Here is a 45,758-nt window from a genome sequence, read left to right as displayed (position 1 = left end):
TTTAGCAAAATCTTTGATATCAGCACGATGTTATCCTCAAAACCCGCCCCTACACGCTGGTTAAATAAACCTACCCCAAAACCAGCGCTAAAAACTCAAACGTCTCTCAATAGCATTTTGAAAGCGATCGCTAATTTCTCCCATCTCTACATTAATCAAAGAAACGCCCTCATTAACTAAAATTTGCAAACTACTTTCAGCATTACCCACCAGACCAATTTTCTGCCAAAAATCAGCCAAATTTTCCTCAAGATATGATTCCCAAATTATCTGATTTTCGGGCGCAACAGAAACCAAAATTCGGCAACCACCCTCGCCAAACAAAAACTCATCCCATCGGAAATTAGAAACATCAGACAATTCCCAAATAATCTCAGCGCCTAACTTCCCACTCAGACAAGACTCTGCTAGAGCGATCGCTAAACCTCCCTCACCACTATCGTGAGCAGAACGCACCCACCCTTGTCGGATACCATGACGACAAACTGCCTGTACTCGCCTTTCCAAATCAAAATCTACTTCCGTCGGTTTACCAGCAACCACACGATGAATAGTTGCTAAATATTCAGAAGCAGCTAAAGACTTAACTCCTAAATTCCCTATTAAATAGATAAGATCCCCTTCAGTCTGCCAACCTTGACCACAAATACGAGTAATATCGGGAATTAACCCCACCATTCCCACAACTGGAGTCGGATAAATTGCTTGGGGAGTACCGTCAGCATCCAAAGTTTCATTATACAAAGACACATTCCCACCAGTAACAGGCGTTCCCAACTCCTGACAACCTTCAGCAAGACCGCGACAACTCTCAGCTAGTTGCCAATATCCCACAGGTTTTTCCGGACTGCCAAAATTGAGATTATCTGTAACCGCTACAGGTTCAGCACCGACACAACTGAGATTCCGTGCTGCCTCTGCCACTACTGCTTTTGCACCATTGTATGGATCGAGATAAACCAAACGGGAATTACAATCAACTGTTGCAGCAACACCTGAAGTTGATGGTGGGTTATTAAGATCGGAAATTTGGGGGCGTAACCGAATCACAGCAGCATCAGCACCACCCGGCAACATCACAGTATTATTCTGTACTTGATAGTCGTATTGCTGATACACCCAATTTTTAGAAGCAATAGTTGGAGTATCTAATAAAGTCAGTAAAATATCATTCCAGGTTTGGAAATTTCCCTGAATTTCAATACCATGTTCCGTAGATGCTGGTAACGATGACACATTCCATTCCCAAGCTTTTGTAGCATATTCTGGCGGTTCGCTCAATAATTCCCGATGATAAATAGGAGTATTATCTGCCAAAGCAGTAGCAGGTATTTCAGCAGCAACCTTGCCTTCAAATAAAATGCGCACAATAGGTTCCTCAATAACCGTACCTGCCACCACTGCATGAAGTTCCCAACGTTCAAAAATATCAATCAATTCTTGTTCCCGACCTTTTTCGGCAACAAATAACATTCGTTCCTGAGATTCGGATAGCATATATTCATAAGGAACCATCCCAGTTTCTCGGACTGGTACTTTGTCGAGGTCAAATTCAATGCCAACACCTCCGTTTGCTGCCATTTCTGAAGTGGAACAGGTGATACCAGCAGCTCCCATGTCTTGTGCTGCGACTACTGCTCCGGTTTTGAATGCTTCCAAACAAGCTTCAACTAGACATTTTTCTAGGAATGGGTCTCCTACTTGTACGGCGGGGCGATCGTCTATTGACTGTTCACTGAGTTCGGCACTGGCGAAACTTGCTCCACCCATACCGTCTCTACCTGTAGTGGAACCAACATATAAGACTGGGTTGCCAATACCGGATGCACCAGATTTAACAATTTCGGGGGTTTCCATTAATCCCAATGCCATCACGTTGACTAGGGGGTTGCCTGTGTAGGCGCGGTCAAAGTAAATTTCTCCACCGACGGTAGGTACTCCGAAACAGTTTCCGTAGTGAGAAATGCCGGAAATTACTCCAGTAAAAATGCGCTTAGTTTTGGCATCCTCTAGGGAACCGAAACGGAGGGAGTTAAGCACGGCGATCGGACGGGCACCCATTGTAAAGATGTCTCGGAGAATACCGCCGACTCCCGTGGCAGCACCTTGGAATGGTTCGACAGCGGATGGGTGGTTGTGGGATTCAATTTTGAAAGCAAGTTGGAGTCCATTGTCTAGGTCTACCACTCCAGCGTTTTCTCCCGGTCCAACAAGAATGCGTTTACCTGTAGTGGGAAATTGTTTGAGAAGGGGGCGGGAGTTTTTGTAGCAGCAGTGTTCTGACCACATAACGCCAAACATTCCTAGTTCTGCTTTATTGGGGTGGCGACCCAGACGGTTGAGAATTTCTTGATATTCTTCAGGTTTGATGCCTTCAGATGCTATTTCTTCTGGAGAAAAAGGAGTTTGTGACATAATTTATAATGGGAAAGTTGAGTTAATCAGGACTTATGCAGGCAAACCCACCAAACCCTGTTTCTCGTAGGTGTTTATTGTCAAAAACAATGATTTACCCTAGAAACCGGGTTTATGAGCGTAAGTCCAGTTAATTTTATTATCTCATAAATTATGCCAAACTTAAGGCTTTGTTGCATGAAAGTATATAGCTGCTGCACAAGTAAGTGCAGATGTACTTCATACAGCGCTTTTCACTCTTTATAAACCACATCGCCATAATCAAAACCTTGTACGGACGTTTCATGGAACGTCCCTACTGTGGTCTACTAATTATGAAAACCGCTGTCAGGTGCGGAAACTGCTGTAACTATTGGACAATAAATAAATCAAACATCTGTCTGAGAAATAAAAAGGCTGAAACCTTTACAGGTAAAAGTTTTAAGATTTAATCAGCCCACCCTAACTATTGTACAATAGATGAAGATAACATCAATCATCGCGATCGCTCTAAGCACGCTCTGGCAGACCACCCTAACTATTGTACAATAGATGAAGATAACATCAATCATCACTTTCATAGAGCGATATAGCTGCCGCACTTGCTCCGCGTTTGAGTCGGCGAACCAAAGTGGAATGGATGTTAAGAACGCTATTTCAACAAAGCCCAAACTTAATATAAAATAACGGCTTTGCTGCATCAAAGTATATAGCAGCCGCACTTGCTTGTAGATATGTACTTCATAACGCGCGGAAACTGCTGTAACTATTGGACAATAAATAAATCAAACATCTGTCTGAGAAATAAAAAGGCTGAAACCTTTACAGGTAAAAGTTTTAAGATTTAATCAGCCCACCCTAACTATTGTACAATAGATGAAGATAACATCAATCATCGCGATCGCTCTAAGCACGCTCTGGCAGACCACCCTAACTATTGTACAATAGATGAAGATAACATCAATCATCACTTTCATAGAGCGATATAGCTGCCGCACTTGCTCCGCGTTTGAGTCGGCGAACCAAAGTGGAATGGATGTTAAGAACGCTATTTCAACAAAGCCCAAACTTAATATAAAATAACTGGAATGTACGAGCGAAAATTATCAAAATCTTTATCGGTAGTAAAAATACTGTAACCACGATGATGAGCTACTGCACAAATTAAAAAATCAGTATTTGAAGCCTGAATACCATGACTGCGACAAGTATTAAAAAATTCTGCTGCTAGCTCATAATCTTCAGTTGTTAACTGTAAGTCAGAAAAAGCACGCAGATATTCTCGTAATCGAATAAATTGTTCCCGAACACGAATCCCGATCAAACTTCCTGACGAATTTATCCTAGTAAAACGACTCGTCCATCTGTAATTAAATCTCGCAATTTATTAACGATATAAATTACATCATTTGGGGTATTGCGTCGTAATGCAAGAGAACAAAAATAACTGTTAACTACAAGCATTCATTTTTTCTATCTTTGTTGCTTATAATTATAATTTTCTTAATAGTCGATAGTACCAAATAATTCTAATACTTTCTGTTGTTGACGACGTTGAATATATTCACGCAAAGCTGTTTATCTTAATAAGATTTACTGTGGAATTATCGCTCAAAGCTAGAGCTTCCTGAAGGAGTTTTTCGTCAATATTAATATTAGTTACCATATATTGATTTCTGTAGTAATGTTTGACAAGATTCTTGTCACAAAAAAGCGAATAATTTGTTAGCGGTTTTCTGTAGCTTCTTGACGATTTCTAGAAACCCATTCTTGAGCATCTTCTCCCACTAAATGATAAGTCGCTTTTCCTTGAATCTCACGCCATTTACGCCGAAGTTTAGGGGTAGAATTATCATTTATTTTAAGATGACTTGATAAATAATATGGTGTCCGGATAATTAGTGATAGAACTCCGTTCCGCTTACGCGACCAAAAAACTTTTTCCTTTTTATACTTTCTTTCTCCTATCTTCCCTCCTGAGTCCTGAGTCCTGACTCCTGAGTCCTGAGTCCTCCCTCATTTATTTATAACTATTCAACCAGACATGATATAACGGATTAATTGAAGCTTTTCTTGAATGTTTAACCCTTCTGATTTACTCATTAACTCTATTTAATAATTCTTGAGACATAATGAATGATACCTCCTTTTTACAACCACAAGTGTATCAATAATAATTTTTATTCTCGATCGTCACAACCAAAATATTGTAGGGACGTTCCATAGAACGTCCCTACTACCGTGTCTAGACTAAAATTGTGTGTAAAAAACCTAACCCCCGACTCCCTTCCCTGCGAGGGAAGGGGGAGAAGAGTCCCCCCTTCCTACTTTGAGAGGGGTCGGGGGAGTTGTCTTCCGCAGACTCCCTCTTTACCCACATTTTTAAGCTAGACGAGCTACTACTGTGGTCTACCGAAATGAAAACCGCTGTAATATTTGCCCAACCTACTAGCTAGGATTAGTTGTAGATTTGGAAGGCTTCAGTTTGCGTTTGACGGTTGAAACTGCTCCTAGAGTACCGAGAGTGAGGAAGCTTAAAGTGGAGGTGGTTTCAGGGACAACGATTGGAGCAGCAGAAAAACTAACGGGCAATTCACTATCTTCTGGACCAAAATTTTCAAAACCTGGTATAAATGGCGGCGCAGAAAAAATCTCAAAATAACCCGGAGGCTGCAAAAAACCAGCAAAAAACATATTCACAAAGTTTCCTTCCGAGGTAAAATACCCAAAACCAGAACTTGTTAATTGTTAATCAGGATTAAGACTAATTATATTGTCAAGTACAAAAGGTTCGTTTCCTGGTACTGAAGTTCCCGTAGCTTGTAAACCAATAATTGTTTCGTCATTTCTCGTACCAGTAATTCCAGTAATTAGGTAAAAACCTAAATCGTCAGGAGTGTCATTAGTAGTCAAACTACCACTCGCCTCTATACCAGGAGCAGAATAACTCCAATTCCAAATTAAAGCAGAGGCAGCTTCTATTTTCCCAAAAAGCAATGCAGATGTCACAGTGAGGAGTGTGGCAGATAGTAAAGTTAGATTTTTCATAAAAAAATGGCGATTTTAGATTTAAAGTTTACTTTTAAAGTATCACAAACTATCCCATGAATCAACCATTACCTTTAGATTTTTCTCAGCAAGACTTACGACATCGCAATTTTCAAGGTCAAGACCTCACCGCCGCTAATTTTAGCGGTTCTGACTTGAGAGGTTGCGATTTTGACGATGCTATCCTAATAGGAGCAAATTTTCGGGGTGCAAGAATTGGGCAAAGTAGGAGCAAGATTAGGATTTTGATTGTTCGTTGTGCTGGAGCGGCGATCGCTGTTACTCTTGCTAGTGCTTTTGCTAGTTTTATTGCTGGTGAAATGGCGGGGGTTGCTGCTTTGATTGCGACTGGTGCTGTGGCGGTTGCTATTACTAATGCTGAGAGTGAGATTATTGCTGCTGTTTTAGCTGGAGTTGCTGCTGTTATTGGTTCGAGTGGTATTATCTATTTTTTGACAGGAAATCAAGTCAAAGGATTGTTATTATTTTTGGGTTCGGGAGTAATTTTTGGAGTTGCTGTTATTTTGTTTTTTCAAGTTGTTATTGAGTTGGATAAGTTATCAACAACATCTTTTGAAAATGCAGATTTAACTAATGCTATTTTTGATTAGCCAATTATTTAATACGATGAATGAAACGGGGAAATCAACCGCCATTTTTTATGTCTTTGTTGCTTATAATTATAATTTTATTTATAGTTTATAGTAGCAAATAATTCTAATACTTTCAGGTGTTGGCGACGTTAAATATATTCATGCAAAGCAGCTTCTATAAATATATTTACTGTAGAATGGTGGCTCAAAGCTAGAGCTTCCTTAAGGAGTTTTTCGTCAATATTAATATTAGTTACCATGTATTGATTTCTGTCGTAATATGTGACAAGATTATTGTCACAAAAAAACTGTAGGGATTTGGAAACTAAACCCCTACGATAAAATATTACAACCTATTAAGGATTGCTATAGAAAAATTTTTATTTATATTAAGTTTCGATAATTAATTATATAATACTGTAACTTGGTAAGTGAAGAGGAATCATCAATTAAAGCTATGGCAGCAAAAGATATATTTCATCCCATTGTACGTTCAGCATTAGAAAAAGAAGGATGGACTATTACTCACGATCCTCTATATCTTAAAGTAGATGAAGATAAACTGTATGTAGATTTAGGGGCTCAAAATCACTTATTAGGAGTAGAAAGGTACGGACAGAAAATAGCAGTAGAAATTAAAAGTTTTTTAGGTCTGTCGTTGATTAGTGATTTTCACGAAGCGATGGGTCAAGCATGGAATTATAAAGTAGTTTTAGAAGAAATAGAACCAAATAGAGTTCTATATTTGGCAGTTCCAGAAGATGTTTACGAAGATTTTTTTACTCGCCGTTTAGCTAAAATATCAGTAGGGCGGATGCAGCTAAATTTACTTGTATTTAATCCAATTAGAGAGGAGATTATAATATGGACATAGAGAAATATAGAAAAATAATTAAGTCAATTGTCGAAAAACATTCTAAGGGCGATAATGGCGATGGAGAAATAGAAACTCAAATTGCTTTCGACCTAGAACGCGATCGCTATTTAATGTTTCATATCGGATGGTGTGGAGAAAGACGAGTTTTTGGATGTGTTATTCACGTTGAGATTAGGTCGGGGAAAATTTGGATTCAACGAGATGGAACCGAAACAGGAATAGCTAATGAGTTAATTAAATCTGGAGTGCCTAAGTGTGATATCGTGTTAGGATACAGGTCTGCCTATATGCGTAAGTTTACAGGATTAGCGACGGGGGTTTGATCTCCTTAACGACCGGACTGATACAGATTCTAATGGTCGTTCAAAATCCATGTAAATTACTTGATTATTTTCGGGTGCTATATCAAGTTATACCATTTTTATAAGATTAGGGAGTAGGGAGTGAGGAGTAGGGAGTAGGAGGAAAGAATTGATGATTTTTGTGGGATAATTGAGAAGAGACTTGAGGGTAATCACTTAAACAAAATTTTGAAATTATTTTAGATCGCAAATTAGAAATAGGGCTTGTTAGAAATGATATAATAACTAATGTTATTTAATGAAAGTCAATCTAGCAAATGACGGAAAGTCAATCTCAGAAAAAAGTTCTTATACTAGCAGCGAATCCAATAGAAACTACAAAATTACGGTTGGATGAAGAAATTCGTGTAATTAAAGAAGCACGACAAAAGACTAGGAATCGAGACAGTCTTGATATTTTTGTAGAATTGGCAGTAAATTTCTACTCAAACTTTGGAAATTGTGGCTAGTACAATTACAATAATCTTCTAATCATATAATCCCTCTGCTATTTCAGATTAAATTTTATTTTCATCTGTTTGACAGACTGATAAATTTCTGGCAAACGCTTATAAATTGCAGAAGCCTTCAAATAAATCTTATTAGGAACCGCCGGACTACTAGAAACAATCTCTCCCGCAGCAACATCATTATGAACACCCGCTTGAGCAGTAGCGATCGCTCCATTTCCGATTTTTGCCTGGTTAGCAACTCCTACTTGACCTGCTAAAATCACATTATCCCCAAGCTTCACCCCACCAGCTAAACCAACTTGAGCTGCCAAAGCACAATTTTTACCAATTTTACAACCATGACCAACCTGTACTAAATTATCTAACTTAGTATTCTCACCAATTCTCGTTTCCCCTACCGCCGGGCGATCAATAGTAGTATTACCTCCAACTTCCACCCCATCCTCTAAAACAACTTTGCCAGACTGTTCCATCTTAAACCAACCTTCAGGAGTCGGCACAAAACCAAAACCCTCTCCTCCAATAACTGCTCCACTATGAATTACACAACCCTTACCTATCTGACTCCTCTCGTGAATCGAACAATTAGCGTGTAAAATAGTATTCTCTCCAATTTCCGCATCTGGATAAATTACCACATTCGGATAAATACAAACATTATCAGCAATTTTCACCCCCGCCTCAACCACAACATGAGCGCCAAGATAAACATTCTTACCTATTTTTGCCGTCCGGTGAACTACAGAAGTAGGATGAATTTCAGCAGTAGGTTGAAAAGGTCGATAAAAAACAGCGATCGCCTTGGCAAATAATAATCTCGGTTCCTTACCAGACAACCACCCAATACCACGTTCACTTGCCAAATTTTGTAGAGCTTCATCCATCGGCAAAATTAAAGCACTAGCATTTGTCGTTTCTAAATAACTGGCAAATTTTGCTCCTTCAATATAACTGAGAGTACCTACTTTTGCCTCATCTATTCCTGCTACTCCCTGAATATCTGGATCGAGAGTATTTATTTTTTCCAGACTACAAGCGATAGTCTCAGAACCAAGTTTACTTGCAAGTTCGCTAAATTTCACAATTACAATGCCCCACTCCTCAACTTCTGGATATTTACCATTTTCCCAGAAAAAAATCAACCCAAATCTATTTATCAATTTTAGACTTGGGTTAAATATTTTTATTGGGGAAAATACATTCTGTAGGGGTTTGGTCTCCAAACCCATCTTTGATATTTGTGGTTAGCTAAGGTAATTTAATATAAACCATTTTTACTTAACAGAAACTGAATTTACATCAACTGTAGCATCAGCATCAGTTACTTCATTAATATCAGATACTACTGCCACATTTTCCCCACGACGTAATTTCATAAAATCAACTACCATCTGAGAAACTTCTGCTACTAAAAGAGTTACAATAGCAATATCATCAATTTGTCCGACAATTGGGATAAAATCTGGAGAAATATCAAAAGGACTAAGTACATAAGCTAATGTTCCAGCAATAATCCACCAACGATATTTAGGATTACGGATAGTATTACGATACCAAGTATATAGAGATTGAATTGAAAAGCTCATTTAATTATCCTTATATTTAGAAGTTACTTACATTTCTAATAATGTCAGAGTTTCAAGCAGTATGTCAGTGCTAATATTAACCATAAATTTTTCTAGAAAATTCTACAATTAAAATTCAGGAATTTAGTTATGGAGATTTGTACTATAGTCTAATACCATTTCTCAAAAATCTTGCTATATTTGATTGGGTGGGGTAGGGAGGTTTCACTGCGTGACATGAAACGCATTTTTGTTATGCAACGTCCGTACGGAAGTGTGGGGAGAAGTAAACATAATAATAATTAACATCAACTGGCTCATAATTAGGGAATAATTCCTGGTTGCCTGTATTAATTATTTAATAACTGAAGTGTTACCCAAGTATAGCATTTATTTTGGTAATTGGTATAACAGAGTGAATGCACAAGTAAAGATTAAGACAGCTAGAGTGCTTAATGTTCGGTGGGTGGGGTGCGGAAAGTTAAATTTTGGTCCGGTTCATAATTATTGCCGCCTCACCCTCCCCACCCTACTGGACTGTTTCATCTAAAATGGTGCAATAGTAGGGGCGGGTTTTACCTAGAATTTTAATGCTTATTCTAAGATTTACATAAACCCGCCCTAATGCACACCCATTAGTTGTGTCAGTCTACTACGCCTGAATTTAATATTCTTTTTACAAACAGTCTCTAATACGGTTCAAATAAGACCAAGATTCATAAAGTATTAAACAATTAGAGTAGTTCTTAATATTATAGAACTCCTATAAAAAATTTCTTAAGTAAACTCTATTAATCTATAAATTAATCTACTTTCCTTCCTTCTTTATGGTTTATTCTTGCTTCAAAAAATCCTTAGAATAATCTACTTTCCTTCCTTCTTCCTTCTTCCTTCTTCCTTTTTCTATAGCTTTACCAAAAATGCAGCACACTCAACATGGGCAGTTTGAGGAAAAAAGTCTGCAGGTTGTACCTTGCTCAAATAATATTTACCAGTTGAACAGAGAAATTTCAAATCGCGAGCCAAGGTAGCAGGTTTACAACTAATATAAACAATACGTTCAGGTAAAATTTCCAACAAAGTCTCTAAAACCGAGCGATCGCAACCTTTTCTCGGTGGGTCTAATAAAACTACATCTGGTTTAACCTCCAACTGAGGTAGTAAATTCTCAACTTTTCCTGCATAAAAATCTACATTTGTCAAGTTATTAATTTCAGCATTAAACTTAGCTCTATCAATGGCCACTTGTTGTACTTCTAAACCAATGACCATACTTTTTCTATTTCCTATTTCCAGAGAATCATTATGACTAACATCCTGTAAATATTTTGCCAGAGGTAAAGTAAAAGTACCAACTCCACAATAAGCATCAACAATAATTTCCGAGCCACTCAAAGTCAACTCTTCAACTACGACCTCCATTAATCTTTCAGCAGCTCTTGTATTTACCTGAAAAAATGTATCGGCAGTCAATTGAAAATTTAAGCCACCAAACTTTTCCTGCACATAAGACCGACCAGCAATACAAACAGTCTCTTTGCCAAAAATAGTATTTGTCCTCTTAGAATTATAATTCAAACAAACACCAACTAAGCGAGAATAATCTTCTAACCACTTCTTCGCTTGAACTGTAATACCAGGTACTAACTTTTCTGGATTTTCTTCATTACCATTAACCACCAAAGTTAATAAAATTTCCCCTGTTTTTTCTCCTATCCTCAAAGATAAATGACGTAAAATACCTATATGCTTATATTCATCATATATCTTCCATCCTTGCCTAGTAATATCCTGTTTAATTTCTTTGAGTAAAGGATTTAAACGTTGGTCTTGGATGGGACATTGATTAAGATTAATCAATTTATGGCTACCTTTCTGATAATAGCCCGCCTTCACTTGACCTGTAGTCGAAATACCTAGAGGATATGTCACTTTGTTACGATATCCAAAAGGGGATGGAGATGGTAGAGTTGGTTTAACCTCTAATAATTCTAGGCCACCTATTCTTTCTAAAGCTTGAATAACTTGATTTTGTTTGGTTTGAAGCTGATATTCATAATTAATATGTTGCCATTGACACCCACCACATTTGTCCGCAACAATACAGTAAGGTTTAATCCGCTGGTCAGACTTTTCTAAAAGTTGATGTAGTTTCCCATAGGCATATTTAGGTTTGACTATTGTTAGGCGGGCAATAAGGCGATCGCCAGGAACTGTATCAGGCACAAATACCACTTTTTCATCATAACGACCCACTCCATCACCGTTATCTGTTAAGTCTGTGATGTTTATCTCCACTAGCTGACCTTGTTGCCAAACTGATGTTCCCAATTTTTGCTTATTTATTTTCACTAAGTTCTAAATCTTTAATATTACTGACTATTGTTTTTCTGTATAATATAATCGCTCTATTTTAATTTTTTGATCTTAAGTCATATCAAATCCGCTTAATTCGATATGAAAATTTTTTCATCTACGGTTCCCGAAAAATCAGCTAATGTGCAAATATTTCTAAATTCTCTTTTCTCCTGACTCCTGACTCCTAGTTAACTATTGAATTACACCAATGCTACCGGATTTAATATTAGTTTCTGGTAATTCTGGGTTTTGTACATTTGGCTAATTAATTCCAGCTAACAAACTATTTAAAGCTTTAATACCAATTTTATGTGAGGCTCAAAGAATTATAAATTAATTAACTTGACTGTATTTATTTATAGTTAACTCTGATTAAAATTTTATTCTATGTAACTTCATATTAGTTTGGCATAAGTAGGCTTTGCTGATTAAATATCAAAGCATTGACAGATAAAAGTTTAAGAAATTTTCGGTCTTAAATACCTTGGTTTTCAGCTCTTGATGCACGGTTCCCGAAAAATCAAAAAGGAGCGTATTTCTGGCACATAGTTGAGCCAAAAAAATTACTCCCGTAGGGGCGTTGCATGCAACGTCCCTAACTACTCCCCCGCTCCCCTACTCCTTAAAAAAGACTTTTTCAGCAAACCCTAAGTAGAGAGCCACAAAAAAACAAAACTTTTAAGCCAAAAGTAAAATTACTCAAAATTTAGAATAAATTACCAGATAAGCTGTTTTATGTTAGCTTGTCGTAAAAATAATTTTTAACGCCAACCTAGTTATTGCTCCATAAAATTTTTGGTATAAACGAGAACCTAGAAAATTTGATGACCTGGAAAGGCAGTCAATGGTTAAAATGAAATATAATTCAGCAAATTTTCGATAATTATGAGTGTAGTTAGCCAAGTTATTCTCAAAGCAGACGATGAATTACGTTACCCCAGTAGTGGGGAACTTAAATCCATAAATGATTTTTTGAAAACAGGTACGCAGCGTGTCAAGATTGCTAGCGTGCTTTCTGAAAATGAGAAAAAAATTGTGGACAAAGCTAGTCAGGAGTTATGGCGCAGGCGTCCAGATTTTATTGCTCCTGGAGGTAATGCTTTTGGCCAGCGGGAACGTGCCTTATGCCTCCGGGACTATGGTTGGTACTTACGTTTGATTACCTACGGGGTACTAGCTGGGGATAAAGACCCCATTGAAAGTATTGGTTTGATAGGTGTTCGGGAAATGTATAACTCCTTGGGTGTACCTGTTCCTGGAATGGTAGAGTCAATTCGTTGTCTAAAGGAAGCAAGTCTTGCTTTACTTGATGAAGAAGATGCGAAAGAAACTGCTCCTTATTTTGACTATATTATTCAAGAAATGTCTTAATGGATAATGGATAATTGATAATTGATAATTAATTCATCTCGGTTTAAAGCCTCTCGTTTCAAGGAGAAACAAGAAATAAGATTTCCGCATAATTGTTTAATCTTTTCGGCTTTAACCAAAGGTAATTATTAACTAGCTATTAGCTTTTCCTTACGAAATGCTACGCAAAGAACATTTAGCTCGCCTCCTGCGGAGAAACTAGGTTAACAGCTAAAAATCCAAGGGTTTAGGTCTCCCACAAGAGGAGCGAAAAATTAGTGGTGCGCTTTTTTAGGGGTTTAAATACCCCATTATACACCAAGAATAAGCTGATAGCTGAGTGCTGAGTGCTGAGTGCTGAGTGCTGAGTGCTACTTCAATTATCCATTAATGAAGCAAAATACAAATAATATACTGATTTTAGGGGTGAACAGTCGTTCACCCCTACTAAAATTAAATATCTTTCCACTTATACCAATTCCCATGCATTAAGGCTATACTTGAGTGACACTTCAGTTATCAAGTAATTAACACAAATAAAATAAATTATTCCCTAATTATTATCCAGTTAATGTTCATTATTCTTCTGTGTACGGACGCCCTTATGCAACGTCCCTCCTCCACCCAATCAAATATAGCAAGATTTTTGAGAAATGGTATTATACATTTTTCTCTGACGGCATAGTTTAGAATAAAATTCTATTACTTTTTGCCTTCTAAAAATTGTCTTTAAAACCAAATTCATTTTCTTAGCCAAAGATTTTAGGTGTTGGTCAATCAAGGTATGAAAATAAAAATTGAACAATCTCAAATATTTGTTATTCAATAGTTTAGCAATTACCAAAAAATACAAATCATACCCTAATTTACCAACGCCAGATTTTACTACTAAACATTTTCCAACATACCACCAGCGATCGCCAGTAAGATTAATACCCCAAAAGCTAATCTGTACCAAACAAATATCCAAGTATCCTTAGTTTGTAAGTATTTAATTAACCAAGCAATTGCTATATAAGAAAAAATTATTGCAGAGATAATACCAGCAATGGTAGGAAGTAAGCCTATACCTCCAAAACCTTCATCAAAGAGAGTCTTTAGTTCGACTAAACCTGCCAAAGTAATTGCTGGAAGACCTAATAAAAAAGAAAATCTTGCTGCTGTAGCTCTTTCTAATCCCATAAACAACCCCCCTGTAATAGTTGAGCCTGACCGAGATACTCCAGGAACTAATGCTAAGGTTTGGGCCATACCCATCAAGATGCCATCTTTAATATCTAGTTGTTCAAAGTTACGTTTTCGGCTGCCAATTTTTTCTGCTATTCCTAATAACAAAGCCATAACTATTGAAGCAATGGCGATCGCTACTGTACTGCGGAGTGGAGAATTATCAAAATCTGGAATAAATAGTTTAATTAACAATCCAAAAAATACTATTGGTAGGGTGCCCAAGGCAATGCCAACTGCCATTTTGAAATCTGGGGACTGGTAGTCAGATTTCAGAATAGATTTATATGTACCAATTGTGATTTTTGTCAAGTCATCCCAGAAATACCAAACAACAGAAACAATACTGCCTAATTGAATAACCGCAGTAAAGGCTACACCAGGGTCTCCCCAACCTAGCCCTACAGGGACAACCTTCAGGTGAGCGGTACTACTAATAGGTAAAAATTCTGTTAATCCTTGTACCATTCCGAGAATAACTGCCTGAAAAATAGTCAACTGTTCAGAAGTGGGTATCGGCTCAGATGGTAATGATTGGCCAACTTGTTCTAGAGAGATAAAAATTAGAGCGCTGACAATGACTGCAAAGAAAAATTTCATCAAGTAGCGTTTTATGAGAATTATTAGTCAATTATACCATTAATTAATGTAGTTAATTTTAGTAATTTTTAGCTATCAAAACCCTTAAAAAAAGCAATCAGCAGTCAGCGGTCAGCAGTTAGCAGTAAATGTTTAGAAGGGGATTTAACCCCACCGCGCACCTTCAGGTTTATAGAAATCGGGGATTTAAACCCAGAGATATAATACTATTTCTCAAAAAAAAATTACATTTTATTGAAGCAAAAATGTTTAATGTAACATATATACAAGAATTAAAAATAATAATAATTAACGCTAAACAAGCTTAAATTAGCAAAAAAAAGAATTTATTTGTCATAATTACTTGATAGCTGAAGTTTTGCATAAGTATAACATTAATGCCTGGGAATTGGTATAAGAGCTGATAGCTGATAGCTGATAGCTGAATGCTAAAAGCTAAAAGCTAGTTAATTTTCAATTGCTGTTATCTAGGGCTTGCTGATTAAATATCAAAGCATTTATAGATAAAGGTTTTAGCCTTTTTAGATCCGAAATACCTTGGTTTTCAGCTCTTTATGCACGGTTCCCGAAAAATCAAAAAGGAGCGCATTTTGTTCAAGAGAGTACCCCAAAAATTACTCCCCCTACTCCCCTACTCCCCTACTCCCCTACTCCCCTACTCCCCTACTCCCCTACTCCCCCGCTCCCTTACTCCTTAAAAAAGACTTTTTCAACAAACCCTATCTATATCTTAACTCTTCCTAAAAAATCCCCATTGGGGGGATAAAAATCTTGTTAATATTATAAAGATGCCCTGGGAGGGGATAAAACCTATGATATATTAAATAAAATAAAGTTAAATAAAAAATATTAAAAATATCTTGTTTGAAAATACTTTTTTTGCTATGATAGAAAACTTTTTTCCACCTACTATTATGGAAAAAAATTTTTTGGTATTTGTTTCAGAAAAAATTAGAATCAGCCAAAAATGGGCTGTGTTCGGCACTGCTATATTTCTAGTAACAGTACCAGTATTTTTTCAAGCTCCAATGGTACGTCAACTGCCTTGGTTAAGTTTAGCTATGACAGGCTTTTGGTTATGGCTAAGTTTAAAATTGCTCAAAAAGAGAGAAACTAATTTATGGGGCGATCTATTATTAGGGTTTACTTGGAGTTGGTTTACAGGTTCGATATATTGGGGTTGGCTACGACAGGAACCATTTCTCCACTTACCAGTTGAAGCGATATTTGTACCTTGGGCACTATGGTGTTTAAGCAATAATCGAGAAATGTTAGGAAACTGTTTTTATTTAGGGTCTCTACTTGGTACAGCAGTAACAGACGGATATTTCTACATAACTGGCCTGATTCCTTATTGGCGACAGTTAATGATAGTTGAACCAGAAATGGCCTTAGAAGTATTTCAAGATGCTTTAACTCAAGTGCTTACTTCTTGGGGGATAACTTGGATTATTGTCTTAGTTGCAATTCTGTTGTTATTTGGTATTGTACCTTTGCAGTCTAAAAAGTTATACTGGTGGGGGTTTGGGGCAGCAGTATTGAGTACAATTTTAGTAGACAGTCTATTCTTATTGGCTGCTCTTGTGGCCTAAGACCAAATTTCAGAGGGGGTGCAGTAGAAAAATACCTCGGTAATAATACTGTCATACCTATGCTATTTTAGGGTCAATCAGTCTATTACTGATCAATTAGTGCTGACCAAAACAGAATTCACACAAGTTTAAAGCTTGTGTTACCATGAGTGCCACTGTCGTGACTTTGCAACCTCCTCATCTAGTGCTTCGCACAGAAGCAGGCGATCGCTACCTACCTCTAGTTGGAAATAATTGTTGGACTATTGGTAGAAGTAAAGATAATACTTTTGTCCTGACTGATAAATGGATATCCCGCAACCATGCTATGATACAGCAGATGGATACGGGAGATTTTTATCTGATTGATTTAGGTAGTCGTAATGGTTCTTTTGTAAATGGCCGTCGTGTTAGTATTCCTGTTACTTTAAAAGATGCGGACGATCTAATATTTGGTCAAACAGAACTAGAATTTCGTTGCCCTGACCTGGAAATAAATATAGAATCAGCGATAGATATTGATTCTCAAGAGTTTACAGCTACCTTGCACGTTCGTCGGTTAATTTCGGTGATGGTGATGGATATCCGAGATTTTACAGTGCTGACTAGAAAACTTGATGAGAGGGTATTGTCTGAAGTAATTGGTAGTTGGTTTAGGCAAGCTGGAGATATTATTAGGAATAATGGGAGTTGGGTAGATAAGTATATTGGTGATGCTATTATGGCTGTCTGGTTCCATGGAGCTGAGGGACTCAACAGCACAGAAATGCTCCGTATTTTTCAGGCTCTTAGAGATTTACATGAAGTAACAGAGGAATTAAGTAAGACTTATCCTTTACCTTTTCCCTTAAGAGTGGGAGCTGGAATAAATACAGGTTATGCAATGGTAAGTAATGCTGGTAGTACCGAGCGTTCTGATTATACGGCTTTAGGGGATACTGTTAATGCAGCATTTCGTCTAGAATCATCTACGAAAGAAATTGGTATGGATATAGCTTTGGGAGAAGGTACTTATAAATATATTTCCGATCTAGCAAGTGTTAATCAAGTATTCAAGCAGTATAAAGTACATCTGAAAGGTTATGATACTCCAACTATAACTTACGCAGGTACTTTTAATAGTCTCGACAATTTCTTGAGCTAAAAATTGTTAGTTAACAAAAATAAAACCAAAATTTTTTAGGTTTGAACTGTACTGTAGGGGATAAGTCCACAGACTTTGGCAATAGAGTATTTGATATACGAAATATAGGTTAACTCAGGAGTCAAAAGTTAAAAGTTAAAAGTTAAAAGTTAAATTCTTGTTGTGATTATAGTTAAAATTACTAAATGCTCATAGCATTTCAGAATTTTTATAATTATTGAGTCGGGAATTATGAGCCAATTTTATTGTACCATTAAACCTATAGTCAAAAGTTATTAAATTTTGTCAAATATTTAGAGCTGGTTAGTACCAATAAACAAAGATATTTGTCGTTATTTGACTATATATGACTAGATTTATGTATAACTTTTACTATACTTGATAATGTCTACGCCAATCGTGACTGCTATAGAACCCATTTGAGATATATTTAAAATTATAGATTGAGGGTAGGGGATTAGGGGAGTAGGGGAGATGGTTTAAATTATACCTTTTTTCTATATTCTCCATCTCCTGACTCAAGAGCCAAAAACCCTTATCTTTGCGCAGATACGGTTAGGGCTTCTATACGCAATAGGAGAGAAAATTTGACAATTACATCTGGTGTGCGCTTCAGGAAATGAAATTACTATTGCTGTATACGCAATAGAAGAGAAAATTTGACAATTACATCTGGCGTGGGCTTGAGAAAATGAAATTACTATTGCTATATCTATAAAGAAATTTCACTACCCACCTCTATCTCGCATTGGTGCTTCAGGAAATGAAATTACTATTGCGTATAGAGCAATAGAAGAGAAAATTTTATAATTATATCTGGCGTGGGCTTGAGAAAATGAAATTACTATTGCTCTATAGAACCCCTAAAGGGATCTATTTAAAATTATAGAAATTAGAGTAGGGGAGTAGGGGAGTAGGGGCTTAGATCTACCTTTTTCCTCTATTCTATTTCTCCATATCCGCCAATTCAGCAATTCAGCAATTCTGACTCCTGACTCAAGAGCCAAAAACCCTCACCTTTGTAAAGATAGGCTTAGGGCTTCTATAAATACCAGCGGAAAAAACAATTTATTTATCAGCACCTTGAGACACCAGATGATCTAAACAGGAATTCATTCCATATCTTTTCATATTACCCACCTGGTAGTCCTGCATTGTAATGGTGAAGATATATATTTTTTAATTTCTTCTCACACTCCCACACTCCCCACATCCCCCACACTTCCCACACCCCCCAAACTCTCTCTACCATTACTATGTACCACCACCCTCACCAAAGGTATTTGACCTAACCTGATACAACAAAAGTCCCCCAAGGAAGGGGAAGCTTTAGACCCAAATTATCGGAAAAAAACAACACAACAATCTGGTAATATAGCCATAGCGGTAAAGCGCATAATGAAAATCCTAGAGGTATGGCGCCTCCTTCGGACAAGCTTTTCTATGGAAAGCTGGAAAACGCATTTCATATCGCGCGGTGAAACTTAAAACCCAAAAAACCTTTGCTGGAGGTCAACCACAAACCAAGGCAAGTTATTGTGGTCAAAGAAATTCCTGCGTATTTAAGTTGTCTGACTGCGGGCGCTTGGTGGACATTAAACCAATTGCCTGTGGATCAGTCTTGGGGAAGATTGGGCTTTTTCGAGCTTTGTCTACTTAAGGCTGGATTAAGATAGGAAACTCGAGAGTTTACTCTGAAAAATCCTGCACCAGAAGCTTTGCGTTTTGTTAAGGTAAAGCTTCTCTTAAAGCTGTTGTAGTCACGAAAGGTGTTGGGAGAATTTCAAAAGCTGTGTATATAAATATTGGGAGAAATACAAGAATGAAGCAAATAGCCCTAGTGCTGGCAATATTTGGGTTATGTTTGGGTTTTATGGGACTACCATACCACCAAGCTCAAGCAAGTAACTTAAATCTAACTGCATGGCCTTCCACTTCAATTTTAGCAGTAGAAGCTGGAAAGGTTAACAAGGCAGACGAAAAATTAGGAGAGATGGGTGTTGAAAAGCTCGATCTTAACAATAGTCCTTTAAGAAGCTTTCGGAAATACCGGGGAATGTTTCCTACTATAGCTGCGAAGATAGTAGACAATGCTCCTTACGAAAAAGTAGAAGATGTGCTAGAAATTCCTGATTTAACTGAACGTCAGAAAAAGCTTTTAGAAGCAAATCTTAAAAATTTTAAAGTCACTTCACCTAGTGATGACTTTAATGAAGGTAACTATAGATTGAATACTGGTTCATACGACTAAAGACTAAATATTAAAAATATTAGTCCGTTTTTAATCTTGCTGTGTAATAATTGATTAAAAATTGGGGGTGAAGGAATAGAATCTATTAAATTCCTCAATCATCAGATTGGGAATGTGTTCCTACACCCCTATAAATAGTTAGTCGATCAATCATAAATACTAAATACTCAGCCCAGACTATAGTCAAGCTTCAAATTAGGAGTTTACTTAGGAAAAACCAACTATAGGATTGCACTATATGTATTATTTTGGTGTAAAAAATTTAATGGGATTTACCAGACAAAATAAATTCTCTTGAAATATAATCTCTCAGTATGCTTGGCTACATTTATTTTAGGTTAGACCAATACAGGTGACTTAGAAGCTTACCTCACTAGGTGTCGATCGATACTCTCTAATCTCTTAATTTTAATTAAAAGCTGAGATTATATTTCTACTACTGTATAAATTTTTAAAATAATACTTCAAACTAAAGCCAGATTAGTAGGTAATATAATTCAACGCCCTCCTCCACCTTGGTTAGAGTTCTCTCCCTCTGGTGTTCCTTCACCGTCGTCGTTTCTGGGTTCATATCCTTTTTGAGAAACAATAGAAATATTTGATTTATCTAACAATAGGTTCAAATAACAAGTATCAACATCTGTATCAACTTGATGAGGGTAATGGCTTATATCTGGTAGTGCCATCACTTGTTTGGGTATGATACTTAAGCTTAGAGTGAAAGTTAAGAAAGTTATCCTTTTTATAAGTAGTAGAGTATTCATATAAAGTTATCCCCTGATAGCAACGATAAAAAGACTATCTAGATTAAGTTACTTTCCTGGCAAGTAAACCGTTTAGTAATTAGAATTAATTGGCACAGACTTCTGGAAATTTGGCTATTTTCCCTGTAAACATGAAGCCTACAATATAAACTTGGATGATAATAATATTATATCAGTATTTACACTGATATACCTAAATCTAGAGAAAGTGGAGCTGCACAAACTATCATATATATGTCCAAAATTTTAGCTAGATCAAACCTGCTGGTTGATGGCCATCAGTTTTACCTACTAAACCTGGAAATATACTCAAGTGTAAGTCTAAACCAGGACAAAATTATTGACGGAGCTACATAAACATTCCTTGCTCGAGCTACAAAACAGAAAACTTTCAAAAATTCCTACAGTAATAAATTGTTTGTAAACAAAATATATTTGTCAAGGATATATAAAAAAGGGTATAGTGCAACAATTAATAATTATTACCTCTTCTGTGATAGAAGGATTGACTAAAAGGATTTTTTTTCTTCTCTTGGTCGGGAGATGACTTTTAGGGCTCCACTAACGCCATCTCATCCTAAGGTCATGCGAGCAATTCATGTCGCGAAGCGTTTTCCGTTCCGGAATGCTCCGCAAACATGTCGGCTCAAGCGCCGAAAACGACCGCTTTTTTCTCCATGAATTGAGAGGGTTTATACCTTAATTTTTCGGTAATAGCTTAACAGCTTAACAGGGCAGTAGCAAAAAAGCGTAAGTATTTGATATTTTAACTTTAGGGTTTTGGTCGTCAAACTCTTACCCTTTGATCTAAACGGTAGGATTTCAATCCATTCCCCTATTCGAGCTTTAATATTTAGTATAAAAAAAGTCTCTAAAATATTAAATTAATCTAATCAATGATTATACCCTTTCTCATATTAATGAGGTATAGTATTTTGTCTATTCTTTAATTCCCTATTCCCTAAAGTCAAAAACTTGTCTATCTCACCAAGGGTGAGAATTACTAGAGCCAGAAATTAATAATGTCTTGCTAGATTTAACTTGTTTTAAATTAGCATCAAAATCTAATCAAGCTTTTATTTAATTAAAGTTATTTCTTGTATTTTTTCTTATCTTCATACATACCAGTATCAGCGTGATTAATTAGTTGGTCAATGTCTTCACTATCAAGAGGATACAAACTAACCCCAATACTGGTTCCCACAGATAAAGTATTCTCTTCTAGTTTGAAAGGTTGATTAATTGTATGACGAATTTTTTCAGCTACCCTGGATGCTCCCAGTTTTCCTGGAATACCTGGTAAAATTACAGTAAACTCATCACCTCCAAGTCTAGACACTGTATCACTTCCTCTTAAGCACCCTTGAAGTCTTTGTGCTACTTCTTTTAAGAGTAAGTCTCCTATAGCATGACCCAAGGTATCATTAACAGCTTTAAACCCATTCAGATCTAGAAAGAGTAAACCAACCATTTTCTCATTCAAATTTGCCCACTCAATAGCTTGACTCAAAGACTCATAAAATTGTTTACGGTTAGGCAATCCTGTGAGAGGATCGTGATGAGCCTGATGGTGTAAACTATCTCCTAATTGCTTCAGTTGGGCATTATCTAGTTCTAATCTTGCTGCTGCTTCTTTTAGGTTTTCCTCCATTTTTTTACGTTCAGTAATATCTCTAATTACTCCTACTAGAAATAAATTTCCTGCTGCATCTTGATGGAGAGTTCTTTTAGTAGCAATTATATGGGTAATTCCCTGAGCATCTGTAAAATATTCTTCGTTTTCTTGTTCTTGACTGGTTTGAAATACTAACTCATCTTGTTGCCAAAATATATTAGCTTCATTAGGAGGAAATAATTCATAATCTGTTTTAATGAGTAAGTTATCTATAGAGCAGCCGATAAATTTACCATAAGCTTCATTCAAAACAATACGACGATGATACTTATCTTTAACAAAAATAGGGTCAGGAATTGCATTAATAACTGACTGTAAAAATTCTGTAGATTTCTGCCATTCTTCTCTTAAGTGAGCAAGATGAAACATAATCATAGCAGCAGATCCACTAAGAGAAAAAATGGTTGGAATTACAGGCAACCACCAACCACCATAAATCAAGCTAACATAAGAAATTCCTGTAATACTAATACCGATAAATAGTGTTATTAAAATAGATTTTTTGGGTAATAATAATTTCCAGCTTAAATTAGCACCTATCCCAGAAAAAACAATAATCAATAACCATTCTAAAGGTTCAGGCAAAACTTTAATGTTGGCTCTACCATCAAGTGCTGAACTCAAAATATGACTCAAAAAACTAGCGTGTAGTTCTACACCAGATATTTTTTGTGGGGAGCTAAATAAACGAGTGCTATAAGAATTGAGGTGCAAATCTTTGACACTAATAGCAGTATAACCAATAATAATAATCTTATCTTTGAACAACTTTGGAGAGATGTTTCCAGATAGTAAATCATTCATGGTAACTATATGAAAGCTCTCTTGTTTTCTAGGATTTACTAAAAATTGATAGCCACCTGCATCAGCTCTAATATAAGCTCCATCATTTATTTTCAAACGATGAAATACTGCTGGACCTAGCTGCAAATCATTAGATTTATTAGCTTTTTCTGGCTCAATTCCTTCTGCTTTAAGGTAAATTAAAGCAAGTTTCAGTGGAAAACTTTCAAGAAATTTGTCATTTTCTGGGAACATATAGAGAAAGCTACGACGAATTATTCCATCAGCATCTATAATTAGATTGTTGAAACCTACTTGTTGTTTTTGCTCCAAAATAGTAGGAGCTTTGATTCCCAAATTATTGTCTATTCCTATTTTTTCAATACCAATTATATTAGGGATATTTTCTAGGGCTGTTACTAAATTTTTATAACCTGGTTCTTGAGGTAAATCACGATATATATCTAAACCAATGGCACGAGGTTGAAGGGAGTTTAATTTGTACAGTAATTCAGTTAGTAATTGATCGTTAATGGGGTGACCATACTTTTGTAGGTCTGCTTCATCAATTCCTACAATTACAATACGAGAATCGAAAGATTCTGTAGGTCTAAGACGAAAAAAATTATCATAAAGCGCCCATTCCCAAGTTTGCAAAAGACCTAATGAGCGCAAAAGTATGACGATACCAGCAGAGGTTGATGCTGTTATTAATACTCGGCTGTTTTCTAATAGCCAATGCTTGATAGTTTTCAGGATGGTATTTTGATGTTTACCGAAAAGTTTAAACATTTGTCAGTAATATAAATAAATAGCTATATTTAGGTAAAAACTAGCTCTCTATCAGCAGAGCCAGATATTCTAGATACACCCCACGACTGATGAAATTATGATGTTTGATTTACCATTATAGCTTATATATATTTACAACAATATTCTCTCCTGAATTGGAATAAAACAATAGATACAGTAGATTACAAGTTTGTGAGGTACAGAACACAAAAAGCCAGTCAAACAATTTTGCATATGTACTAAACTAATTGTATTTTATTTAGCTAAAATCTTTTGTATACCTCTTTTGTCACTCTCCGATAATTAGAATCTAGAAATAAATACTAAAGTAGGGTATTAAAATGGATGTAGAGTTACAAATTCTGTCAGCTTATTTATCTTAGAGACTGTTTGTAAAATAAGTATTAAGAGAACGAATAGTTACTAAAATCCAAAAAGAATTGAAATCCAGTAGATCAAGAAATATTAGGTAAATATATTCCTAGAAAAATAAGTGAGAAATAGTTGTGTTGATTTCTTCCTCCCTATTCCCTATTCCCTATTCCCTGTTCCCTATCTCATTTTTATCTTTCCTGATACATTCAATCTCTTAGATAGGATACATAAATGTAGAGATACTATGCTTGAAGTTTAGACTATAACTTTAGCTTTCTATAAGTTGTAGAATTACTTAGGATATTTAAGTATGTTAATGTTAATAATTAAAGGTTTTATTTTTTTAGGTTTTAAAGTGATATATAGCAATCTGCCCATAGGTCGCGGGTAATCAAAAAGTAGATAAAAAACTTGAAACTCCCGTCTGTTGACTGTTGCCTGTTGCCTCCATACCTAAAAGCGGTAATATTTTTATACACAAATAAAATAGGACTGCTATCTTGATAGATTATATCGGCCTAAATCAACAGAAACTATAAAGTCTTTTTATTGACCTTATTATTCGTAACATTCTTTTTTAAAATTGCTATTATAAACATAATAGGCACATTAGTTATGCAAGATTATGACAAAAGTTTGCCTAAACTTCCTACGCCAAAGGATTAGCTATAACTCAATTACAGCAATTTTGGACTTTATGAGGTACAAAATTTTAGGACTTTCGGGAATAGGGAATAGAAATTAGTATTAAACTTTACCTCACGATCTGGGCAAAGTGCTGTAATTTTTTTGCTTGTAGTTCATCTCACCGTTAAATCAAATATTATAACGGGAGTCCTCTAGCAAAATTTCCTAATAAATAAAATGGTGGCGATCGCCACCATAATTTGAACTGACCACCGATTAATTCCAGGACAGGACAGGAATAGTAGTGTCGGTGAATAACAATTTACTTTTAGATTGTTTTGATAGGGGAAGGAGAAGTTCTAGTTTCTGCTTCCCAATTCTGATAATCTTTTACCTTATTTGCTACACTCCGCCGAGTAGCTTCCACAAACTGACTTACACGAATAGGGTCTATTGGTTGGTCTATTTGTCCATGTCGTTTGAGGGAGCTAGATACAATGACGCCATCTGCAGCTTGCATCAAGGTAGAAATATTTTCCCAGTTGGCACCACTACCTATAAATACTGGCGTACCTGCTGCTGCTGCAGTAGCTAATTCTAAATCTTCCAAACTAGGAGGACTTCCTGTGGCCCACCCAGAAAGAATCACCCCATCAGCGAGACCACGTTCAATAGTTTCTTGGACGGCTGTTGTTAGATTTGGCGAACCCAAGGGTCGGGCGTGTTTGACTAAAACATCTGCCAAGATTTTGACATTACTACCCAGTTCTCGACGATAACGTAAAAGTTGATGTGCTATACCTTCAATCAATCCCTGGTCTGTGGCCATAACTCCAGTCAGAACATTCACGCGGATAAATTGGGCTTCTACACAGGAAGCGATCGCCATAGCACTTTGGCCATCGTTACGCAAAACGTTAATCCCTATTGGTAGGGAAACCAAGTTCATAATCTTTTGTACTAACAGTGTCATAGCACTGACTACAGCCGGATCAACTTGGTCTTTAACAAAAGGAGCATCGAAAAAGTTTTCTACTATGATGCCATCTACACCTCCTGATGCAAGGGCTGTAGCTTCTCTTTCTGCTCTACTGATAATTTCTTGGAGGTCACCTCCCCAAAGGGGTGAGGTTGGCAGAGGTTGTAAATGTACTACCCCAATAATTGGATTTCTGGTTTTAAATATTTGCTTTAAGTCCACGGGTTTACCTGAAACCACGGTTATGTGAAGTTTACTCGCCGTTAACCGCAAGGGGTATAATGGGAGTTTCTCAACTTTGCAGTTTGAGTTTTCTGCTTCAAGGGCTGACTAAGGTCTAAGCCTCCACAGACAGCAACGATGAGACCCACCGCCGTTTAGCATCAGAGATTATGGCGACTCATTGACGTAGCAGTCAGCGGTCAGCAGTCAGCTATTAGCTTTTCACTGTGTATAATGGGGGATTGAAACCCCCCATTAACACGCACCACTAATTTTTCAAATATAGTGGGGGACTTAAACCCTCGGATTTTAGCGCTCCTGCTAAATGCTGTTTGCGCAGCATTCCGTAAGGAAAAGCTAATAGCTAGTTAAGGACGCCCAATACGAGTTTTAGCTTTTCATGGGTTGACGCTTGACTTACTCAATTGAACCCCATACTCGTTAGTTTTTGTCTATGTTTTATTACAGGTGCTTTTTACCGCTACTCCTGATAGAAGTTATTTTAACATATTGTTTGTCAGGATTTTGAAGCCCCATGCCCAGCAATTCTCTTCTGGTTAAATTAAAGATTATAACGGAAGGTAAATTGCGAGATCGAGAAGGATAATTAAACCAACTTACTTACTCTATAGCTAAAAATATACTTAAAATTTGATTTCTGTATGACAATTTTAAGTAAAATCTAATTTACTTAAAATTATCTTAAAAACTATCAAAAAATTGCCAAAATACTGTACTCAAAAGTTATCGTGCAGAAGCAATTGAGTTACAATTTATTTGTGGTTGGATATTAATTATATATATAGCAATCCTCCGCATATTCGTGGCAAAAATCTTACTGCTTTTTAGGGAAGAGGGAATAGGGAACAGGGAACAGGAAGGAGTTTCAACTTTTTTATTTACTTTTTAATTTGTCACAACCTATTTAGGATTGCTATAGTAATTATCATACTGGTGAGGTCTAAAATTGTAGGCTTTAGGGAACATTTTAAACTAGGAACAGTGAAAAGAAAAAAATCAAGACAACTGTACTTCATAAAGGATGAGAAATACTATATATTTATCCTATTTTTAGTTATGATTTTTGTAAAATTTGGGAGTGGATATAGAAGTTGCATAGAACGGTAGTAAGTCCTTAGCAGCTATAGTTGGAATGGTTTTGATTGGAATTGAGTTATTATTTAATTTAGGAAAATCTATTCAGGATTAGTATCAAGTAATCGAGGTTGACAAAAAAAGATTGATAACTCTAAAGTTTAAAACTAAATCATTGAAAGTAAAATCAATAATTGGCAAAATTTATTAGGAATTTTAGATTAGTGAAAGCTCTATTAATAGTTTCAGCAATTATAATTGGCTTATTGGGGATGTTAGAAATAGGACTCCGGTTAGTCGTTGGTTTTGGTAATCCTCTTACTTATAATGCAGATAGTCAAATTGGTTATCTTTTGAAACCAAATCAAAATGTGAGTCGCTTTGGCAACCAGATAAAAATTAATCAGTATTCTATGCGTTCTGAGCCGATACAAGAGTCAAGAGAAAATAGTAAATTGAGAATATTTTTAGTAGGAGACTCTGTGGCTAATGGTAATTGGTGGACTGACCAAGATGACACAATTTCTGCAATTATACAAAACCAATTAAATGAAAAATTAGGTCAAGATAAAACTGTTGAAGTTCTTAATGCTTCAGCTAATTCTTGGGGTCCTAGAAATGAACTTGCTTATTTAGAAAAGTTCGGTTTATTTGATTCTCAAACTATAGTATTACTGATTAATACTGATGATTTATTTGCTAAAGCACCTAGTTCATTAGTGGTAGGAGTAGATCGGAATTATCCAGACAAGAAACCTCCTTTTGCAATAGCTGAAGTGATAAGTCGTTATTTATTACCAGCACCAAAAGTTCCAGAGATTGAAGAAGAAGGAGATAGGGTTGATTTTAATTTAGAAGCGATTAAAAAAATCCAGGAAATTACTAATCAAAACAATGCTAAATTTATTCTAGCAATGACTCCTTTACTCCGGGAAGTAGGTGAACCAGGACCTCGTGATTATGAAATTAAAACTCGTGAACGTTTAGATAATTTTACTGTAGCTGAAAATATTATATATCTAGATTTATTACCTATTTTTAAATCTGTCTCAGAACCTGCTAATTTGTATAGAGACCATATTCATTTAAGTCCTGAAGGTAATCAGGTTGTTAGTGAAACTATTAGTAAGTCAATTATTAATCATAGTCAGTTTTGAAGTCGGAATCAGGACTCAGGAGATATAATTACAGAAATTTCCCTGGATGATGAGGTAAAGTCTAATAATAATTTTTATTCCCTATTGCCTAAAGTTATCAAACTTTGTACTTCATCAATTTCCAAAATTCTGTAATTAGTAATAGATTCAAATATAGCTTTAAATTAAGAAAACCACATCTTAATTGTTGCTAGGTATCTTAAAGAAATTTATTTAATCAGCCCTACTAAATAATTACTAATCATAATTACAGCAAATTCGCTGGTTTATGAACTACAGTAGCAGTAGGTTTTGAAATAGTTTTTTTTGAATTATAAAATTAAGGTTTCATCCTTGTTAACCTAATCTCATAGAATCATTGTACTAAACTTAGATACAATAAATTAGGCTATATAAATTTTGATTCCTGAATTCTTTATTGTTCAAAACTTGCTCACAAAGATTAGTTATTTTTGAGAAAAATTGAGAAGTAATTATGTCTAACGAACCAGAAACAAAAGAGCCAATAACATCTACTTCCACTGATGAGTCTCTATCAGTAGAACAGAATCCCAGAGAGTTAGAATTATCAGAAAGAGTGGCGGAATTAGAAAAAAAATTAGATCAAGCACTAATGTTAATTTCTGATATTTACCGTTATGGAAAATTGAGAGATTTATTAGCAGCAGGTAAATGGAAAGAAGCAGATCAAGAAACTGCAAGAGTTATGTTAGAAATATCTGGTAAAACTGATAAGGAAAACCTGGTTCCTGATGATGTTATAAAATTTCCATGTAGTGTAATTAATTTAATTGATCAACTTTGGATTAAGTATAGTAATGGACGTTTTGGCTTTAGCGTACAAAAAAAAGTTTATGAAAGTATGGGTGGAACTTTTGATATTTCTCAAATTGATATGAAAGTTATGGAGAGTGTGGCTGAAAAAATTGGAGTACGATCAAAAGGTAAACCAATACCTTATAAAAATCTCAAATTTAGCTTAGAAACACCTCCAGGTGGTCTTCCTCTTGCTTGGTGGAGTTCTCCTTATGGAGCTAAGTCAGCAGTCTACTTTTTAGCTCGCTTGGATGCTTGTAACATTGATTGAATTTTTATGAATTTTTTGACTGTTAACAAGTAAAAATAGTTAAAACTATGCTAGAAGAAAGATATAAGCAAGGTAGGGAAAATTATTAGCAATGCTAATTTGAGGTATGAGGTAAGTAGTTAAGCTAAATTAAGAGTCATTAATATAGCAATCCTCCGCATATTTGTGGATAAAAATCTTACTGCTTTTAGGGAACAGGGAACAGGGAACAGGGAACACTTAACTGGTAAGAGTTTCAGTTTTTTTATATACTTTTTGATTTGTCGCAACCTATTTAGGATTGCTATATAATAGTAAAATTATATTTGGTTTAGAATAAATTAACAGAAAAATACTTTTTTAACTCCTGACTTATAACTCCTTACTCCGAAGAAATTAGAATCTATTTCATACAGTCATTCAGCAATGGTAAATTATTTGTATATAGCGGTTCTTTGATCAATGAGGTAGAATATTTTTTTCTCTTTCCTGATTCCCTATTCCTGATTCTCTAAAATCAAAAACTTGTATATGTTAGGAGTGAGAAAAAGCCTAGGACTACTATTGACCTAAAGAGTGTTTATCAAAAAAATATTAATACTGAAACGAATGGGATGAATTTACTTACATTTATTTATAGCTAATAGTAAAAGTAGGGATTTGGTGACTAAACCTCTAAATCAAACTAACTATATTTTGGTCATTTCAGTTATCAGTTAATAGTTATTAGTATCTCCTGGAATAGAGAGGCTTGAAATACTGAAGTTAATTTTTTCATCCCCTTAAAAGGATAGGCTTGAGACCTAATTTTATGGTCAATATTTCCAGACTATTTTTTAGTTGCCAATAGTTGTATATTCTTGTATGTTCTCTACTTCCTAATTCGTAATCCCTACTCCCTACTTCCTATTCCCTTTTTTAGATTTAGTGATAAATTAAGTCTCTTAATATTTAGGTTTTCTAGGAGCTTTTTTGGGTATTACTTCTGAGTCAAAATTCACTGATGATTTTTCATAGGTAGTCATTATATATTATCGGATTTACATTTTAGATGTGAATAGAGAATTATATATTTGATGGAATAGAAAATAAGAGAGTGTTTGGCAGAAGCAAAAATGACAATAATCATTTTACAACTCATCTGGAAATACTATAGCAATCTGCGCATTGGTTGTGACAATTTTTATAATAGTTAATTTAAGCTAAAAACATGAGTAAATTCTGACTCCTGACTCCTGTAAAGGTGTTAACTATAGTTATGTGTAAGCTAACAACCGTTTTGCTCCACAACATGAAACGCCCCTACCACTAAAATATTACAACTTATAGCGGTTTTCACTTCATGACTTGCATTACTTCTTCCTTCTCTCCTAGATAACTAAAGCCTTCTTTCTTTCTTCTTTCTTTCTTTAAACTCAAATCTCTGTACTCTATATTAATGAAAACTGGTATAAATAGGATTGCTATATATTAAGTAGGTAGGTTAAATTAAATAGAAAAGGATTGTTGAGAAAGAACACCGGAACATAATTAAGTAGACCAAATTATTGTTTATCTACTTATACTTATAAAGTATACAAGTATATTTATTTCCCCTATTCTCTACTTTCGACTTTTTGAAAAATGTTAAATTAATTTTGCACAGGTACTTAATTAATATAATTTTGGAGGTGACTTGGTAATGGAAGAAAAAAAATTTAATCTGAAACAAGTTATATTTTCTGGAGTAATGATAGCTTTGATGGGTTCAGTGATTGGATTAGCTGCAGCTGAGATGAGTAAAAATCCTTATCAATGTTGTAATTTAACTAAAATAGATAAAGGGTATAGTAGTGCAAAAGCACCTCGTACTTATGCGATAGTAGGTGCAATTTTGGGATTTGCTATTGGGTCAATTCAAGAAACTGTGAGGTCTCTAACACCAGAAGATGAATAAAAGTCAAAAATTTTGATTACTTTTTTCATCTTATGTATCTATAAAAAATACCAAATATTAATCATTAATTATCAACTATTAACTGTGGCAATTATTTCACAGTATAGAGGTTTTTTGTTGCCAAGGATCTAAGATATCTTTGAATAAAGTTTCCTCAATCCAAGTTTTAGCTACTACTGTTAAAGGTAGAGCTAAAATCAAACCTAAAATTCCAAAAAAAGTAGTGAAGAAAATTTGACATCCTAGAGTAACAGCAGGTAAAAGCGAGACTTGTTTTGCCATAACAGTTGGACTTAGCCAATAACTTTCAAGATTCTGAATAATAATATATAAAACTCCTACTGCAGCTATTTTCCAAGGAGCATCTAAAAGAGCAACCATTATGGGAAAGACTATACTCATAGTCGGACCAATATTAGGAATAAAATTGAGTAAACCTGCGAGTAAAGCATGAGTCAAAACTAAATCAATTTGTAATAGTAATAAACCAATACCACTACAGGTCGCCACAAAAAGAGAGTTAATTACTATTCCACCAAACCAATTACCTAAAGCTACCTCGCATTTTGATAGAATTTCATCTGCACGTCGCCGATAAAAAGAAGGAAATAAAAGTAATCCTACTCGTCGATAAGCTTGAGCATTAACCAAAAACATTATTGTTAATACAAATACTAAAAGTACCTGTAAGAATACGATAAAAGTATTAGAAAAAATCTTAAAAAAGTTGCTAAATAATTGAGTACCTAATGTTTGTGTTTGTACTAGCATATCAGTGGCAGTAGGTGGTGCTGGAAATAGATCGGGTCTTTGTCGATATAATTGCACAAGTTGAGAGCGGACTTCTATAAATACATCAGGTATTAAGGCAACTAATTTTTGAAACTGGGTAATAAAAGGTGGTACAACTAGCAACAAAAATAGCAGCATAATTAATGCTGCTAAACTTAAAGTAGCAATTACAGCTAAGTTTCTTTTAAGACCCCATCTATTAAATTTCTGTACTAATCTATTTAAGGCAGTTGCTAAAACTATTGCAGCAAATATTAATAGTACAAGTCGTTGAATTTCCCAAAGGATATATAGGGAAATAAGCAAACTAAAAAATCCTAACCATTTACCAAAATTCATATTTTTTTGTTGTCGAGTTGTTGGAGTGTAAGTATTCAGCAGTCAGGTATCAGGTATTGTTTTTGGTGTGGGTTTAAAGCTATATTAAATCAGCCATAATTAAAATATTACTAGAAAATTTGTAAGTCTATATTCATTTAAACTACTCCCTTAAAAATAGGGTCTTATAGCAATTACCAAAAGTAATGCATTACTTGATTAATGCTTCAGTTATTAAGTAATTATCTTGGTAGAATCACATTTTTTATGATTTGAGGCAATTTAATATTAATTATCATTATTTTTACTTCTCCCGTACAGACGTATCGCTACGCGACATGTTTGCGGAGCATTCCGGAACGGAAAACGCATTTTTGCCTGTGCAACGTCCCTACACTCCCCTACTCTGAAATAGATAAAGTTTTTGAGAAATGGTATTATTGCTGAGAGCTGAAAGCTAATAGCTGAATGTTTACGTTGGAGTTAGATAAACTGTGACAATTTCAAGCTGAGGAATAAACCATTAAATTTTCTCGGTTGTCTACTTTCCCCCTTTGTCTTCCAGATAAGTGGTTCAACTAATCAATATAAAATTTTTCAAGCACTACCTTGACTCTGGGAGTTCAAGAAAATAGATTAATCTAGCTATTATTATAAAGCTGAAAAGACAAAACTTGAGAAATTATAGTAACAGAATATTTATAATTAACAGCTCTGTGTAAGAATAGGGGGTTAGATTCAGAATAGTCAATCAATACTTTGAAACTTCTCTCTAAATAGTAAATATTTTGATGATTTTCTCAACCTCCTACCCTTAGCTCTAACCTAAGTATTCAGCAGTCAGCTATTAGCTATTAATTGATTGCCTCATAAGTAGGAATTAGTATTGATAAATTTAAGGATAATTAAAAGTATTGGAAGAAAAACTGACCTTAACGAGGGAGAATGTATATTCACTATAAAATTTTTCAAGCACTACCTTGACTCTGGGAGTTCAAGAAAATAGATTAATCTAGCTATTATTATAAAGCTGAAAAGACAAAACTTGAGAAATTATAGTAACAGAATATTTATAATTAACAGCTCTGTGTAAGAATAGGGGGTTAGATTCAGAATAGTCAATCAATACTTTGAAACTTCTCTCTAAATAGTAAATATTTTGATGATTTTCTCAACCTCCTACCCTTAGCTCTAACCTAAGTATTCAGCAGTCAGCTATTAGCTATTAATTGATTGCCTCATAAGTAGGAATTAGTATTGATAAATTTAAGGATAATTAAAAGTATTGGAAGAAAAACTGACCTTAACGAGGGAGAATGTATATTCACTATTTATGAAACAGCTAATAGGGGTTAGCTTTTAGCTATCAGCAATAAAAATGAAAGATTAATAAGTGTCAATCATATTATCGGTTAAAAATGTAGTAGAAGTTAAGCTAATACTTGCTTTATTTATTATTAAAAAGCTGTTTAGCTAGCGCACAACGCGCGTTTTTCATGTCGGCGACAGCCGAAACGCGGAGCGACATGTTTGCGGAGCATTCCGTAGGATGAGCTAAATGCTTACGGAGTAAATGCTTTATATTCAGTAATTTTAGTTCTTTTCATTGTTATTTTTCCCAGCTATAAAATATAGCATGACTTTTTAAAGCTGCTATAATAGATACCGCTTTTTTTCAAATATATAGCCAAAATAAATTAGATTTGGTATGACTTCTTTTAAGGATTAAGTTGAACTTTATAGTATTTCTCAGTAAGCATGAGATACACTTGTATTTTTATTCCCTATTCTCTGTCCCCTATTCCCTAAAACCTAGAATTTTGTATCTAAGTATTATAGAAATCCTGATTACTGAAAGTATTATCAGAGATAAGTTCCCTGTTTCCTAATACTTATAATTAGGGTTTGGTGAAAAAGTATTTTTTAAGTAGTAGGGGAGCGGGGGAGTAGTGGAGTAATTTTTTTCCCGACTCTTGCCGAAAATACTAAATTTTTGATTTTTCGGGAACCGTGCATTAAGGGCTGAAAACCTGGTACTTTTTACCGAATAATTAAGGTTTAAAGCCCCTCATTAGCAAGGAGAAACAATGAATTTATTTTCCTTTTATTCAATCCTCTTCCTTTTAGAGAGAGGTAATTATCCATTATCAATTATCAATTATTGAACGACCTAAAAAGACACCTTATTTCTTGTAAATGCTTTGAGATTGATTCAGGAAGCCCTAATTACTTGTTGACCTAGAAATTAAGATTTAAAGCCTCTCCTTTCAGGGAGAAAAAAATTTCTTTTTCAGTAATCCTTCTATTAGGGAAGAGGTAATTATTAATTATTAATAATTAATTATTGAACCCTACCTTTTTGTAATGCTAATTTTGAGGTGTAATTTAGATGAATTTATCAAAAAATCCCGTCTTATCACTGTCAATAATTCTACTTTCTTTAACAGTAAATGGATGTACCATCTCTAACAAAAAATTACCACCATCTCCTGAAGTAACTCAAGAGCAGCAAAAGAAAGTATTAACTCCTGAAGAAATACACGAAAAAGTTTTAACAATTGACGGTCATATAGACTGGCCTTATCGTCAATATAGATATCCTGATTTTCAACCCAATATCAGACATCAACCAGGAGAATTAGACAGTGGTCAATGGGATATTGTTCGGATGGAAGAAGGTGGATTAGATGCGGTCTTTATGGCAATATTTACTCCTCAAAAAGAACGCGATCGCCAAGGTCACGAACAGGCAAAAGCAAAAGCCATTAAGATGATTGAAATAACAAAAAAGATGGCAGAGGAAAATTCAGATAAAGTTGAACTTGCCTTAAATCCACAGGATGCTGAACGGCTGGATAAAATGGGAAAAATGGCAATATTTATGGGAATGGAAAATGGCTATCCAATTGGTAAAGATATTAGTAATGTTAGATTTTTCTACGACCAAGGTATTAGATATATAACAATCACCCATTTCAAAAACAATGAACTTGGCGATTCTTCTACCGATAAAAAACAAGAATGGAATGGGTTAAGTGACCTAGGAGAAAAAGTTGTTAAAGAAATGAATCGTTTAGGTATCATGGTCGATATTTCTCACGTCCATGATGATACATTCTGGGATGTAATTAAGTTAACAAAAGCACCAGTTATTGCATCTCATTCTAGTGCTAGGTCTCTCGAAAATCATCCTCGAAATATGAGTGATGAAATGTTAAAAGCTGTTCAAGAGAATGGTGGGGTTGTACAAATTTGTATTTTTGATACCTATATTAAAAAACTACCCCAAACAGCAGAAAGAAAAAAAGCAATGAAAACAATTGCCAAAGAAATAACTGCTTATTGGCAAGGAAAACTGAGTCAAGTAGAAATAGAAAAATTTAGAGAAAAATATGATCTAATTAATGATAAATATCCCAAAAATAAACCTACTGTTGCTGATGTAGTAGACCATATAGATTATATGGTAAAAGTTATGGGTATTAATCATGTTGGTATTGGTTCAGATTTTGATGGCGGTGGTGGAGTTAGAGGAATAAATGATGTTTCAGAAATGCCAAATATTACAAAAGAATTAGTAGCACGGGGATATACTGAAGAGGATATTCAAAAAATTTGGGGTGGAAATTTAATCAGAGTTTTTAGTGAAGTGCAAAAGGTAGCAAGAGAAATTCAGAACGAAGAAATATCTGGAAAATAACTTTGTAAAATGATTTATTTATACCAAATTCACAAAAGTAAGTTACATCTTAATTTGTGATTTATTCCTATAGTAAATCAATATATAAATCCTATTTTATTCGTTTCAAAAATCTTGCCAATGCTTGGAAATAGCTTTAGAGGCAATAGTAAATTAGTAAGAGTTTCAGAGTTTATTTCTAGTTTTTGAATTTTAATATTTTATCTAACGAGGTTTGGTCTCCAAACCAGAGCAAAGAAGGGATTTTAGAGACCAAACCCATACAGTTTTTTCTCTCATCTCATTCCTGATTGTTATAAATTAGTATTAGACTATGATTGAGATTTTATTTTCGGTTGTATCTGCTGTTTTTCCAGTTGGGTGTATAGTTTTAACTGGTTTTATATTTGGCAAAAATTTTTCCATTGATGAACTGACACTTTCTCGACTAGCTTTGTATGTTTTATTTCCTGCATTACTAACCGATATAATGTATCGAACTACTATTAGTATTGAGGAAGCAATAGGAATATTTATAGCCTTTGGGTTAACTTATCTTTTACTCTGTTTAATAGCTTGGGGAATAGGAAATAGATTAGGTTTTTCAGAGTCTCTACAAAAAAGTTTATTGGCGACTACAGCTTTACCTAATTCTGGAAATATGGGATTACCTGTAACTTTATTTGCATTAGGAGAAGCAGGTTTAGAAAGGGCAGTAATTTATTTAATATCATGGAATTTAATTGTGATGAGTACAATGCCTGCTATTCTCAAAGGTGGGGGGTTTAGGTCTGGTATTATTTTTACTCTAAAACTGCCCATAATTTGGGGAATGATTTTAGGTTTAACTCTGAACTTATGGGATATTGAATTACCTCTGAAATTGGATGATGGTTTACACCTTTTAAGAGGAGCTACAATTCCAATTGCTTTATTATTGATGGGAATACAAATATCTAAGAATCGTTTTCTACCAGGTACTTATGAATTATGTGCTAGTTTAGTCCGTTTGTTAGGAGCAGGATTTGTTGCTTATTTAGTTGGTAAAATTCTGAGTTTGGAAATGCTTGATTTACAAGTGTTAGTATTACAAAGCGCTATGCCAAGTGCTTTAACTTCTTTTATCATAGTTAATGAATTTGGTGGTGATGCAACAAGAACTTCTAGAGTTGTAATAGTATCAACACTATTATCTTTTTTAACTTTGCCTATAGTATTATGGGCGATTGGAGCAGCATCTTGATGTTATGCTAATTAGGGCATACTGAAAAATTTTTTGTTTTGAAAAGCAATCAGTAAGAGGCAATAGGCAGCAATTTTTAGAGGTTTAATTTGAGTCAAATATTTCACTATAATAGTTCAACTCTTGCAGGTTATCTTGAATACTTCATATCTAATAATTGCCAAGAGATGAATTAAGAATTTTCTGCAAAATTTTAATTTAAAACTTGCTATTAAGGTTAGAGTTTTATTTAAGTTTTCAGACTATATTCAAAGCCCTAATATTAACTAAAATATGGCAAAAAGCTTAAGTATTTATACCATTTTGATAAATTTTTACTACAGATAGGCAGGTAATTTTTTAGGAGTCAGGAGTCGTATGGGAATAGCTTTGATGCCATTGATTAGTTCATATTCGATCTTATTAGTCAAATGGACATCTCCTGTAAAGTCTTTTTCTTGCCCTTATTATTCTTAACATTCTTTTTTCAAATTGGTATTAGCAGTTTGCTAGACTCTTATAGCAATTACCAAAAGTAATGCTGTACTTCAGCTTGACTTCAGAAGTCAAATAGTTACCAAGATTCAAAGTCTGTTTTTGACAATTATTAGTCGGTTAGTATTGTTTTTTCCTACTTTTAACCTCTCCCGTACAGACGTTGTATGCAACGTCCCTACCCACACTTCCCCACGCAATCATAATATAGTATTTTTTTTGAGAAATGGTATTATACAGGAACTGCGTTATCAGCAATTAGCTAAGTAAATTATGCAAAATTAATTACAGATACTCTAGATACTCAACACCCTATACTGTAAAAATCAAAGGGAAGAAAATTAGGTAATTAATTTTGCCTAGGCACTTATATTGAGCAATAATTATGAGAATATAAATCCCTATCTAAAGTTATCTCTATTCTCTTTTTTCAAAGCTAAAAGTTGAATGCTTACTAAAAAGCTGAAAACAATATTACCTAATACTAAATTCAAACAAGATAGTTCATTAATGGATAATGGATAATGGATAATGGATAATGGATAATGGATAATGGATAATGGATAATTACCTCTCCCTTTTAGGGAGAGGATTGACCAATAAGGAAAAAAAATTATTTTTTCCCCTTGAAAGGGGAGGCTTTTAACCTAAATGATTTAATTAATAATTATTAATTATTCGGTAAAGTGACTGGAGGTAAAAAGTAGGAAATAGGGAAAACTTTCGCTCTCTAATTATCCCGTATTGCCAAACTAGCACCTCCCCTTAAATACTAAAAAAATTTAAGATAAAAGTATTTTTTTTACTGGTATAACTGTCAAGCGATTAGCTATTTTTAACCTTTTAAATTAGGTTTAAGTAAATAGAGTGATGAACTGAGTTATGGAAAACTTTAACCCTTAATCTTCCACCTATAAATAGGGTTTGCTGAAAAAGTCTTTTTTAAGGAGTAGGGGAGCGGGGGAATAGGTAGGGACGTTGCATGCAACATCCGTACGGGAGTAATTTTTGGCCTCAACTATGCGCCCAAAATGCTAACTTTTTGATTTTTCGGGAACCGTGCATAAAGAGCTGAAAACTAGGTACTTTTTCCCGACCTAAAAAGGCACTTACCTTTATCTGTAAATGCTTTGAGATTTAATCAGCAAGCCCTAAATAAAGGATTAAAATTGGTAAATCTCTAACTCAGCTTTTAGTGTAATTTTTTTTGGTTTTCAAATCAGTCTATTCCTATATTTGACTCAATTTTGCATGATTTTTCAGTTGATTTAGTGACAAATTATTATCTAGATAGGATAAAAGTTTCAGGTTTAACTTTGTGGAATTAATTGTGTATTACTACTTATTATCCATTCTAAAGCCTGGTCTTTTTCTGACCAATAAAAACATTTGATCTCTATCTTGGCAATATTGCTAAAAATTTTATTACTAACACCAGCCAACTTATGTGCCCAAACTTGGTCAGATACAACTGCTTTTTTCTCAAAATATTTCAGATGAGGGAAAGCAAATTTTAAGTCTTCCCATAAACCTGCCATAGATATTCCTTGAAACTTTTTAACTTCAACATAAACTCGTAATTTAGGTTGAGATTTTAATCTTTCCTCAACTAAAGTTTTCATTTTTTCAATGTCGCTTGTTTCAATTTTCCCATCAATACTAAGACCAATGATGTTCTGATTTGCTAGAGGTATAATTTCCATCATAGTAGTTTTCTCCTTCTGAGATACTTCTAATTTTAATCTGTTATTTTTTGGTAGAGCTTCCTAATATTTTTTCTCCCTTTATACAGTAATTATGATTCTTTTATTTCCTCAATTTTCCCCTATTAATTCATTTGAAATACTTTTAAACTTTTCGCTAAAACTTGGCTGATTTTACTACATATCCATAACTATTAGCGCTCAAATAATTTCATCCTAAATCTAATCCAATTGATATCTGAGTAGTTTGATTTCCCTCCTAAATATTAGCCTGGATTAATAACTGAAAATAATAAACTCTTTTGCATTTAAACGACTTATTGTTGTGTGCTTCGTTAAAAAGAAAATCTTTATTACCTCTGACTTGCTAAGATGCATTTAAAATGTGTCTTAGCTTAACCGTAAGTTTTAGAAATTAAATCTACTTGCTTAATTTGTTCTATTTCATTATAGATGCCAATCCCAAATATCTATAAGCTTGAGATTTCCTATTCCTAATTTATCTGTGAAGGTTATAGATTTTCTATCATCTGAATAAAAACTTTCAGAGGTTTAATATTCCACAGACGAAGAATTACACTTAAAACTTAGGAAATCCTTTTTTTCGCAGATTTACTTTTTTTACAGTTATTGTAGAATCTGAGCATAGAATAAAATACTCACCCATTTCTGCCATAGCTTGTTTTAGTTGAGAGTTAAATTTAGCTGCCAACTTAAACTATTTGCCTAATACCTTGCAATATTTCTATAGTTTAGCTTGACTACTACCTTGAAAATAAGGGGATAAACCCACAAATTTTTCCCAAATAAATTGACCTACTCAGATTACTTCGTCTATTACTGAGTATTAAGTTTTATTAGCTTTAAATTTAAACTTCAAAGCAAAAGGTATCAACCTAATACTTACTCTTAAGCTACAACTTAACTTTAACGCAAGTAGATTAAAACTGCCACCAAAGAAGTTCATTTGTTTACATTTATTAAAACAAGCGAGTAGTTTTTTATCCTCCTGCTGAAGTAGAGAATATTTGGGAGTTGCAAATATTGTTTACTGAAAAATATAAGTATATATAGCAATCCTACTTTAGTTGTAATATTTTGGTGGTAGGGGCGAATTCGCCCCTACAGTAGTAATGATTATAATTGTTAATTGCTGAAGAGATAAAAGATATTAATTAAACTGCTTTTGATAAAAACGAGTGTAAAGTTCACCTTTTTCTAATAATTCTGCGTGGGTACCTGATTCTAAAATTTCACCATTTTCCATAACCAAAATTCGATTAGCACGTCGCACAGTTGCCAACCTATGTGCAATAATAAATACTGTCCTCCCCTTCATCAATCTTTCCAAAGCTTCTTGTACTAAATATTCAGATTCAGAATCAAGAGAAGAAGTAGCTTCATCTAATATTAATATCCTTGGATTTTCTAATACTGCACGAGCGATCGCTATTCTTTGTCTTTGGCCTCCAGATAAATTAACTCCCCTTTCTCCTACCCAAGTTTGATAACCTTTAGGCAACTTACTAATAAACTGATGAGCATTAGCAACTTTAGCTGCTTCTTCCACAGCATCAATATTATAATCTAGTTGCCCAAAAGCAATATTTTGTGAAACTTTTCCCGAAAATAATGTCACCTCTTGAGGCACAATTCCAATTTGTCTTCTCAGACTTTTAAGAGTCGTATCTTGAATATTAATATCATCAATTAATATTTCCCCAGACTGAACATCATAAAATCTAGGAAGCAAATTTACAAGTGTAGTTTTTCCCGCTCCAGAAGCACCCACCAAAGCAATTATTTCTCCTGAATTTACCAACAAATTCATATTTTTTAAAACCTGCTTTTCAGGATTATAAGAAAAACAAACATTCTTATACTCGACTTTTCCCATTATGGCAGGAAGAGATATCGCGTCTGGTTTTTCTATAACTTTCGGTTGAATTTTTAACAATTCAAAAATCCTGTCACAAGAAGCTTCACCTTGTTTAAAATCACTATAATTACTTGTTGTCAAAGAAATCGGATCGATTAACAAAGCAACACCCGTTACATAACTAATAAAACCCTCCCCAGTCAGATTTCCTTGAGATATTTGCCACCCTCCCAAAAAAAACAAAAAAACCACACTCATTGCTTCCAAAAAACCTACCACTACAAACTGAAGAGCTTTAACCTTTTCTGCCATATATTTTGCTTGTCGGTTTTGTTCAGCTTCCACAGAAAACTGAGCAATTTGATACTCCTCAGCAGCAAAAGCTTGAACCACTCTAATACCACTAAATACCTCTGTTATTAAAGCCGATAAATTAGAAATGTGATTTTGACTTTTGTGGGAAAAAGAAAGTAACTTCTCTCCAAACCAACCTATTAACAATGCCATCAAAGGAGCAATAATTAAAGTTGCCAAAGTTAACTGCCAATTCAGATAAATCATGTACCCTAGCACAACAATTAACTGTAAAATGCAAGGAACAAATTGGTGAAAAAACTTATTAATAACCTCTCCCGTCCGGTCAATATCTTCCGTAATTCGATAAGAAAGGTCTCCAGTTTTTGAGTTTTCAAAGTAACTAATATTAAGTCTTTGTAGGTGAGAATAAACTTGTTTACGCAAATCTAAAGCAATACTTAAAGCCGCTTTTGCCATGAGAGTATCTTGACCATACTGCACAGTACCCTTAATGAGAAAAATGATAGCTGCTAGACCAGCAAGTTGAGCGATCGCCCCCACATCTCCCCTGCCGATATAACCTGCCATTTCACCCATTAGCCAAGCTAAAATAGGCCAGAAAATAGTAAAGATTAATGTACAGGCCAATGCCTTGACAATTGTTGGCCAATATTTATATATATAAGGTAAAAGCTGCCAATAATTGGAGCTTGATTTTAATATGCCAAAGTTAATTTGATGTTTCAAAATATAAAATTTCTATATTAAATATAAAAAAACTTGCTTTTAGTGATTTAAAATGATAGAACAATTTTAACGTCAAGTTGTAGGAAAGTGTGGTGGCGTCTAATCGTCCATCCTCCGCATTACAGGCCAGCTCAATTTTATTTGGCAGTTTTACTTGAGTTATATAATTTCTGTGATATTCTGTATATGCCAATTTCATACTTAATTTGTTAGATTGTTGGCATAGGCTGGGAGTACATCTACCTAAACCCCAAAAATCAATATTTACATCTACTTTAAAGTCCCGCTTCAGAGGTATCTTTAAAAATTGGGATGTAATATTTATTAATCAGGTAAAATCCTGTTTTTAAGTAGTTCATTTAATTTGATTAAACAGAGGAATTTATGGAAACATTAGCATTTTCCCATTTAGCCTGCAGTGCAGAAGACTCTGATAATAAAGAGTATACTGTTTGTGTAGATTTCAAAAAGCTATCTACCGCTGGTGCAATGGGTTTACTATCTGCCGCTACTTTAGCTGGAGCAATGAGCTTCACTGCTGATTCTGCTTCTGCTTATGGTGGTTATGGCTATGGTAGCTATGGTCGCTATGGTGGCTATGGTAGTTATGGTGGTTCTCGTAGCTATGGTCGTAGCTCTGGTCACTACTATAAAAAAGTTGTTAGTAGCTCCTACAACCGTTCCTATGGTCGCTCTAGTGGCTATGGGCGCTACGGTCGCTACGGTGGTTATGGTGGCTACGGTGGTGGCTACGGTGGTAGCTGCGGTGGTGGCTACGGTGGTGGCTGCGGCTGCTACTAAGCTTTTGATAGCCTCAAAGTCCATAAATAGTAAAGTAATTGTGGACTTTGATAATTTTTTTGAATATTCTGCATAAACAATCTACCTAACATGGTAGCCTAGTAATGCAACTAGGGAAATCATAGGATTTCCTTAGTTAATATTCTAAATTTAACTAAATCCGTTGGAGTAGTTTACTTCACGGCATTACCAAGAATAAAATCTACTTTTTTTGAGTGTCGCACTGCAAAAGATACCCAGAATGCTATAAGCCAAGTGGGTAGGCACTCACAAAAAAAATGTCAAATATTACTCATCCGAGGAGTTATGGAAACATTAGCATATTCTCATCTAGCTACCACAGAAGAAAGTTATACAGTTGAACCAACCTTTGAAGGAGTGAACTGGAAAAAGTTCTCTAGCTTAGGTATGATGGGTCTTCTATCAGTCGCTACTATTCTAGGTGCCCTCAGCACAACTGCTGATTCCGCTGCTGCTTGTCACCACTATAACCGTTGTGGTGGTTATGGCCGTGGCTATAAGTCTTACGGTAAGCGACATCATCGTCCTCGCTATCGCCATGCTGCTTACCATGGTCATCGTCGTTACCGCAGTCATGGATATTATCTTCACTATGGTAGCCGTGGACACAGAGTTGCTAGGTTACAACACCAACTAGGAGTTATGGGCTATTTCCATCATCACCGTGCAACTGGTTATTTTGGCCATAAAACTAAGTATGCAGTTCGAGCATTCCAACGTGATGTTGGCTTAAGACCAGATGGCATTGTTGGACCTCGTACCAGAGCAGCTTTAGGTTTTTAAAGATAAAAATTTAGCTTTAGTGCTGATGAGGTTGAAGAAACTAAGAAAAATCATAGTTTTTCACCTCACAGTTATTCAAAGTCATAAATGTCATACCAGGAGCAACAACCTAAATAAATTGCTTCTGGTAATTTTCATAAGCTTATATATAATACTCCTACGCCAACTTTACAGTATGTCTTTGGCTTCTACTTTTCTAGTACCTGTATCCTATTGGACAAGAGCTGGCTTTAGGAACGGAATGCTTTACCGCCCTGTGTTTTATATATCTAGCTAAGTTTTGTTTAATCGTCACAAATCATAATGATACTTAGTAGGACAAGAATGATTCCTGTCTGATATTGTCCATAGAATTAAAATCGGTGGGAATTCCACCTAGGTGATCTGATATTAACATCATTCTTGCTACTATGTATGAGAAACTTTGAAAAAAGGCGTTGCTAAATCAAAGGATGAATCTTTACGGAACAGCTAAATTCCTTCTTTTTCTTCCTCTACTTTCTCTTTCTCTAAATCTACAATTTATCCCACAAATATACAACGCCTGAAAAAAATATCTTTAAGTGATTTAGGTAATGTTTCAGATTCTGTTTTTACCCCTTGGCTAACCTTAAGCTTAACTTGGAAGTTACCCGATCTGCAAATTTGGAACACTTTCTGTTCTGACTGTTCCCCATAGAAATATCATGGTCTAGAAAAAAACAGTTTTCTAAAGTATTCAAGCAGTCGTTAACAGAGGTTGACTAACTTCTATAATGTCCTTTTTTCAGTTTTTTGCCAAGGTGGATTAGCAATATACTCACCATAAAACAAACTAAATTTCCAAAAAATTTTCAGCCAATGGAGAATAGTTTGTCTAATATATTGAATGAGTGTGTGGTATTGATTGACCCCAAATGTAGGAGTTCTTAACATATTTCCTACTCCTCTATCTAGTGGAAGGTAGTTCTATATATTATTGTATGATCCCGACTAATCATTCAGGATAGTCCTCTTAACTAAAGTTAATAAAGAGTAGGTTAAGATTCAAAACAACTAGATTTTTACTTCTATGAGGAAAAATCTAGTTTTTGACTCTGATGTAATAAGCTCACTTGCGCAGGACTAAAACAGGACAATGGGAATACCTGACAACCCGTTCAGCAACAGATCCCAATAAAAATCGACTAATACCAGTATGTCCATGGGAAGGAATTATAATCAACTCCACTTTTTTTTCCTGAGCATAGTCCAATATTTCTGGAGCGGGATTTCCGATCACCACACTGAAATTAATACCCTCATATTCCTTTGCTGAAAATTTTTCGTGAAACGCCTTTTCCACCTGCTGTTTACGACTCTGGTCATCAACAGTATGCCACCTTACTCCTGGTTCAACAGGATTAAGATGGGGCAAGACATGAAGCACCCATAAATGAGAGGTATCTGCAACAAATTCTAGAGCCACATTAATTGCCTCAATAGATTCATCGGAAAAATCTATGGGCACAAGTACGGAGTTTTTAGGAAATATACTCATTGCTTTTTTGATAGTGGAAGAAGGAAGAAGTAAGAAGGAAGAAGGAAGAAAGAAGAAAGAAGACCGAAGTTGAGAAAATTGGATAGGGGTATTTTATCCAACTCGCTCTACTTCTACAAACTCCAACTATTTGTAGATACTACGAGTGAAGGTGGGATATTAAACCCATCAAGGAAAAGATAAAAAGTAAGAAGGAAGAAGGAAGAAGGAAGAAGGAAGAAGGAAGAAGGAAGAAGGAA

The 45,758-nt window shown here is 34.9% G+C and carries 35 protein-coding genes; 16 read left to right on the top strand and 19 right to left on the bottom strand.

The window, feature by feature from the left end; all coding sequences use genetic code 11:
• Positions 1–87: 87 nt before the first annotated feature.
• From purL to ACP6PK_RS27530, 6 genes are all read right to left on the bottom strand, one after another.
• Entirely contained in the window at positions 88–2,415 is a 2,328-nt protein-coding gene (purL, locus tag ACP6PK_RS27555; RefSeq protein WP_426564460.1) for a phosphoribosylformylglycinamidine synthase subunit PurL, read from the bottom strand.
• Positions 2,416–3,463: 1,048 nt separating this feature from the next.
• Positions 3,464–3,718 carry a PIN domain-containing protein gene (locus ACP6PK_RS27550; protein WP_426564458.1) on the bottom strand — a complete coding sequence of 85 codons (255 nt, stop codon included), beginning with the start codon at positions 3,716–3,718 and terminating at the stop codon, positions 3,464–3,466.
• A gap of 14 nt (positions 3,719–3,732) precedes the next feature.
• Complete coding sequence (locus ACP6PK_RS27545) at positions 3,733–3,858, bottom strand: PIN domain-containing protein (RefSeq protein WP_426564456.1); 126 nt, start codon at positions 3,856–3,858, stop codon at positions 3,733–3,735.
• 100 nt (positions 3,859–3,958) lie between these two features.
• Positions 3,959–4,060: a type II toxin-antitoxin system VapB family antitoxin gene (locus ACP6PK_RS27540; protein WP_426564454.1), complete on the bottom strand. Its 102-nt coding sequence runs from the start codon at positions 4,058–4,060 to the stop codon at positions 3,959–3,961.
• A 782-nt stretch (positions 4,061–4,842) separates the two neighbouring features.
• Entirely contained in the window at positions 4,843–5,088 is a 246-nt protein-coding gene (locus tag ACP6PK_RS27535; protein WP_426564452.1) for a hypothetical protein, read from the bottom strand.
• Positions 5,089–5,142: 54 nt separating this feature from the next.
• Positions 5,143–5,442: a hypothetical protein gene (locus tag ACP6PK_RS27530; protein ID WP_426564450.1), complete on the bottom strand. Its 300-nt coding sequence runs from the start codon at positions 5,440–5,442 to the stop codon at positions 5,143–5,145.
• Positions 5,443–5,498: 56 nt separating this feature from the next.
• Between ACP6PK_RS27530 and ACP6PK_RS27525 the strand changes: the two genes are divergently transcribed.
• On the top strand, positions 5,499–6,053 hold the full coding sequence (locus tag ACP6PK_RS27525) for a pentapeptide repeat-containing protein (RefSeq protein ID WP_426564448.1): 555 nt from the start codon (positions 5,499–5,501) through the stop codon (positions 6,051–6,053).
• A 131-nt stretch (positions 6,054–6,184) separates the two neighbouring features.
• Here ACP6PK_RS27525 and ACP6PK_RS27520 read toward each other — a convergent pair whose 3' ends face one another.
• Positions 6,185–6,295: a type II toxin-antitoxin system VapB family antitoxin gene (locus tag ACP6PK_RS27520; RefSeq protein WP_426564446.1), complete on the bottom strand. Its 111-nt coding sequence runs from the start codon at positions 6,293–6,295 to the stop codon at positions 6,185–6,187.
• A 164-nt stretch (positions 6,296–6,459) separates the two neighbouring features.
• Between ACP6PK_RS27520 and ACP6PK_RS27515 the strand changes: the two genes are divergently transcribed.
• From ACP6PK_RS27515 to ACP6PK_RS27505, 3 genes are all read left to right on the top strand, one after another.
• Positions 6,460–6,909 (top strand): XisH family protein, encoded by a 450-nt coding sequence (locus tag ACP6PK_RS27515; protein ID WP_426564444.1) that lies wholly within the window; start codon positions 6,460–6,462, stop codon positions 6,907–6,909.
• Positions 6,900–7,235: a XisI protein gene (locus tag ACP6PK_RS27510; protein ID WP_094675619.1), complete on the top strand. Its 336-nt coding sequence runs from the start codon at positions 6,900–6,902 to the stop codon at positions 7,233–7,235. Before ACP6PK_RS27515 ends, ACP6PK_RS27510 begins: the two co-directional genes overlap by 10 nt.
• A gap of 296 nt (positions 7,236–7,531) precedes the next feature.
• A complete protein-coding gene (locus ACP6PK_RS27505; RefSeq protein WP_094675621.1) occupies positions 7,532–7,723 on the top strand; it encodes a hypothetical protein in 192 nt (63 codons plus the stop codon).
• A gap of 38 nt (positions 7,724–7,761) precedes the next feature.
• On the opposite strand, the gene lpxD is transcribed toward ACP6PK_RS27505, so the two are convergent.
• The 3 genes from lpxD to rlmD all read right to left on the bottom strand — a co-directional run bounded on the left by lpxD (position 7,762) and on the right by rlmD (position 11,643).
• Positions 7,762–8,808, bottom strand: coding sequence for a UDP-3-O-(3-hydroxymyristoyl)glucosamine N-acyltransferase (gene lpxD / locus ACP6PK_RS27500; RefSeq protein WP_426564554.1), 1,047 nt, complete (start codon positions 8,806–8,808; stop codon positions 7,762–7,764).
• Positions 8,809–9,000: 192 nt separating this feature from the next.
• Positions 9,001–9,312, bottom strand: coding sequence for a YkvA family protein (locus tag ACP6PK_RS27495; protein ID WP_094675623.1), 312 nt, complete (start codon positions 9,310–9,312; stop codon positions 9,001–9,003).
• A gap of 882 nt (positions 9,313–10,194) precedes the next feature.
• Positions 10,195–11,643, bottom strand: a complete 1,449-nt coding sequence (gene rlmD / locus ACP6PK_RS27490) for a 23S rRNA (uracil(1939)-C(5))-methyltransferase RlmD (RefSeq protein ID WP_426564441.1) — start codon at positions 11,641–11,643, stop codon at positions 10,195–10,197.
• 891 nt (positions 11,644–12,534) lie between these two features.
• Here rlmD and ACP6PK_RS27485 point away from each other — a divergent pair.
• The gene (locus ACP6PK_RS27485; RefSeq protein ID WP_426564439.1) at positions 12,535–13,020 is read left to right on the top strand and encodes an allophycocyanin; all 486 of its coding nucleotides are present in this window, start codon (positions 12,535–12,537) and stop codon (positions 13,018–13,020) included.
• An 867-nt stretch (positions 13,021–13,887) separates the two neighbouring features.
• On the opposite strand, the gene ACP6PK_RS27480 is transcribed toward ACP6PK_RS27485, so the two are convergent.
• Complete coding sequence (locus ACP6PK_RS27480) at positions 13,888–14,826, bottom strand: undecaprenyl-diphosphate phosphatase (protein WP_426564437.1); 939 nt, start codon at positions 14,824–14,826, stop codon at positions 13,888–13,890.
• 914 nt (positions 14,827–15,740) lie between these two features.
• On the opposite strand from ACP6PK_RS27480, the gene ACP6PK_RS27475 reads away from it, so the two are divergent.
• From ACP6PK_RS27475 to psbU, 3 genes are all read left to right on the top strand, one after another.
• Positions 15,741–16,418 carry a DUF3120 domain-containing protein gene (locus ACP6PK_RS27475; protein WP_426564435.1) on the top strand — a complete coding sequence of 226 codons (678 nt, stop codon included), beginning with the start codon at positions 15,741–15,743 and terminating at the stop codon, positions 16,416–16,418.
• Positions 16,419–16,563: 145 nt separating this feature from the next.
• A complete protein-coding gene (locus tag ACP6PK_RS27470; protein WP_426564433.1) occupies positions 16,564–17,541 on the top strand; it encodes an FHA domain-containing protein in 978 nt (325 codons plus the stop codon).
• Between the two features lie 1,822 nt (positions 17,542–19,363).
• Positions 19,364–19,792, top strand: coding sequence for a photosystem II complex extrinsic protein PsbU (gene psbU, locus ACP6PK_RS27465; protein WP_094673121.1), 429 nt, complete (start codon positions 19,364–19,366; stop codon positions 19,790–19,792).
• A gap of 497 nt (positions 19,793–20,289) precedes the next feature.
• On the opposite strand, the gene ACP6PK_RS27460 is transcribed toward psbU, so the two are convergent.
• From ACP6PK_RS27460 to btpA, 3 genes are all read right to left on the bottom strand, one after another.
• The gene (locus ACP6PK_RS27460; protein WP_426564431.1) at positions 20,290–20,556 is read right to left on the bottom strand and encodes a hypothetical protein; all 267 of its coding nucleotides are present in this window, start codon (positions 20,554–20,556) and stop codon (positions 20,290–20,292) included.
• 1,090 nt (positions 20,557–21,646) lie between these two features.
• Positions 21,647–23,806 carry a CHASE2 domain-containing protein gene (locus ACP6PK_RS27455; protein WP_426564429.1) on the bottom strand — a complete coding sequence of 720 codons (2,160 nt, stop codon included), beginning with the start codon at positions 23,804–23,806 and terminating at the stop codon, positions 21,647–21,649.
• Between the two features lie 1,330 nt (positions 23,807–25,136).
• The gene (gene btpA / locus ACP6PK_RS27450; protein WP_094672066.1) at positions 25,137–26,009 is read right to left on the bottom strand and encodes a photosystem I biogenesis protein BtpA; all 873 of its coding nucleotides are present in this window, start codon (positions 26,007–26,009) and stop codon (positions 25,137–25,139) included.
• Between the two features lie 1,319 nt (positions 26,010–27,328).
• On the opposite strand from btpA, the gene ACP6PK_RS27445 reads away from it, so the two are divergent.
• The 3 genes from ACP6PK_RS27445 (at position 27,329) to ACP6PK_RS27435 (ending at position 31,263) form a co-directional block, all read left to right on the top strand.
• Positions 27,329–28,261 (top strand): SGNH/GDSL hydrolase family protein, encoded by a 933-nt coding sequence (locus ACP6PK_RS27445; RefSeq protein ID WP_426564427.1) that lies wholly within the window; start codon positions 27,329–27,331, stop codon positions 28,259–28,261.
• A 475-nt stretch (positions 28,262–28,736) separates the two neighbouring features.
• Entirely contained in the window at positions 28,737–29,348 is a 612-nt protein-coding gene (locus ACP6PK_RS27440) for a GUN4 domain-containing protein (protein ID WP_426564425.1), read from the top strand.
• A 1,660-nt stretch (positions 29,349–31,008) separates the two neighbouring features.
• The gene (locus tag ACP6PK_RS27435; RefSeq protein WP_246844033.1) at positions 31,009–31,263 is read left to right on the top strand and encodes a hypothetical protein; all 255 of its coding nucleotides are present in this window, start codon (positions 31,009–31,011) and stop codon (positions 31,261–31,263) included.
• Between the two features lie 96 nt (positions 31,264–31,359).
• On the opposite strand, the gene ACP6PK_RS27430 is transcribed toward ACP6PK_RS27435, so the two are convergent.
• Positions 31,360–32,394: an AI-2E family transporter gene (locus tag ACP6PK_RS27430; RefSeq protein WP_426564423.1), complete on the bottom strand. Its 1,035-nt coding sequence runs from the start codon at positions 32,392–32,394 to the stop codon at positions 31,360–31,362.
• A gap of 2,066 nt (positions 32,395–34,460) precedes the next feature.
• Between ACP6PK_RS27430 and ACP6PK_RS27425 the strand changes: the two genes are divergently transcribed.
• From ACP6PK_RS27425 to ACP6PK_RS27415, 3 genes are all read left to right on the top strand, one after another.
• Positions 34,461–34,538 carry a DUF4896 domain-containing protein gene (locus ACP6PK_RS27425; RefSeq protein ID WP_371357262.1) on the top strand — a complete coding sequence of 26 codons (78 nt, stop codon included), beginning with the start codon at positions 34,461–34,463 and terminating at the stop codon, positions 34,536–34,538.
• Between the two features lie 224 nt (positions 34,539–34,762).
• Complete coding sequence (locus ACP6PK_RS27420) at positions 34,763–36,073, top strand: dipeptidase (protein WP_426564421.1); 1,311 nt, start codon at positions 34,763–34,765, stop codon at positions 36,071–36,073.
• A 313-nt stretch (positions 36,074–36,386) separates the two neighbouring features.
• A complete protein-coding gene (locus ACP6PK_RS27415) occupies positions 36,387–37,295 on the top strand; it encodes an AEC family transporter (protein ID WP_426564419.1) in 909 nt (302 codons plus the stop codon).
• 1,784 nt (positions 37,296–39,079) lie between these two features.
• Here ACP6PK_RS27415 and ACP6PK_RS27410 read toward each other — a convergent pair.
• Together ACP6PK_RS27410 and ACP6PK_RS27405 are read right to left on the bottom strand one after the other, a co-directional pair.
• A complete protein-coding gene (locus ACP6PK_RS27410) occupies positions 39,080–39,475 on the bottom strand; it encodes a SpoIIAA family protein (protein ID WP_094675861.1) in 396 nt (131 codons plus the stop codon).
• A 1,168-nt stretch (positions 39,476–40,643) separates the two neighbouring features.
• Positions 40,644–42,395, bottom strand: coding sequence for an ABC transporter ATP-binding protein (locus ACP6PK_RS27405; protein WP_426564417.1), 1,752 nt, complete (start codon positions 42,393–42,395; stop codon positions 40,644–40,646).
• Between the two features lie 384 nt (positions 42,396–42,779).
• Between ACP6PK_RS27405 and ACP6PK_RS27400 the strand changes: the two genes are divergently transcribed.
• Positions 42,780–43,196, top strand: a complete 417-nt coding sequence (locus ACP6PK_RS27400; RefSeq protein ID WP_426564415.1) for a hypothetical protein — start codon at positions 42,780–42,782, stop codon at positions 43,194–43,196.
• A 306-nt stretch (positions 43,197–43,502) separates the two neighbouring features.
• Positions 43,503–44,000, top strand: a complete 498-nt coding sequence (locus ACP6PK_RS27395; RefSeq protein ID WP_426564413.1) for a peptidoglycan-binding domain-containing protein — start codon at positions 43,503–43,505, stop codon at positions 43,998–44,000.
• A gap of 750 nt (positions 44,001–44,750) precedes the next feature.
• Here ACP6PK_RS27395 and ACP6PK_RS27390 read toward each other — a convergent pair.
• A complete protein-coding gene (locus ACP6PK_RS27390; protein ID WP_168186638.1) occupies positions 44,751–44,915 on the bottom strand; it encodes a hypothetical protein in 165 nt (54 codons plus the stop codon).
• A gap of 175 nt (positions 44,916–45,090) precedes the next feature.
• The gene (locus ACP6PK_RS27385) at positions 45,091–45,519 is read right to left on the bottom strand and encodes a universal stress protein (RefSeq protein ID WP_094675867.1); all 429 of its coding nucleotides are present in this window, start codon (positions 45,517–45,519) and stop codon (positions 45,091–45,093) included.
• Between the last annotated feature and the right edge of the window lie 239 nt (positions 45,520–45,758).

It is taken from the genome of Dapis hubbardiae BLCC-M172, assembly GCF_050016015.1.
Classification (GTDB): Bacteria; Cyanobacteriota; Cyanobacteriia; order Cyanobacteriales; family Microcoleaceae; genus Trichodesmium.
Note: the sequence above shows the minus strand (reverse complement) of the source record. Positions and strands in the feature narration are given on the sequence as shown.

Bases quoted from the DNA above. Each gene is read 5' to 3' on its own strand.
- ACP6PK_RS27485 (WP_426564439.1), top strand. From the start codon at position 12,535: ATGAGTGTAGTTAGCCAAGTTATTCTCAAAGCAGACGATGAATTACGT.
- ACP6PK_RS27475 (WP_426564435.1), top strand. From the start codon at position 15,741: ATGGAAAAAAATTTTTTGGTATTTGTTTCAGAAAAAATTAGAATCAGC.
- ACP6PK_RS27455 (WP_426564429.1), bottom strand. From the start codon at position 23,806: ATGTTTAAACTTTTCGGTAAACATCAAAATACCATCCTGAAAACTATC.
- ACP6PK_RS27545 (WP_426564456.1), bottom strand. From the start codon at position 3,858: ATGCTTGTAGTTAACAGTTATTTTTGTTCTCTTGCATTACGACGCAAT.
- ACP6PK_RS27460 (WP_426564431.1), bottom strand. From the start codon at position 20,556: ATGAATACTCTACTACTTATAAAAAGGATAACTTTCTTAACTTTCACT.
- ACP6PK_RS27530 (WP_426564450.1), bottom strand. From the start codon at position 5,442: ATGAAAAATCTAACTTTACTATCTGCCACACTCCTCACTGTGACATCT.
- ACP6PK_RS27520 (WP_426564446.1), bottom strand. From the start codon at position 6,295: ATGGTAACTAATATTAATATTGACGAAAAACTCCTTAAGGAAGCTCTA.
- ACP6PK_RS27480 (WP_426564437.1), bottom strand. From the start codon at position 14,826: ATGAAATTTTTCTTTGCAGTCATTGTCAGCGCTCTAATTTTTATCTCT.
- ACP6PK_RS27505 (WP_094675621.1), top strand. From the start codon at position 7,532: ATGACGGAAAGTCAATCTCAGAAAAAAGTTCTTATACTAGCAGCGAAT.
- ACP6PK_RS27415 (WP_426564419.1), top strand. From the start codon at position 36,387: ATGATTGAGATTTTATTTTCGGTTGTATCTGCTGTTTTTCCAGTTGGG.
- ACP6PK_RS27495 (WP_094675623.1), bottom strand. From the start codon at position 9,312: ATGAGCTTTTCAATTCAATCTCTATATACTTGGTATCGTAATACTATC.
- ACP6PK_RS27525 (WP_426564448.1), top strand. From the start codon at position 5,499: ATGAATCAACCATTACCTTTAGATTTTTCTCAGCAAGACTTACGACAT.
- ACP6PK_RS27430 (WP_426564423.1), bottom strand. From the start codon at position 32,394: ATGAATTTTGGTAAATGGTTAGGATTTTTTAGTTTGCTTATTTCCCTA.
- ACP6PK_RS27425 (WP_371357262.1), top strand. From the start codon at position 34,461: ATGAATTTATTTTCCTTTTATTCAATCCTCTTCCTTTTAGAGAGAGGT.
- ACP6PK_RS27385 (WP_094675867.1), bottom strand. From the start codon at position 45,519: ATGAGTATATTTCCTAAAAACTCCGTACTTGTGCCCATAGATTTTTCC.
- ACP6PK_RS27410 (WP_094675861.1), bottom strand. From the start codon at position 39,475: ATGATGGAAATTATACCTCTAGCAAATCAGAACATCATTGGTCTTAGT.
- ACP6PK_RS27510 (WP_094675619.1), top strand. From the start codon at position 6,900: ATGGACATAGAGAAATATAGAAAAATAATTAAGTCAATTGTCGAAAAA.
- ACP6PK_RS27435 (WP_246844033.1), top strand. From the start codon at position 31,009: ATGGAAGAAAAAAAATTTAATCTGAAACAAGTTATATTTTCTGGAGTA.
- ACP6PK_RS27395 (WP_426564413.1), top strand. From the start codon at position 43,503: ATGGAAACATTAGCATATTCTCATCTAGCTACCACAGAAGAAAGTTAT.
- ACP6PK_RS27440 (WP_426564425.1), top strand. From the start codon at position 28,737: ATGTCTAACGAACCAGAAACAAAAGAGCCAATAACATCTACTTCCACT.
- purL (WP_426564460.1), bottom strand. From the start codon at position 2,415: ATGTCACAAACTCCTTTTTCTCCAGAAGAAATAGCATCTGAAGGCATC.
- ACP6PK_RS27400 (WP_426564415.1), top strand. From the start codon at position 42,780: ATGGAAACATTAGCATTTTCCCATTTAGCCTGCAGTGCAGAAGACTCT.
- ACP6PK_RS27390 (WP_168186638.1), bottom strand. From the start codon at position 44,915: ATGTTAAGAACTCCTACATTTGGGGTCAATCAATACCACACACTCATT.
- ACP6PK_RS27540 (WP_426564454.1), bottom strand. From the start codon at position 4,060: ATGGTAACTAATATTAATATTGACGAAAAACTCCTTCAGGAAGCTCTA.
- psbU (WP_094673121.1), top strand. From the start codon at position 19,364: ATGAAGCAAATAGCCCTAGTGCTGGCAATATTTGGGTTATGTTTGGGT.
- ACP6PK_RS27470 (WP_426564433.1), top strand. From the start codon at position 16,564: ATGAGTGCCACTGTCGTGACTTTGCAACCTCCTCATCTAGTGCTTCGC.
- ACP6PK_RS27420 (WP_426564421.1), top strand. From the start codon at position 34,763: ATGAATTTATCAAAAAATCCCGTCTTATCACTGTCAATAATTCTACTT.
- ACP6PK_RS27535 (WP_426564452.1), bottom strand. From the start codon at position 5,088: ATGTTTTTTGCTGGTTTTTTGCAGCCTCCGGGTTATTTTGAGATTTTT.